The sequence below is a fragment of the Mycobacterium sp. EPa45 genome, assembly GCF_001021385.1.
In the GTDB taxonomy this organism is placed as follows: domain Bacteria; phylum Actinomycetota; class Actinomycetes; order Mycobacteriales; family Mycobacteriaceae; genus Mycobacterium.
Map to the genome: position 1 here is coordinate 3212217 of NZ_CP011773.1, position 55725 is coordinate 3267941.

Genomic DNA, 55725 nt, shown 5'->3' on the forward strand with positions numbered 1-55725 from the left:
CAGCGAGTACGACGCGCCCTGCAACACCCGCGCGGTGATCAGCAGTGGAAGCGACGACGTCAGCGCGGCCAGCAAGGAGCCGATGAGCACGACCGCGAGGACGGCGAGCAGCACCCGCTTCTTGCTGTACAGATCGGCCAGCCGCCCGATGAGGGGAGTGGTGGCGGCGGCCGCCAGCAGATTCGCCGTCACCGCCCAACTGACATCGACCGGCGAGGCATGCAACTGCCGTGCCATCACGCCGAGGACCGGCACCACACCGGTCTGCAGCACCGCCACGGTCAGGGCGACGACGCTCAGGGTGGCGACGAGCAATCCCGGCCTGCGATAGCCGATGCCGCGCATCTCGAGGGCTGACACCCGTTGATTATGTCGTCTAAACACCGGCCGCCCGACACCGGAGGGGCTGTGCGAGGATGCCCGGATGGCCACCCGACCGGCGCATTTCATATCCGATCCCGACGGCATGTTCCATCCGACGGAGAACGCCCGAAGTCGCTGGGGCGACGACATGCTCAACGGGCCCGCGGTAGTCAGCCTGGCGGCGTTCAATCTGGAGCAGCGGTTCGGGCTGCCCGAGTTCCTGCCGGCGCGCCTCACCGTCGACCTGTTCAAGGCGGCGCGGCGAGTGCCGACGACGGTCCGCTCGCGGCTGATTCGCGACGGTCGCCGGATCCGCAATTCGGAGTGCGACGTCATCCAGGGTGACGTGATTGTCGCGCGGGCGACCCTGGTGCAGTATCGGTTCTCCGAACCACCGCCCGGCGAGGAATGGTTCGCTGACGCCGTTTTCACCCCGCCCTCGAACGGCGAGCAGCATGCCTTTTTCATCGGCAGCGACGACGTCGGTTGGATCGCCGACGGAGCAGCCCACCAGAACGCGTCGCGCAAACGCGTCTACCACAGCCCGATCGACGTGGTCGCCGGTCACGACATCACGCCGTTCGTCCGCACTGTCGTCGTCGCCGAGGCGACCAGCCTGGTGAGCAACCTCGGTACCAAGGGCATCGGCTACATCAACGGTGATCTCACGGTCGCGCTGTCCCGGCTGCCACGGTCGGAACACATTGGCGTGCAGGGTGATTCGCATTGGGTATCGGACGGTATCTCGGTCGGTACCGGGACGCTGTTCGACGATGCGGGCCCGTTCGGGACCGGTCTGGTCACTGCGATCGCCAATCCGGCGGCTCAGATCGACTTCAGCGCGCCGGGTTCGATACCGAAATTGAGCGTCTGAGTCACAGCAGCGCGCGCAGTTGATCGTGCGGTAGTGCCGGGGAGCGGTGTCCCGCACGGCCCACCATGTCGGCGTTGACCACCAACGCATTGAGCACGGCCTCCTCGACGCTGTGTACGACAGCCGCGTAGAGGTCGTCCATGCGGCCCCACGGCAGGAACCTCACGTGACCGAACTCGTCATCGGCAACCGGGCCGATGGGGAACCGGCTGGCAAGATCCGGTGCGTCAGCCGTGGAGAAAGCCAGGAAGATATCGCCGGAGAAGTGGCTGCCGGTGGTGCCGGTGCGGGCCAGCCCCAGCGGTACCCGCCGGGCGAGTGCCTTGCACTGCCCGGGTAGCAGCGGCGCGTCTGTCGCGATCACCGCGATCACCGAACCCGCGCCGGGCGGCGGCCGGTTGAGATCACGCTCGAACCAGTCGCCGTCCAAGGGGTTCTCGACGTCCAGGTGGGGCCCGATGTGACGCCCGGCCACGGTGAGCTCCCGGCGCGCACCAAAATTCGCCTGGACGAACGCGCTCACCGTGAAGGTATGGCTCGCGTAGCGGACCAGCCGGGACGCGGTTCCATTGCCGCCCTTGAACTCATAACAGTTCATCCCGGTACCGCCGCCGACTGAGCCCTCCGGCACCGGGCCCCCGGTGGCTGTGTCCAGGGCCGCTTCGGCATGCTCGGGTCGCACGTGCCCACCGTTGATGTCATTGAGGTAGCCGTCCCAGGTTTCAGCGCACACCGGCAAAAGCCACTGCCGCGCCAGGACCGGGTCGACCCGGTTGACCCAGGAGATCACGCCCGTATGGCAGGCCCCGACCGCATGCGTATTCGACAGCAGCACAGGAAGATTGAACGCACCGGACTCCTCGATCCAGGTCGTGCCGGTCATCTCGCCGTTGCCGTTGAGCGAAAACCATCCGGCCGCGCAGGGCTGGCCGAGTCCGGACCGGCCGCGTGGCAGGATCGCCGTCACACCGGTCCGGACCGCGTCGCCGGCCACCAGAGTCGCGACTCCGACCTCGACGCCGGGCACGTCGGTGATCGCGTTGAGTGGGCCGGGGTCGCCGGGAAGGGAAACGCCGAGGCCGCGGACGCGCGGCCGGCCGTCGGCGGTCAATGCCGCAGGAGACGTCATCCGGCCGACCCTACCGTCGGCCGCGGCGCGGCGAAGTCCCGAAAAGACCACGGGCGCCGGGGAAGGCTTTGACACCTTCCCCAGCGCCGCCCGGTACTCGCACCACACCCCCCAAAGCGGTGGTGCGAGCCATCAGGCGATTCCGGCGCCCCCGGCGGAATCCGTGTTTCGACTGATGCTGTAGCAAAGTTAGCGGGCCGATATCGACGCGCGCACGCGTAGTGCACTACTCGATTTCAGGTTCTTCTCAGGTTGATCACCTGGTGCCGGCTTGGACGGATGCGCCGGGCATGATCATCGGTGCCGGCTGACGACGAACGGAGACTCGATGACGGGGCGCGCTGACGTGCTGATCACCGCTGCAGCGTTGGTCGACCGCTTGGCGGCCGGTGAACCGGTGACCGTGTTGGATGTGCGCTGGACCTTGAGTGAACCAGATGGGCGGGAGCGCTACCTGCAGGGGCACGTGCCCGGTGCGGTGTACGTCTCGTTGGACGACGAGCTGACCGACCACAGGGTGACGGGCCGCGGGCGGCATCCGCTGCCGTCGGGGTCGGCGGTGCAGGCCGCCGCGCGCCGCTGGGGTGTCCGCGACGGGTGCCCGGTCGTCGTCTACGACGATTGGAACCGGGCGGGCTCGGCGCGGGCCTGGTGGGTGCTGACGGCGGCGGGCGTAGCGGACGTGCGCATCCTCGACGGTGGCTGGTCGGCATGGAAGGCAGCGGGTGGACCGGTGGAAACCGATTCGGTGGATCCCGCACCGGGCGACGTCACGGTGGCATACGAGGACCTTTACGCCGGCGCCTTACCCACGCTGACCGCCGATGAGGTCAGCAACGGGCCGCTGCTCGACGCCCGCGCGCCGGAGCGGTTCCGTGGCGAGGTGGAACCCGTCGACCCGGTGGCCGGGCACATCCCCGGGGCGCGCAACCTGCCGAGCACGATGCTGCTCAGCGAGCAGGAGACTTTTCTCGATGGCACCGCCCTGGCTGGGCTGCTGACCGAGCGCGGCATCGAGCCCGGAGAGCCGATCGGTGTGTACTGCGGGTCGGGGATCACCGCCGCGGTGGCCGTCGCGGCGTTGACTGCGGCGGGGCGGGACACGGCGCTGTTCCCGGGGTCCTGGTCGCAATGGAGCTCCGATCCGGACCGGCCCGTCGCCCGCGGTGAGCAGTGACGATGGAAACGTTCCTGGTGTACCTCAAGATTCAGGCGATGTGCTTCGTGTTCGGCATCGTGGGGCCGATCTTTCTGATCGTGTACTTCGCTGTGCAACCCGACCCGACGGTCCGGTGGATGTACTACTGGGGGCTGGTGATCACCGCGATCGACATCCTGATCGCGCTGGGAGTCACCGACCAGACCATGCGGGCCCGGCAGGTTCCGCGCAAGCAGGAGGAGGCCTCCGGATCGTGACGATCGTTGATCGTGAGATAGCCGACGAGACAACGGATTACGCCTCGCGGCAGCAGCGGTGGGAGGGGCTGGCAGAGTGGCCGCTGGCGGCATGCGCCGGGGTCTTTCTCGCGCTGTTCTCGGTCAAGGTGCTGGCTCAACCACACGGCTTGAGCGCGCACATCATCCACGGGCTGCTGTTCGTGCTCTACCTGCCCTTCCTCCTCGACTATGTCGCGCGTCTGGTCCTGGCCGAACATCGGACGCGGTGGTTCGTCCGCCACCTGCTCGATCTTGTGATCGTGGTGTTGCCGCTGATGGGTCCGCTACTCCTGCTGCGACTCGTCGCGCTCGTCGGTGCCCTGCAGCGTGCGGTCGGCGACGCGATCCGGGGCCGCGTGGTGGCGTATACCGCATTCAGTGCGGTCCTCCTGGTTTACGCGGCATCGCTGGCAGTGCTGCAAGTTGAACGACCTGTGGCCGGAGCCAACATCAAGAGCTTCGGTGATGCCGTGTGGTGGTCAGTCACCACGATCACCACCGTCGGTTACGGCGACCTGTATCCGGTGACCGTCCTGGGGCGGGTCGTCGCCGCACTGCTCATGATCGGTGGGATCAGCATGGTCGGTGCGATCACTGCCACCATCGCAAGCTGGATCGTGCAGCGGGTCGCGGCGGAGGACAGCGCGCAGCAAGCCGCCACCGTCGCCCACATCGAGAGCCTGCAAGCCGAGGTGTCGCGGCTCGCGGACCTCGTTGCCGCGCAGACCGAGGGCAGTCGCCGGTGACACGCGGGCCGTTCGACGGCAAGGCCGTCATCACCGGAGCCGGCAAGTCGCAGGTCGGGCGCCGCCTGGGCCGCACCGGACTGGAACTGACCGTCGAAGCGGTGTTGCGGGCGATCGCCGACGCCGGGCTGGATGTCGACGAGGTCGACGGCATTGCCAGCTATCCGGGCGCGGTAGCCGGTAACCCGGGCTTCTCCGGTGCCAACGTCACCGAAGTGCGTACCGCCCTGGGGCTGCGCAGCAGGTGGTACATGTCCGGGCTGGAGACCGCGGGGCAGATCGGACCGGTGATCGAAGCCTGCATGGCCGTCACCCTCGGGCTGGCCAACCATGTGGTGGTGTTCCGGTCGGTATGGGAGTCGACGGCGGCGCAGCAAGCCGGTGGGGGGCACGCCTCGGTGTTGCTCGGCGGTGGCGGAAAGTTGCCGCCGCAGATGGAGTGGACCGCGCCGTTCGGCGCGCTGTCGGCGGCCAACTGGCTGGCGATGCCTGCCCAGCGGTACATGCACGACTTCGGGCTCACCCGTGAGCAACTCGGCGCGATCGCGCTGAACGCCCGTCGTAACGCGGGTCGCAACCCTGACGCCGTCTACCGCGACCCACTGACGATGGAGGACTATTTGTCCGCGCGGATGATCTCGGAACCGTTGTGCCTGTACGACTGCGATGTTCCCTGCGACGGCGCCACCGCGGTCATCGTCTCCCGCAGGGACGCCAGCGGCGGATTGCCCCGCCGGCCGCTGACCGTCGAATCCGTCGGCCCGGGCATGTTCGAAAGACCAACGTGGGAACAGCGTTTCGACCTGACTACGATGGCCGCCCACGACTCGGCCGCCACGTTGTGGGAGCACACCGAGCTGCGACCGGGTGACGTCGACATGGCCCAGTTGTACGACGGCTTCAGCTTCCTGACCGTCATGTGGTTGGAGGCACTCGGATTCTGCGAGCACGGGCGGGTCGGTGAATTCATCGAGGGCGGTGGGCGGATCGCCCTTGACGGCGAGTTACCGCTGAACACCAGCGGCGGCCAGCTGTCGGGCGGACGCCTGCACGGTATGGGTTTCCTGCACGAGGCCTGCGTGCAGCTGTGGGAGGAGGGCGGCGAACGTCAGGCGCCACGCACCCCGGAGGTCGTCGCGGTCGGTGTCGGCGGCGGACCCGTCGCGGGTTCGATGTTGGTGAGCAGCCGATGAGCTATCAACGGCCGGATCTGCGGCTCGCGCCCAGTCCCACCCCCGAATCCGAGGCGTTCTGGACCGGGGGACGCGACGGAAACCTACTGATCAGCCGCTGCCGCGCCTGCGGACACTTCTTTCACCCGCCCGGACCCGCGTGCTGGCGCTGCCGCAGCACCGATGTCGCACCGGAGAAGGTGTCCGGGCGGGGGACCGTGGCGGCGTTCAGCGTCGACCGGCAGCCATGGATTCCCGGATTCGAGCCGCCCTACATCGTGGCTATGGTGGAAATTGCCGAGGAGCCCGGCGTTCGGCTGATCACCAATGTCGTGGACATCGAGCCGGCGGACATGCGCATCGGGCTCGAGGTGGAAGTGTTCTTCGAAGACTGGACCGGGCTGTCAGGCGGGGAAGACACCCGGGTGTGGATACCGTTGTTCCGGCCCGCTGCTCATTGACCGGCTCAGCTCCCGTTGCCAGGCAACGGGATTAAGATCAGTCGCGAGTCCAGACGGAGATGTAGCCGATCGGGATCCCGGTGCGGGTGGCGATGCACTCGCGGGCGGCCAATTCGACCTTGTCCCGTGTCGTCGCCTCGGTCGCATCGTTGATCTCCGGAATGCGGATCAGCCACCGATTGCTTTCGAACCGAATGTCGATTTCGAAGCACTGGCCGGCCATCGGCCGAAGGACGTGATGGGTGCGAAGACTACGTTGCGGACGGGTGGAGAAGCCGCGCGTTCTGTAATGAGTAGGCATCTTCATGCTTTCCGAAACGATTCTGGGCCGCGGGAAAAGATACTCTCTGTGACCCGGAATACAAAATCGCGGTGCCGATGACCATGATGGAGATATGGCTGACGACAACCTCACCGCTTCGCAGCGGATCGATGCCCGAATCGCCGAGTTCGATGATTGGCGCGGCGAGACGCTGGCGCAGATCCGTGCCGTGATCAAACGTGCCGATCCGGACGTGGTGGAGGAGTGGAAGTGGCGCGGTGTGCCGGTGTGGTCACATGCCGGAATGATCTGCACGGGTGAGACATACAAGACGGCGGTCAAGATGACGTTCGCCAAAGGCGCGTCGCTGCCGGATCCGTCGAACCTGTTCAATTCCAGTCTGGAGGGGAACACCCGCCGCGCCATCGATTTTCACGAGGGCGACGCCATCGAGGAAGAAGCCCTTGCGGCCCTCATTGCGTCTGCGGTTGAACTGAACCTGTCGTCGAAGTCGCGGTCGGGTAAACGCGGGTAGCCGAGCGCCGAAGTCGACCTCGTTCGAGTTGTGGCGGACCGACGCCGCTAGACACCGGCGAAGTACACGCCGAGCATCGCCGCGAAGACCACGACCACCCATCCGCTGGTGATGGCCTTCAGCCACGCCGGCGCGCGACGGACTTCCATGAAGTGCCAGATCACCAACTGCGCCTTCACCGCCGCGATCAGAAGGACCACGGTGGTGACCGTCGAATTGAGCTGGTGGGCGGCTCCGCCATCGCGGGAGACCAACCATGACACGACCGTGACCGCGGTGAGCAGCGCCCAGACGAAGGTCAGCGGATTACGGATCACCGATGTCATCGTTACCTCATCAAGTAGAACGCGGCGAACAGGACCAACCACAAGACGTCGACCATGTGCCAGTACGTGGCACCGGTCTCGACGAATGAGATCTTCGGCCTAGCAGCTGTTTTCAGATTGCGGATCACGAAGCACAGGATGATGAGGCCCAGCAGAACGTGACACAGGTGCAGACCGGTCATCACGAAGTAGAACATGAAGAACAGGTTGGTCCCGGGCGTGATACCTGCGGTGATCTCGGGGACCCATTCGAACACCTTCAACACCGGAAAGGCGGCGCCGAGCGTCAGCGCAACGACGAAGCGGCGCAGTGCATCCGGTGCATTGCCTGCGCGCGCCGCGGTGGTACCCAGGACTACAAAAAGTGAACTGGTCAGCAGCACAACGGTGTTGACCGCGCCGATGTCCACGTTGAGCCGAGCCTGGCTCTGCAGGAAGAGATCGGGACTCTGGCCGCGGAAATAAATGTAGCCGACGAAGTAGATGCCGAAGATCAGCAGATCACCGATGACGAAGAACCACATGCTCGGGTCACCGGGCACATGCCCACGCGCGGCGTCGACGTCTCGCTGGGAGCCGCTCAGGTCGTCGGCACGGTTCTGCGCAACATTGGTCACGCGGTCGCCCCGGTGCGGGTATCGACCGGGCTGGTGTGCAACTCGGCCGTGTCCAGCTCTGCGTCCGGTTGCCTCTTGATCGACCGGTAGATACAGGTGTAGACGACGAGTTGCCAGGAGACGTACAGCACCATCGTGAACCAGAAGGTCATCAGGCCGTTCCACGCGAAGGGCCCCGACTTGTTGATCCAGACCGGGGCGGCCATCAGCTCTGTCATGTATTGCCAGACGGTGTAGTAGCCCAGCCACTTCGGCAGGACGTTGTTCTTGTCGAGGAGGATGGCAAGACCGAACGCCATCCACATCACGCAGAAACAGCCGAGGGATCCGATGAAAGCCAGGTATCCGAAGTCGTAGAGCATCGACATCACGGCCGGGCTGTAGCCGGGGCGGAATGCGCCAAGGCCGAAGCAGAACATCGGGAACAGCATGCCGACGATCGCACCGGTGATGGCGCCCATCATCAACGTGTAGCGGAACGCGGGACTGACCGACATCCGCTTGATCTGCATCAGATAGACCGCATTCGACACCGGCGCGAGCCCATAGGACAGCGTCAGAAGGACACAGGCGACGAGCAGGTTGTGCGACTGCATGAACGCGACGATGTCCGGCGTGGTCGCGCTCGGCGACCTCGGCGGCATCATCCAGCTCAGCGGGACGAACACCAATCCGAAGACGTTGAAGAAGAACGGCACGCTCCAGAAGGTGATCCATTGGTCGAGCTTGCGGTTCCTGCGTCGCGACGGGGCGCGCCCGGCCGGGGGAGCCGTGGACAGGCCGGTCATGCCAACACTTCCCGCTCACTGCCCTGGTTGTTCACCGCACGCAGGAGAACCAAGAACATCACCACGATGTAGACCGCGAATGTCACCAGGCGCAAGGTGAAGGACAGAGCGCCGTTCCACGCCAGTGGACCGGTCTTGACCAGGATCGAGAACGCGCTCGGAGCAAGCAGCAGGACGGTCGCGACGTTGAAATGCGCCGCCCAGCGCGGAAAGATCGGGTCCGGTCGCTCGTCGAGATACACGCTCAGGGCGAAACACAGGTTCTGCACGATGATGGTGCCGACCGGCGCGATGAAGAAGAACCACGCCATGTCGTTGAGCAGGCTGACAAGCTCGGGATCGCGGTCGGGCCGGAAAGCGGCCATGCCCCAGCAGTAGTCGGCCAAGATGAAGGCGGTCGTTCCGACGCCGACGCAGATGATGTAGGCGTAGGTCAACACCACGCTCGAAGTTGCGACACGGGAGATCTGGACCGCGGTCACCGCGAAGAGTGGGATCAGCGAACCGGCGATGAGGTTGCACAGGATCGCGACGCCGAGGACACCGGTGGCATTGTCGCGGAAGAACGCCGCCACTTCGTCGGGCGACAGCGTCGGGGAGAGCGGCGGGGAGAAGACCGGAAACAACAGATAGGCCAGCGCCAGCAGGGCCGCCGCCGGCGGAGCGGTCCACAACAGAATGCGCTGGCCCTTGGTGTTCATCGAGCTTTTTGTAGCACGCTCGCTGACAAATGACAACGAATTCTTACCGCCCGTAGGCCTCTATCTGGGAGATTGATCAATTTCGAGTGACATCTGTCGATGAGTACGGACGGTGCTGCACAATGGGACGGTGCGAGAGACCGCGACGAGCCGCGAAGCCCAGCGTCGTCGGACGCGCGCGCGGGTTCTGGACGCCGCCATCGTCGAGTTTCAGCGGGCCGGTGCGAGTTCGGCGGATATCAACGCCATCGTCGAAGCCGCCGGCGTTGCCCGAAGCACCTTCTATTTTCACTTCCCGACCAAAGAGCATGTCCTGCTTGAGCTGATCCGCCGTGACGAAGAATTCCTCGGTGAGGAACTCAGCCGATTCCTGGAGGCCCGGCATGACCTGGGTGCGGTTTTCGAGGAAGTCATCAGGCTGGTCGTCGAGCTCGAAACTCGCTGGGGTGCAGCGCTTTTCCGGGATGTGATCAGCCTTTACTTTTCACCGGAGCTTGCCCGAGACGAACGGTGGAGCAGACACCCGACCTTCGTCTTGCTGGCCGCCGAGATCGAACGGGCCCGAATCCGCGGCGAACTCTACGACGACGTCGAGGCTTACGACGGTGCCGCCTTCTTCCTCATCGGACTGCATGCGGTACTCATCAGCGCCAGGGATACGGGTGCCGCGCGCGACGTGATGCTCAAGAAATTCGTGAAGAGCACGTTGCGCAGCCTTCGCCCTTAGGCGCCGGTGTCCTCGATGAGGACGCGGTAGCGGCGCACACTGAATCGCCACACCCCGTCGACGCGACGCAGTTCATCGTCATAGGCCCCGACGAGCTGGCGTGTTGTTCCGTCGTGAAAGCGCAGCTGCTCCAAGCAGTAGGACCGCGCGGTCGCGGTCGTTCCGTCGACGACGATCGCCCCGATCTGAGTCATGAATGCCATGTGCGACAGGGCTTTCCAAATGCCACGCCAGTGCGTGCGCAGCTCGTCGAGGCCGCGACACTCGCCACCGCTGCCATACCGTTCACCGTCGTTGGTCCAGCAGTCCAGGTAGTCGTCGAGATCCTGCCGGGTGACCGCATCACTGTAGCTGTCGAAGCGTTCCCGGATGGCGAGGCGATCGTCGATCGGGCCACTGAACACGAAGCAACTCCTTCCGCAGGCGAGGCTGCCCCCGTAAGGCTATTGTGCTAAAGCACTGTGCGACTGAACTATTCGCGTATTGCGGGTCCAGTCAGGCATGGGTCATTATGTCACTGTGACGTAATGACCCATGCGGTCCCGGATGGAGCAGGGGCAGAGGTATCCGCGAGTGGGGTCGAACCGTGCGGGCAAAGCCGTGCGAGAGCTTTCGAACCCCGCCGGCCCGCCAGGCCACTGGTCCGGGAAGCCGGGCTTGCACACGGCCGACGCACGTGTGCGCGGCTGCATAAACGTCACGGTGACGAATTGGTGATTTGACCTTGGACTTCGGCAAGCCTGGAACCGAGGACGCCGCGTGTTTCGGAGCGATTCCGTTCACCCAGCGGCGGCGGCATCGCGAGCGGCGCGGTCCCGAAGCGATTGCGTTCGTCCAGCAGCAGTGTGCACGCCAAAACTTGGTGAGAGATGCGGCGCTCCGGGTTGATCGAGGTCCAGGTTTTGCCGATAAGCCACATTATGTCAGGTTGTCCTGACATAACGACATATACCTAGATATTACCACACCACCACCACCACGGTCGTCGTCTCAGTGCAGTTGTCATTTTCGCAGTGAAGTTGTCCTTTTACGGTTTGGGGGGCCAGCCAGCACCTACCGGGCACTATGTCGACACCAACGGCTATGGATTTCCGGCCTGGGCCCGTCATATTTCACCAAGCTGATGTACTTCGCCGGTTACGATGCGAAACCTCACATGTCGCCGCCACTTATCATGCACGACAACGTAATTGAAGGTCTCGCCCGAGTCACTCAGCAGCCGTGGCGAGCAACGGTTGAGGACTATCTGCGCTACATCGACCTAAGCGAAGACATGGCCGACAAGCACAACACCACACCCGACGTGATCGAACGCCGCCTTTTCGATCTCGGATCCTAGGCAGCCGACAACCGATCGCCGCCGGACTACGTGCCGGGCTGACGCCAGCGGGTGAACACTTCACGATCGACCCGCGTGAGCTTGATCGGCACCTTGATCGGTCTGTCGGTCCGGCCAGGATGCGGCTCCGGTGGGCGACGCACCAGGGATGTCACCTTGGCCTTGGCCTTGCTCACCAGATAGGTGGGGTGTGCGCCGTGGATGCTGGCGCGCATCTGCCCCCAGGGGTCGATCGCGACCCAAAACGGGGGCTGAGCCTTGGCCTGCTGGACCCACTCGCTGTCGCGGTCACCGTCGAGGTAGAACTCGGGCGGCCCCTTCACCGTTCGGCGCCCGACGATGAACACCTGGATGTAGGTGAAGAAAGCGCTCTCTTGCATGGAGTCGATTTCCCCCACGAGCTGCCAGTGACTGCCGGGGGTGGCGCCGTCGAAGTCGATGTCCGGCGACGTCGCCGACACCCATACCTGCGGTCTGGTCATGAAAACAATCCTGCCTGCTGATGCAGGCGCTGGAACGAGAAGCGCCAGCTTCATCGCGGCCTCTCCGGGCGCGGCGCGTCACGGCGAACCCGGTTCCTGCCACCTGCCGCTGTTGTCGAGGAGCCGCAAGGCCGTGGCCCTGTCGACCCAGCGGGGCGGCAGCGGCTTCTTCAGCGCCGCGGCGACCACGTCGATGGCCTTGCGTGAGAAATCGACCTCGTCGAGCTTGGGTGTGATGCGCGGTGCGCGCAGCACGTCGGCCTGGCGCTGAGTCGCCGACAGCTTTCCGTCCGTCCGATCCATCGGGTCGACCATGTCGATCAACCCAAACTCTTCCAGTTCGTGGCGTGCGGCGAACGCCTCGGGAGCCAGACCGTAGAACTGCCACCGCACCAGCTGAGGCAACGCCACACCATCAGCATCCTTGCGGGACCGCGGCCGCCCCCACTGGGCAATCACCGCCAACAGTGTCGCCATCTCTTCCCCGGTCAGCACCAGATGCCACCCCGCCCGAAAGAAGCCCGCCGGCAGAATCACTGACTCCTCGGCGGCCGGGACGAGATAGGGCTTCCGAGAGAGGTCCTCGCGATAGAGGCTGAACCCGTCGAACCTGCTCCTGCTCTTCCACGCCCCGACGCCCACCAGGTCATGATCTGCCAGCTTGGCCAACGCCCGAGTCATGCGCAGATTGAGCTCACGGTTCGGGACAGAAGGCGCCAGCAGCCCGCACAGCTCACCCCAGCCACCCACGCCGGTGTTATCGCGCTCATTCGCCCACCGCGCACCGGGCTCAAATTCCAGATGGGCGATGTAGATCAGGCTCAGATACACCTGCAGCGCATTACTGGGCCGGTACAGCAGCCTGCTCAGCGGTGGCCGGGAATCAACGTCGGCCTTCACCAACTCTCTCGCGGTCTTGGGCTGCGGATCGTCTTCCCGGGGCGGCCGTGCGCTGGCCAAACGCACGAAGCGTTTCCGTATCCGGACCTCCGGGTGGTCGTTCTCGTCGTCCAGCTGTTCGTACTTAGCGGTGGCGCGGGTGATCGCCGCCGCCTGGGTATCGAGCTTCTCGCGGCGCCGCATCCTAACGCTACGGGCCTGCTGAATGGCCGCTTTCGTCTCGCGGTCCCACTGCTCCCGCTTCGCGCCGGCCGCCTCCACGACATCCATGCCGATCTTCATGTGGAAGCGCCGAGAATTCATGGGTAGCTCCTAACGGGGTATGCGCTGGCGGCATATACCTGATGAGGTTATATGAGTATGTCTACGAGCCGCCACCGGCCACCCTGACAGCCGCCAGCGCTTACCCACATGGCCCAAGAATTCAGAGGCCGCTACGGCGCAGCATGCGTGCATGGCGAAGCATGACGATGAGCCCAGCGAGCTCGAGCGAGTGGCCCGAGCGGGTTGGATGGTGACCCTGCGGTACCGCCTGCTCCTGCCAACCACCCAGCCTCCCTCGCGGTCGGCAAAGTGGCGATGGGCGGCCGGCGGGGCGTCGGCGGCGCTGGCGGTCACCGACGTCATCACCAAGCTGGGCTGGTTCGGGTGACCCCGAGGGTGGCGAGGCCCACTGGATGTCAGCTATCCCTTCCGCTACCCCACCGCGATCTCATCAACCGCCTGGCCCCCGCCGCCAAACGGGCCGCCTCCTCGTCCAGCAGCCAACCGCGGAACCCCTGTGGCACTGCATATTCCGCCAGGTGGGAAGATGGGCGCATGGAGGAGGGCGTCGAGCAGCCGCTCACGGGCTTCAATTTCAGCTACTGGTTCAGCTGTGTTGAATGCGGGCGGCGCGTCGAGATCGCCGCCGACCTCTACGAACGCCAGACGAGCGGCACCCAGCCGGCGGACTTTTCCCGGTGTCAGTGCGGTACCGAAGTTGAGGTCACCGCCCTGGACCCGGTCCTGGGCAACCCCAACGACGTTGCGCTACCTGATGACGACGTCGACGGGTTGTACTGGTATCACACCAGCCCTTACCAGAAGTGGCCAGACACTGAGGCATACACCGCCCACGTCAGAGCGCTGATTCTCCGATCGCCCGCTCTCGGCGGGCTCAGTGCGCAACAGCTCCTCGAACAGCACACCTCGCGGGCTCTGCATATCGGCACCTACGAGGCCACGATCGAGAACATGCTGCGGCGACGCCAGGACGAGGACCGCCACGACGGCCCGCCGGTCCGATATTGGCTGCACCGTGTTCGGATCCAGCTAAGGCCAGGCGATCTCACCCCTGGCGTCGGCGAGGAGCTGGGCGACTGGGTGGGCGTCGTCCCCCTGTCGATGCTTCACGAACGCGACGGCGCGCGCGCTGCCCGCTACGTCAACACCGACGAGGCCAACGGGTCGATCTCGGTGGCAATCGACCCAGCAGTGATCGCCACGGTGTCCAGCATTGAAATTCCCATCGCGTCGCTGGGCACCGAAACACCTGACGCCGCGGCCGCAGCCGCGCACGCACGCACCGCCCTGGCGCGAATCGCGCCCCTTCGCCCCGACACCGCCGGGGTCGATCGCATGGCTTTACGGTTCCCCGAGACTCTTCCAAGCTCGTTTCCCGATCCCGCACACCCAGAACGCCTCCGCATCGAAGCCATGGTGGAGCAACTCGACAGCTACAACGGCCAGCACGAACAGATTTGGCGGGAACTCAAGGCCACGCTGGAAGCAGAATATCTCCCCGACATCAACGACCAAGTACGTCGCCGATTCCGCGGTGCCCTCCCCCACACCGATGACCCCATCGCCTACCACCACACCTTTCGGCAGATGTGCACACTCCTGTCCCGGCCCCACGAGGTAATCGGAAAGCTTGCCTTAGCCCCGATACGCACCATCAACACTATCGACGGGACGAACTAGCCCTTGCATGTCCTTGACTGGTGCGGGATCGCCAGGGCTAGCCAAACCTGTTGGAGGAAACAGGCTTTCGAACACGGATGAGAGATTGCTGGCGAAGGCAATAATGACCTCTGCCGTCCGTCTTGACCAGACCTGTCGTCCGCACGCCGCGACGCATTGCGCCCCGAGGCTGGCTACCGAGTGGTCAACGGCCCCAAGCGCGGCCTCGCCCGCGGGGGCTAGGACGGATCATCGTCGGCGGCATCGCCGACTCGTCGGGCCCATGTCGCCACGAACTGGAAGCTGTCTTGACGGGCCTCCCGGTAGTCGAATTCAACGTGGTCTCCGGCGGCGAACTCTCGGAAGCCCGTTTGTCCTGTGATGTCAGCGAATGAAATGAACGCGTCCAGGACGGGCGGTAACTCAGGCGATGATATTGCGCCCCAACCCTTGTCGGACTTGTAGAACTTGATGGTTCCAAGCGCCATCCTCGCGTCTGCTCGATCATCTTCGGTCAACTGAGTGCCCAGCGTCGCTCGAACCTGGGACAACCGGCCAGCCCATGACAGTCGCCGCGCAACCGCCACTGACGATGGCATTTCTGCATGCGGGGGATGGTAACGCGATTGAGACCGGGCAACTGCCAAGTCAACGATGCGCAGAAACGATGTGCAGAAAGGTCGGGCAACCAAGCCGTGAGCCGCCAAGATTCCGGCATACTTTCCCTATGCCGAGAGCGCGAGCCGTGTCGATTCGAGTTATCAGCTGGCTGCTGTTTGCCGCTGTATTCGGCTTAACACCATTGGCGATCGATGCATTCAGACACAGCCTTGAAGGCAAAGGCTTCGGCCTGGACACAACGCTGGGAGCCGGCGAGCTGTTCATCACAAGCGCAGTTCTCGGCGCTGGACTTTTCGCCGAGGTACTCACCGCAGCACTCGAGGATGGAAAGCGCCCAGTGAGCTCCGTTCGGGCCATCCTTCTCGTCGTTAGCGCCGGGCTCGCCGCAATCACGCTCGCACTCAACACCGCTGGCTACGTAAGTGTTTCAGCACAAACTCCCGCTAGCCAAGTAAGCAGCTCCTCAGTCTGGCTGTTCTGCACGACGGTCGTCACAGGCCTCGCCACCGTCACCATCGCAACACGCCCATGAATCCGTTCGAACCGCTCGTCGTCGGTGGTGTGGTCGTCGCAGCTCTCTCTGTCGTGAGCGTTGTTGTCTACTACGTATGGAGCCGCCCCCCTTCAGCCACCAGCGGACCTACCGGCCACGCCCCCGCGACCGCAGAGCCCTCATCATCGGATATCGCGACAGATGACCAATCGCGAGACTTTCCACCGGCCGGCAGCACCGCTTCACCTGCTCCTGGCCGCAACGCGCCCAGCCGAGCCGACTCGACCTGGTCACGGCCAACGGTCACCCGCCCAAACCGCGCCGCGACTGCAGTCGCCACATTTTTCAAACTGCTCCGCACTCGGTGGATCGCGATTTGTGTACCAATTCTCCTCTGCGGCATGGGAGCCTTCGCCATCACTTGGCTGACGACCCCCCTGTACCTGGCCTCAGCCACCCTTTTAATGCCCGCTTCACCGGAAGGCGCGTCGGGCACCGCCGGCCAGGACAACCGATTCGAAGCAGAGCGCACCGCCTCCTATGCGCAGCTTCTGAGAGGGACGACCGTCGCGCAGAGAACCATCGACAGACTGCATCTCTCCATGAGCCCGGACGACCTCTTAACAAACGTCAAGGTGAACGTTCGACCCGACACCCTGCTCGTTGACGTAGAAGTCTTAGACCCGACGCCAACTCAAGCGCGCGACATCGCCAACACATTATCGGACGAGTTCGTGGCGGCGATACACCTACTCGAACCAGGGAATAGCGCCGGAAGCAATGTCACCATCATCCAAAGTGCATCAGCGCCCACTCATCCGGTGATACCGAGAATCGCAGAGAATATCGCAACCGGGCTTGGCGTGGGGCTGGCTCTAGGACTTGCACTCGCACTTCTCCGCAACGCACTCGACACCGCCGTCAAAGATCGGCAGACTCTCGAAAGCATCACCGGTGTCGGGGTATTCGCCAGCATTCCGATCGACAAGCGCCGCCGTCAGGCTGCCGCGATCTCCTTTGAGACTGAGCGGTCGGAATCTGCCGAGGCATATCGCAAGCTTCGAACAAACCTGCAATTCCTCGCCATCGAAAACCCGCCCCGCGTAATCACCATCACGAGTGCGACGCCATGCGAAGGAAAGACAACTACCGCCATAAATCTCGCCTTAGTACTGGCGGCAGCCCACTACAAGGTGGCGCTCATCGAGGCCGACATGCGGCGTCCATTCGTGCGGCGATACCTGGGCCTGACCGGAGAAGCCGGATTGAGCACGGTGCTGAGCGGGGCGACGACGTTGAAAGAGTCGCTCCAAACGACCCGCTATCCCGGGTTGACCGTCCTCACTGCAGGAGCTGTCCCACCGAACCCAAGCGAATTGCTCGGCTCTTCACGGATGAACGACCTACTCAGCGAACTGCGTGTGCAGTTCGACTACGTCGTCTTGGACACGCCTCCCCTCCTTGCCGTGACGGACCCAGCGATCGTGGCCGCGAATACCGATGGGGTGCTGATCCTTACAAGGTTCGGCCACACGAAACGTGACCAGCTAACCCATGCAATCTCGTCGCTACATGAGGTTGGTGCGCCGATCCTCGGCGCCATATTTACGATGACCCCGCCGAGTAGTGCCACCACCTACAACTACCCACGCAACAGGACAAGGTCGACGGGTTCGTCTCAAGCCACCCCACAAAGTTCGACTTAGCGCTCGACGCGCAAACCCGTCCGTGAAACCAACGCGGTGGAGCACCACACCCTGTCCCGCAGCAACTTTCGGCTAGCGGGAAGGAGGCACTCGATGACATCCCGCTCCCGCAGTCACGATCCGCAGATCACCGCCATCCTCGAACACTTCGCGCTGGTGAAGCGGGAGGGGAACTTCTCGGGGACAGCCGCACACCAGCTGCGCAACCTGATTCTCCAGGAGTATCGGGACAGACAGGCCCCTCCGCGGCGACCGGACGCAATCCGGCTGATGACCAACCTTCGCGCCTTCCGTGCGTCGAGCGCGACATCGATCGCCAAGACGCATGCCGCCGAGGCGATCTTCCGCATCGTGGACCGCAGCGCCCAGATGTGCGGTGGCCTGGGGGTTTCGGAGGATCTCCCCCTTGCCCGACTCGCACGCGAAGTGCGGCCCTTCCGGATTTACGATGGTCCCTCCGAGGTGCACCGCTGGGCCATCGCCAAGCGCGTCATCGGAGCGGCCAAACGCGCTGCAAGCGAGCAGAAGTGACACTGCTGGGAATGGATAGTGCAGCGCTGCGCGACTATCTCATCGGTGCCAGCATCCTGGTGACGGGTGATCTGCGTGTCGAGTTGATCAGCGGCGGACGGTCGAATCTGACGTTCATGGCCTACGACGACAGTTCTACGTGGGTCGTTCGTCGGCCCCCGACGAGCGGGCTCACCCCGTCAGCGCATGGCAATCCGGCGCCATTACGGAAATGCCAAGTTGATTGAGACGAACGAGACCACGGTCGTCTCAATCAACTTGGCATTTCTGCAGGTGCCAGATGACAACATCATTGAGACCGGACACCTCCTCCTGGCCTTGTGTCGTCCGGTCTCAGTGGAGTTGTCATTTTTCGCAATGAAGTTGTCCTTTTACGGATTGTGGTCGGTTGTCTCAGTGTTGTTGTCATCTCGGTTTGGGGTTTCACAGGCTTAACGTCGTGTCATGGTGATGGTGTGACTATTGATGGGTTTCTCAGGTAGGTAGACGGCGTTGGCCGGCCAGCTGCCCGCGAACGCGACCGAGACCCTCGGCTACCCGCAGGCTCGCACGTCATTTCCGGTCTGACCAGACAAACTCTGCTCCGATCGAGCGACCACTGAAACCCCGGTTGAGTTGACCTCATCCGTCGGTCGACGTGTGCAGGGTTCCGTCGTTGGGTTGAGGGTTTTTACACAGAGTCCTAAATGTCCATTCGTGAATATTCTAGTAGTGTACGATACCCATAGCTTTAGTGTCGTGCGGCTGAGAGGAAGCCCGAGATTGCCCCAACATGATTCAATCTGGGTGAGTTTGCTTGGAGCGCAGACACGCTTCGTGGACGTAGCCGGCATCCGAACCAGGACGATTCAGGCCGGAACGGGTCCGCACCTCATTCTCCTGCACGGGGGAGGTGGTCACGCCGAGGCCTTCGCTCGTAACGTGACGGCGCTGTCGCGTCATTTCCGAGTGCATGCACTCGACCTTTTGGGTCACGGTCTCACCGGTGCGTGTGCGGCAACCCCGGAACGGAAGGACTATGTCGACCACCTTGTCGGGTACATGGATTCCGAAGGCATCGACCAAGCGCACCTGGCGGGTGAGTCGTTAGGAGGGTGGATCGCGGCCTGGACTGCATTGGAACACGCCGAACGTGTCAACCGGTTGATCTACGTATGCGGCGCGCGGTTGATGTTGAAGGTCGGCGACTCTGCCGAGGCCCGTACCGCCGCTGGACGGGCAGAGCTTGCTCGGGTCACCCAGCAATTCCTGGCCGACCCGAGCCCGGCGACGGTGCGTGAGAGAATGGCATGGCTGTTCCACCGGCCCGCGCGCGACCTGACCGATGAATTGGTGGCGCTGCGATGGGCGCTTTACCAGACCGCAGAATCGCGGTCGGCGTTGACAAACGCGACAGCTCCACCCTCAGCGGCCACTGCCGATGACAATCTCACCGCTGAGCGACTGGGCAGCTTGACCACGCCCACTCTGGTGCTGTGGACGAGTCACAACCCCTCGGCTACTGTGGAATTCGGCCAGCAAGCAGCTGCGCTGATTCCCGACGCTGATTTCGCATTGATGGAGGATTGTGGCCACTGGCCGCAATGGGAGCGGCCGGACGAGTTCAACCAGATCCTCACCGATTATCTCAATGGTGACCGCGAATCCAGGAAGCAGCGTTGATGGAGACGATTGGTTCCACGACAGCGTCCGCAGCGACAATAGACTCGTCCGCGTTCTACGACGAGGCGGTGTACCAGCGCGAACTCGAGGTCGTCTTCAAGCGTTCATGGCTTTTCGTCGGCCATGAGTCGATGATTCCCAACCCCGGCGATTTCCGCACAACCTATATGGCCGACGACGCCGTAATCGTTTGCCGGGACAAGGCATCTAATGTTCGTGTGCTGCTGAACAAGTGCCGGCATCGGGGCAATAAAGTCTGTCAGTTCGACAAGGGCAACGCGAACATCTTTCGCTGTAGCTACCACGGCTGGAGTTACGACACCGCTGGACGACTGCGCAGTGTTCCGCTCAGCGACAGCGTCTACGGGCCGCAGTTCGACAAGTCCAGCATGGGTCTGGTGTCTCCGCGGGTGGCTACGCACAAAGGCCTCATCTTTGCGTGCTGGGATGACTCGGCGCCGCCGCTGAGAGAATATCTCGGTGAGGATCTGCTGTGGTACCTCGACAACTTCTTACTCGGTACCGACCCCAAGGGCCTGCAGGTCGTTCCGGGTTTGCATCGCTATCTCATGCCTGTCAACTGGAAGTTGTTGGCCGAGAACTTCGGCGGCGACCAATACCATTTCGCAGCCACTCACGGATCGGTGGCCGCACTATCGAACGCCGGGCAGACGGCCCGCATTGACTTTTCGATCGACAAGGGGCAGCACTACAGTGTGGTCCTCAATGGCTGCGCGCCCCATGGATTGCTGCAGCTCGCAATCGGTGACAATTTCTACCAGGATGATCTCGCCCATGCGGAGACGCTCGGTTCGGAAGTGGTCGACTGGCTAACCGAACGACAGCGCCGACAGAATGAGCGCTTGGGCACATACCCTGTGCAGCCCTACAGTTTTCATGTCGCCAATATCTTCCCGAACTTCAGCATGATCGGCATGGGCACAGCCTTTTATGGGCGGGGATTCATTATGTGGCAGCCTCGCGGGCCTCGGTTGACTGAGGTTTGGGAGTGGTGCCTGGTGGAAAATTCCGCGCCCCGCGCGGCCAAGGAGCGCATGGTCTTCGTCTTGAGTCAGCGGCAATCAGCGGCCGGTCTCGTGACCCCCGACGATCACGAGAATTTCGAACGACTTTCCGACGCCCTCGCTACGGGAGTCGCCCGGGATGTGCCGTTCAACTACTCGCTCGGCGAGGACGTCGAACCGTTGGACTCGCTAATTACCGAATTACCCGGCAACGTCAGACCGCAGATCAGCGAAAGCTACCAGCGTGAGTTCTATCGGCACTGGCGCCGAGCTATGACTGAACCGGTCTAATCATGAAGAACAGCCCTTTGGACGTCGAACTGCGGCTGCGGATACATGAATTCTACGCGCGCGAGACCATGCTTCTCGATGATGTGCGGCTGAACGAATGGCTGGAGCTGCTGGCAGAGGACGTCAAATACACGATGCCGTTCCCAGAGTCCAGCACGCATCCGGAGGACGATGACGACGGCCTACCGCCGTTTCTGCTATTCAACGACGACTACGAGTCGTTGAAGCTCAGAATCAGCCGACTCGACACCGGGCTCGCCCCGGGAGAGACACCACGCACGATCACCCAGCGTGTAGTCAGCGACATCCTGGTCACCGATGTGTCCGACGACGAGGTGGGCGTGCGGTCCAGCGTCATAGTCTTTCTCGTGCGCCATGGACGCCACGAGTGCTTTTTCATCGGCAAACGACAGGATGTTCTCCGGATCGATGAACACGCGGGTCTGCTGCTGGCCGCCCGCGTCATCACGCTGGCCCACAGCGTTCTCCCACGAGCGATTTCGATCTTCTTCTAATACGCGAGTTGACAATCAACCATCAGATAGGGCGCTCATGACAGATGTCGCTTCACGCGAGCTGGGCCTAGGATTTCTCGGAATCGGTCAGGCCGTCGCCAGGATTTTTCAGCAGTACCCCGACATGTCGTCGCTGCCGTATCGGATTGTGGCGGCGGCTGATACCCGATCCCACTCTCTCGCCCGCTTCGCCACCGAGTTCGCAGGCCGCACCTACACTGACGCAGAGCAATTGTGCGCCGACCCGAGCGTGGACGTCGTCTACATCGCTACTCCTCCGGAACTGCATCGGGACCATGCCTTGATGGCCGCGCACTACGGCAAACACATGATCGTCGAAAAGCCGTTGGCCATGTCGGTCGACGAGTGCACGCAGATGGTCGATGCGGCAGACGCTGCAGGCGTGAAACTGATGGCTGGCCATACACACAGTTTTGACGCGCCGGTGCGGGCCATGGCCGAACTGGTACGCAGCGGCGAGCTTGGCGAGTTGCTGATGGTAAACACCTGGAACTTCAACGACTTCAACCGCCGACCGTGGCCGACCTCGGAGTTGCGTTCGACTGACGGGCCCGTTCTCAACCAAGGACCCCACCAGGTCGATGTTGTACGGCAGATAGCCGGCGGTTTGGTCAGCACTGTGCGTGCGTCGACAATTTGGGACGACGTCCGGGAATGCGTCGGCGGGTACACCTGCCACCTCGAATTCCAATCGGGGGTGTCGGCCACCCTCGCCTATGATGCGAGGGCGTTTTTCGATGTCGCGGAGTTGCATTCCTGGGTGGCAGAGGACGGCGGCCGACGCAGCCCACTTGCAAACCAGCGGGTCGCCCGCAACTTCGCTGAGCTCAGCCGGAATTCTGACCAACTCGAATCGGCGCTGGAGGCGCAGAAGGAGCAGGGCCGCTACGGCGCTGCGACGGCAACCGAAGAGTCGCAGGAGCTTTGGGGTTACTCCGCCCCGGGCGAGATCGTGCACCACCCCTACTTCGGCCTCACTGTGGTCAGCTGCCAACACGGCGCAATCAGACAGTCGCCGGACGGTCTATTCGTCTACGGGCAGAACGGATTGCACGAGATACCGGTCGCCCACACGATGCGTGGGAGGGCCGCCGAGTTGGCTGAACTACATCAAGCGATCACCCAAGACCGTCCTGTGCAGCACGACGGCCGATGGGGCCGCGCCACCCTGGAAGTGTGTTTCGCCATCCTGCAGTCAGCCCGCGAAGCGCGCGAAGTCGTTGTCTCCCAGCAGGTTGCGGTTTGAGCCAGAGGAGCTGTCGTGGGTGAAATCGTAGCGGGATACGCGTCCTCCCATGCCTTCACTTTCATCCCGCCCGGCCGCTGGGAAGGCTTCCGGACCAAGAACCGGCAGAATTACGCACTGCGTCACGGCAAGACACCACCTGACCCTGCGGGGAGATACGAAGAACCATTCGAAGCCGCCGCGGCGCGTTACGCGCACATTGAGAACGGGCTACAACGATTACGGGACAACATCAGACGTGACCGACTGGATTGTCTGATCATCATCGGTGATGACCAAAACGAAAACTTCGACGGATCGGCACTGCCCCAGATAGCCATCCACACCGGAGAAGGGTTCATCGTGTCTGACCGATTCCTGCCGGCCTCCCGGCCCTGGAAGAGTTCGCCCGAACTCAGTAAGGATCTGAGTGCGCATACCGTCGAGGCCGGGTTCGACGTCACCGCAGTCACCGATTTTCGTGACAGCACCTTGCACTCACACGCACACGGCGAAATCGTGGCAAACATCCTCCGAGACAACCCAATCCCGGTCGTCTTGGTGTTCCTCAATGCTGTGCATACACCGTCGTTATCCCCGAAACGGTGCTTCGCTCTCGGCCGCGCAATCGCCGACGCCGTGCGGTCACGCCGCCCAGCAGGCGAGCGGATAGGTCTCTACGCCTCCGGTGGGCTGTCACACTTCACTGCCGGCTATCCGTGGGCGGCCTACCATGGGCCGCACGTCCACGGCTCCATTGACGTCGAGTTCGATCACCGTACTCTTGAGTTCCTTTCTTCCGGAAATGGTTTCGAGCTGAGTAACCTGACCAGCGAGGACCTGCTCAACAGTGGCAACATCGAGCTGAGATCCTGGATATGCGCCGTCGGCGGCGTCGGCGACAACACCCCGTGGGCGAGCGTCTACGAGCCGATCCCCCGCGCCCTGATGGGAATGGCCGTCGCGTGGACTGATGGGCACCCGGATCATGTCTCCCCTCAGGCGTGAACACGCACTCCCAATGGCGAATTGAAGCCGGGGCAGATCTGCTGACACGGCGGGTGTGTCCTCATCGGTCGCCCGATCGCCCGGTGGACGCTTGTTCAGGAGCCCAACACGATGTTCGTCGGCGGCTTGTCGACCAGTCGACGACGGCCTTACTCCGTTGACTCAACGGCACGGAAACCCATAATCTCTGTACAACAGAGTTGATTTCACCAAGAAGATGTCTGGGCGCTTGAGTTCAGGCACCGAACCGCGGCGTAGCCGGTGATCACTTCGCAGTGGGGGCGTCGGCTGATCGGCGCCGATGATTCCTGCACTGGTGTCGCCCAACAGGTTCATCGTGGCGCCCCTTGCGCTTCGGTGCCCACAGCAACCGCCGACCAACGCAGACGGACGAGAAGGAAGTGAGACCGATGACCTCCACCGCTTCGGGAACGGGATTCGACCCTGAACGAAAGGCGATCGCGCTTGCTTGCCGCGTCCTTGCGGCGCGCGACTTGGCGCCAGGCGTCCTCGGCCACATCAGTCTGCGCGTCGACGACGATCGGCTGCTGATCCGATGCCGCGGTCCCCGGGAGCAAGGGCTGGCATTCACCACCGCAGAGGACATCCGTTTGGTCACGGTGGACGGTACCGAGGGTGCCACAGGAGAACTCGATGGCGGTTACCAGCCTCCGAACGAGTTGCCGCTGCACACCGAGGTACTTCGCGCCCGAAGCGATATCAATGCTGTGGTGCATGCGCACCCCGCGGCGGTAGTTGCCGCCGATCTCGCCGGTCTAGCTGTCCGACCGATTGTCGGAGCGTTCGACATCCCTGGTTTTCGGCTTGCCGCGGGTGGCGTGCCCGTGTATCCGCGGGGAGTGTTGTTGCGAAATCGGCAACTCGCCCAGGAAATGGTTGCTGCCATGGGCCGCCGACCTGTGGTCATTCTCCGGGCGCACGGTCTGACTAGCGTTGCCGAAACTGTGGAGCGGGCGGTGATGCAGGCGATCAGCGTCGACACCATCTCGCGTTTGTCGCTTCAGATCGCTTCTGCGGGTGGCACTCTGGCTGACCTGACAGACGATGACGCAGCAGAGCTTCCTGATCTCGGTAGCGCACTGAACGACACCATCGCATGGCGTCATGAGCTCGGGCGCCTGGAAAACCATCGGTCCTAGAGAGTTCTGCCGACCCAACTGGCGCCGCCACGCTGCCCCGAGCTGGTGGTGCGAGGCACTCCGGCGCTGATATCGCGTTGCGGCGGTTAAGAATAGGGCATTCTCGGCTATGGCGTGGTTTGGCCCGCGACGGCCGACGATAACGAGCTGCGGATCGACTTTTGCGTGTCGGACGGATACGCCTCCAGGCAATCGATGAGCTCATTCAGTCGTGCTAGCAACTGCTGTCTGTTTCGCGGTTTGATACTGGCAAAGACTGTCTGAAGGAAGTCATAATGACCGGGCAGAAACTCGGTCAAGAACTGATTGCCCTTCTTCGATATGGCGACCACCACAGAGCGTCGATCGCGGGGATTTACCTTGCGCGTGACAAAGCCTGCCTTGGTCAGGCTGTCGACGACACCCGTCAGACTGGCTTGGCGTACGGAAATGGCGTCTGCTAGTGCGCCCATCGTGATCGGCCCCTCGGCCCGCTTGAGGACGGTGAGGACGTTGAACTGGCTCATCGAAAGGTCGACCGGAGCCAACTCCTCGGCGGCGACTCGACCGAACGCCGTGACGGCACGGTAGAGCGCGAGCGGTAACGCCAGCGACGACGGGTCGTAGTCCGGTCCTGCTTCGCGGGTCTTGGCAGCGACCTGTGCGGCCATCGTCAAATTCTCGGTACTCATGAAGTCCCTTAGCTTTTTGAGTCGTCGGCTGAGCAAGCAGCTTTACCGATGGTGATCGTACCGGCAGATGAACGGTTGTCTTACTTTCCGTGCGTGAACATTCTGCCGCCTATATGTCACTATCAATACATCATGGACGCGACATCATGGACGCGCCGTCCCGTCACGACGTGGGTCCGGCCATGGGAGGCATCGAACGGATTTGTTGAAGGAGTGCCACGCTCTCGGGGTAGGGGCGTTTTCGAAACGGCGTCGCGCCGACGGTTCGGAAGTAGTCCACCACGACGGCGAGCGTTCTGCTGCGGATACCGGCGGTCGTCGCCATTTTCTCAGCCAGCGCGGAATCTTTTTCGATGGTGCTCGCCGGCGCGTGGCTACGCACATCGTCGCGGTCGTGCCGGAAGTACGCAGCCGCCGTCCTGAGACCCGAGTCGTCCCCCCCGCTGCACTCCGCGATGGCATCGGCTACATCGCCTGCCTTCAGCCCAATGGCTTCCGCGATCAACAGTGCTTCCGCTGAGGCGAGGTACGAGCTGTACTTGACATGTTGGTTGAGCAGTTTGGTGGCGTAGCCGGCGCCTCGGCGCCCGCAGTACACCAGGGTGCGCGACACGGCGGCGAGGACATCAGCATCAGGGCCAAGCACCCCGGGCGGCCCACCGACCAGAACCGTCATGTTCGGCGCCTTGCGGCTGACGGGGCAGTCCACGAAGCGCCGACCGGTTGCGTCGTACGCCTGGCCGATGATCGCTGCGACTTGCGGGTCACACGTCGACATATCCAACACGGCAGCCCCTTCGGCAAGGCCGGCGAGGACACCTTGCTCCGATCCGAGCGCTACCTCAAGCACCTGAGCTGGTCCCGGTAGGACCGTCAAGACGAGGTCACATGCGCCGGCCAACTCTCTTGCGTCCGACGCGGACTCGGCGCCCAGCTCGACAACGGGGCGTAACGCGTCGGGCCGAATGTCGTAGCAAATCACCGAATGGTCGGTCGCGAGAAGTGATTCCGCGAGAGCAGAGCCCATACCGCCTAGACCGATCACGCCGACCCGCCTCATGACGCCGCCGGCCCGACACCAGTTTCTGCGCAGGCTGTCAACACTTTTAACATGCGGGACCGTCTGCGTACTGCGAACTCAGGATGACGGCTATCGCAACGCCGGATCGGCGAACTCGACCCTGTTTCGATTGGCCGCCTCGATGAGGGCTCTCACGTCGCCGGGGCCGTTGGACGTGGCATCCACGTCGGAGAAGAAATCGAGTGCACCGCCCGGGGTAGACGAGGTCGTGAGCCATCGGGCGCCGTCCGAGCGAACGCGATAGGAGTGCACAACGTCGGCCGGCACCCGAATCGCGTCACCCGCCTGCAGGGTGGTTTCTTCTCCGGCGCGGCTCACCCACAGCACGCCCTCGAGCACCACGTAGCTTTCATCCCAGGGGTGCTGGTGCGGAGGCGGTCCAGATGATTCAGGTGCGCGCACCTCAAACATCTGGTACCCGTCGCCGATCAGAAGCGGGCGCATTTCCTCTGTCATCACTCTGAGGGCGGTCACATCGTCGGCACGTCGCTGTGGTTCGAGGGAAGTAGACATTCGACGGGCCCCTGTTGGTAGGTCGGCAGGAAAATATATTTAGGAAACGCTATATTTTTTGACACTGATGGTCAAGGGCCAAAGATTGGGAGGTGTTTTCACAGGATGATCGAGAGGTTCTTGGCGAGCAGCACCGCCTGGTCCAGGAGTAGCCGGCGGCGGCACAGCTGCCAATCGCCAACCACGCTGCGACGCAACCGGTCCCTGCGGCGGCCCACCAGAAAATCGGTTTCATCGGTGACCCGATTCCGGTACACCAGGAAGCGGCAGCTCACCTCGACTTCTGCGTCTTCTACCGCCTCGATACGCACATTGGTGACGAGGTGTGACACTCGCGATACTGGTTCTTCGGCCCAGTGCAGTCCCGTCATCAATTGCTCCACCCGCAAAGTGACCGTCTCCTTCCCCTCGTCGAACCAGCAGATGTCGCTACCTTGCTGAGTCTGTTCCAGCTTCGCGACGTCGTCGTAGGCCACGTTCGTCCGCAGGGGAACGGAATACTCGTAGTCTTCGGTGAGCAGACCGAGCCAATCGCGATAGCGCCGGTCGTCGAGCAGGTCGGCTTCCCGGTAAAGAAAGTCGGCAATATCGGCCTGCAGCAGCAACTTTTCTACCCGGTCCTGCATCGCGGACACTTCGTCGCCCTTGGCTTCGCTCACAACCTTGCGGCTCTCTCGTCGTATTTGGCGAGTTCGGTGAGTTGGGGCCACGACAGGTTGTCCACGAACTCGGCCCATCGCCGGTAAAAGGCCCGGGCATTCACCTCGCCGGCGATGGGTTGGTGGGAATGCACCGCCTGGTCGAGCTCACTGGGAGTTTCTTTACCAAGTCCTTGCTGATAGTTGTACGGATAGCGCCGGGCTATCACGCCCTGGCTAGCCTGCGTGGCGTAATTCCAGTTCTCCATATCGTCTTGCTCGGTCATGCCTCCGGGCCCCGAGTAGCGCATGTAATAGCGGCGCAGCCAGTCACGCACATGATCGGGTGCACCCTTGTCGACGAGATACCAGCGCCACACCTCGGTTTCGGTCGGGCTGATCGGATGTGAGACCAGAATCGTCCGCGGAAAACCGGCCGAAAACGACATATTGGGGAACATCGTCGCCGGGCCACGTCCGCCGAGCAGTCTGCCCTGCGCCTGCAGTCGCTCCTTGCGGACCGCCCACGCCTGGGAGAAGTACGCATTCAGGTCTGATTCAGGAAACTCAGGATAGGGAATCTCATACGCAAGATTGTCCGACGCGCCGTGGCCCATCCGAAACGACGTCTTCACGCGGCCCTGTGAAAATCCGCCCTGATCCTGTCGTTCTCCGTGGCGTCTTGAATTTCTGCCGCCCGGGCCGATGCCCACCTGTTCAACCGAGGCATGGGTCGTCGCCCCGTGATAGGTATCGCCCAAGAAATTCTCTGAGACGAATTTCCAATTTGATTTGATGCGCCACTTCTGCACCCCACGGAACACCTCGGTTCCACCTTCAGTGCCATCAAAAGCATCAGCCAGGTTGTCCAGCCAATGATGAAAGCCGCCGATGTATTCATCGAAATCCGGGGCCGCTGGATCCCAGCACGCGAATACCAGGCCCTTGTAGTTGTGCACCTTGGCAGTCCGGACAAGTCCCCAGCTCGATTTATCAAGGCCATCGCCGTATGCCATGCCCTGCTGCGGCACACCGTGCAAATCCCCTGGCGTGGACACCAGCGAGCCGTCCATGGAGTACGACCAGCCGTGATACGGGCAGGTGAACTGCAAGGCGCGGCCCTCGTCATAGCGACACACCGCCATACCCCGATGTCGACACGAATTGAGCAGAACATTGACGTCGCCCTGGGCGTCACGCGTCAAGAGCACCGGATCCGAACCCATCCTCGATGAGAAGAACTGACCCGGCTCAGCCACCTGAGACGCATGGCCGACAAACAACCAAGACCGCGTAAACAAGTACTCCAACTCACGCGTGAAAATCGAAGCATCGATGAAGATCTCCCGGCTGATCTCCCCGCGATCGACATCGACGAGATCACTAGCGTTCGGACCTTCACCGCTGGATTTACTGCTGGTCAACTTCATCGCCACCCTTCTGTTGCAGTACCGCCCGAACCAAGGCGAGATGACCGCCGCTCAACTCGCTACCGACGCCGTGGTCGCATCTGCCAAGCCGATTCACAGGTTTCTTGTGCTGCGACACAACAGAACTCATCTGTGGCAGTCCTGACGCACGTTTTCTGCAACCGGCATCAGCACAACCACGCATCGATCCGCTTTGACTCTGTGACGCATCCGGTGTTCACGACCGACTCGCTCACGGCATTTCGAGGTGCAGCGCCGAAACCGGGCAACTGCGAATCGCGGTGACAACCCGCTTCTCATCTCGCTCGATCACCGAGTCATCAAGAATGACAACGGTACCGTCATCGCCGATATCGAAGATGTCGGCCGCTGCGACGACACAGTTCGCGTAGCCCCTGCAGGCCTCCACGTCAGCTTTAATGACCCGCATCGGGCGCACCTCCTTGTTTTGGTACAACGCTCATCGTTCACCAGGGCGTGTTTCCGGCATCGGCACACTCACGGCCGCAATACCTTTCACCGCTTTTCGGTCCCCGGCAAAAATGCTGAACTCGAGATCGACGTCGCCGCCGGTGGCCCCGGCACGCTTGCCGGTCACAGTCCATCGGGCCTGCACCACAGCGCCCGGATGCACGGGCACAGTCATCTTGAACGGACCCAGACGCACCAGCCTGCCGCGAAGGCCCATCCAGCGTCGAAGACCGGTCTCGAGAAGGGTCTCCAGGCCACGAGTGTTGAAGATGATTTCGCCAAGTCCCGCGGCACGGGCAGCCGCGGTGCTGTGGTGAATGCCCGAAAACATGCGGTCCGCAGCAACGTTCATCACCATGCGCTGGTAGGTCAGGACCAAAATCGGTCCACAAATTTCCGCACCGACCGTAACGTCGCCGAAGTCGAGCGGCGCGTTCCAATCGATACCGGAATCGGCATCGTCCAACGGCTGTCGGGGCGGGCGGACTCGGTCGTCACGCGCGGCCCGCGCGCGGATCCCGGGTTCGGGCCGTGGCGTGGCGACGTTCTCTGGGTTGTAGTTGAAGACAGTATTTCGGTTGAGCGCGACCAGGTCTCCCGAATCCTTCAGGTACTCCGACTCGTATTCCAGAAATACTCCGGTGCCCATCCGGGTGCGCTTCTGCTCTACCGAGATCACCGTTGTCGTCCCGTGTAATCTATCGCCGACGTACAGCGGTGTGTGGTAATGCCACTCGCTGCCTGCGTTGACCGCTCGCGTGAACGGCAGCGCCAGCGTGTCGGTGACGTTGCCCGTCATCTCCTTCCCCTCGAACTCCTCGACCAGATAAGGACTCGGCTGGCCGGGCGCCCAATACGGCGGCAGCCCCCACAGCGGGGTCATGGTCACCGGTGCTACAACGCCGAGGTACCCGTTCGCCTTCGCCGTCGTCTCGTCGTCATGCAGCGGGCAGGACGAGCAGAACACCTCCAGTTTGCGGCGGATATCGTTCTGCGTCACCGAGTCCGCGCCTCGGAACGGCACCTTCTGGCCGACGCGAGCGCGCAATTCGTCAAGAGCGGTCATGGCTCCGCCCTTCGACAGTCGAGAGCCGGAATGCCGGCAACACAACATCATCGGCGACCTGCATGTAGACGACCTCGACGGCCGCACCCGCCACCGGCGCCGTCCCGTCGGTAACGACGTCCACTACCCGTGCCACCATCCGCACACCTTCATCCATTTCCACGACGGCGCACACGAACGGGGTGGCCTCTTCGAGACCGGGGTGCAGTGCGCGGTGAATCACCGTGGAGCTGAACACCACTCCCCTGCCCGACGACCTCTGCCAAGACCACGCGCTACTGCCGCAGTCTGCACACTTCAGACGAGGAATGTGACGCCAATGACCGCACCCCGAACAACGCTGAAACGACAGCTCATGACGTCGGCAATGGGCGTAGAACTCCGCCGTGAGGCCCTCTGCAGACGGCACCGGCGGTGCCGCGACATCCTTTTGGGTCACTTCGGACCCCCTGCGAAAAGTCACCATAACCCTGTCATCGACGCAATATGGCGAGCGCACCCGTGCCCCATCCACCGCCCATTCCGGTCACTGCGGCCAACTCCGCATCTTCGACCTGCCGCTGCGCCAAGCCGCCGCGGAGTTGCCGCACCGCCTCGACCACATTGTTCATCCCCTGCACGTGGGCTTCGGATAACAGACCGCCGTTGAGATTCGTCGGTAATGAGCCGTCAGCGGCGATATGCCCGTCGAGTACGAAATCCGCCGCTTCGCCCGGCTTGCAGAAGCCGGCCGCTTCGATCTGACGCAAGACGTTGAAAGTGAAGCTGTCGTAAACCTGCAGCAGATCGATATCAGCCGGGGTGACACCTGCGCTGGCAAACGCGCGCGGCGCCGCGTCGGCCAGCCCGATCTCCAACGGGTCGGCCCTGTTGGCGAATTCGTCGACGGGGAATGGGCGCCCTTCCGCCACACTCATCACGAACACCGGTCGGTGGGGCCCGTCCACCGCCCGCTCGGGCGCTGACACCACCACGGCGGCCGCACCGTCGGTCTCCAAACTGCAATCGAACAGGCGCAGCGGCGTGCTGATCGGAGGACCGTCGAGATACTCTTGCATGGTCAACGCGCGGTCGCGCATGACTGCGTTCGGGTTGAGTTGCGCGTTGGCGCGAAACGAAACTGCTACGGCCCCCATCGCTTCGGGCGGTATTTGGTACGTCCGCATGTATCGGTCCGCGATGAGCGCGTACTGGTGCACAGCCGATACCGCACCTTGTGGGGCGTAGTAATCGCGAACAACTTTGCCTATCGCCATGTCGGGCCCCGATGCCATCCCCCTGGCGCGCGGCCCAGAGTATCCACACCAGCCCGCCGGGATGAGGACATGGCGGGCGGCGCCCGACCATACCGCCATCACCGCGGTTGCCAGCCCTGCCACACTTGCCGCCCCTCCGGTATGGGAGGTCACCGCGTAGCGAACATGTTTCAGGCCCAGGTTCGCGATGAGATCCTCGGCTGTTCCGCCATTGATCGGACAGATGAGGCCGTCGATCTCGCAAGCCGACAACCCGGCATCCACGATCGCGGCTTGGGCCGCCTCGACTTGCAGGTCGAGCTCAGTTTGGGACGCGGGGCCCCCACGACGGTAGGCCGTGTGACCCACGCCGCTGATGCAGGCTTTGTCACGTGGCCAGGTCAAGGCCCAGCAACCTTGTCTTCGACGTCAACGGACCCGACTACGCCGCCGGCTACCAGCGCCTCATACCGCGAGTCGGCCAAACCGAGCCACTCAGTGAGCACGCGTCTGCCGTCGATGCCCAGGCGGGGTCCGGTGCTGCGCACCGAGCCGGGAAAGTTCGTCAGCCGCGGCACCACCCCGGTGACACGGACCGGACCCAAATCCTCGTCAGCGACCTCGACAACGCTCTGGCGGGCCGCGAACGTCGCACTGGTGAACATCTCTGCGGGCGTGAAGATACGGGCGGCCACGACACCCGCACTCGCGCATGCTTTCTCGACAAAATCGGAGTCGTTGTCAGCGAACCACTGGCGAACCATCTCGCCGAGCTCGTTGCGGTGCAACATCTGCAGTTCCTGGGTCGCGTACTTCGGATCAGTGCGCAGGGCTATGCCGCCGACCAGGTCGAGCAGGCACTGCACCGACCGGACCGTGCCGGAAGCGACCGTGTACCACACCCCATCACGACTGAGATAGGTGTCTGACACCGGCGACGGGCTGACCTGGAACTCGTTGCCGTGGCGCTCAGCAACGAATTTCAACTGGTCATACAGGATGACCTGCCAGTCGATGCCACGGAACAGTGATTCGTAGAGAGCCAAATCGATGCATTCACCGTTGAAGCGATTCCCGATCGATTCACGTTTGAACAGTGCTCCGGCAACAGCGAATGCACCCATGATTCCTGTCGTGACGTCGCCGAGGGAGAAACCGAAATGTGTCGGCGGCCGGTCGGGGTGTCCGGTGATCTGCACCGCTCCGCTCATGGCCTCGCCGACCCGGCCGTATCCCGGCTTTGCGCTCTCGGGGCCGATCTGGCCATACCCAGAAATTCGCAACATGATCAGCCGTGGGTTCGACACATGCAGGTCCGCCCAGCCCAGGCCCCAACGCTCGAGCGTGCCCGGGCGGAAGTTCTCGATCACTACGTCCGCTTGTTCGACCATTTGTCGCACCAACGCTTGACCCTCGGCGACGCGCAGATCGATAGCGACGCTCGACTTGTTCCGCGCCGCGGACTTCCACCACAGGTGCACTTCGTCTTTCGTGGGACCGGACCGCCGCAACATGTCGCCAGAGCCGGGGTCTTCGATCTTGATGACCTGAGCCCCGAAGTCACCCATCAGCGAGGCGGCGAAGGGCGCCGCGATCACGTGACCCAACTCGAGGATCGTCAGACCGTCAAACAAACTCTCCATATTCGCGGACACATGTCTCCTTTGGTGCGGCGGCCTAGCAATCCACTTCGCCCCGCCGGTAGCGGGCTACGCCGATGGGTCGATCAGAATCTTGATGTGTGCATCGCGGTTGGCGCGCAGCTCTTCGAAACCTCGACTCACCACCGCGTCCAAGGGCAGTTCGTCGGTGATGAGGTCACTTGGGTTGATTGCCCCTGTGGCGATGAGGTCAAGAATCTCTGGAACCTGCCATTGTGCTTCGTAACAGAAGGAGAAGCCGATTTGCGCTTCGCGCATGACGTTTCGGTTGATATCGATGCCGGCCGGCCCCTCCCAGATCGCGACGACGATCAATCGGCCCCGGGGACGCAGAACGGCCAACGCCACGTCAAGTGCCGGTTGCACACCGGCAGCGTCGAAAGACACGTCGATCCCGTGGCCCGTCGTCGAGGTCGCCACCACCTCGAGGGGATCCTCGGCCAGCGGGTCGATGACGCACGTGGCCCCGATTTGCTGGGCAGCCGCGCGGCGCGACGCGGACACCTCGCTGACGATGACCTGGCTCGCACCTACGGCAAGGGCGAACTGCACCAGGGCCAGACCGATGGGACCGGCGCCGGCGATGAACACCGTCTCACCCGCTGCCAGCCGACTTCTGCGCACGGCATGGTAGGCCGACGCGATCGGTTCAACGACGGCAGCTTGGGCAAAACTGATCTCCTCGGGGATCGGGAACAACGCCTTGGCGGGCAGCGCCGCGTAGCGGGCCAGAGCCCCGTTGACCGCGAAACCGATGAAACCGACGTCGACGCACAGCGCTTCTGCGCCCTGCTCGCACGGGCCGCATCGGCCGCAACCGAAGACCCCGACCCCGCACACGCGGTCGCCTTCGGCCAGCCTGTCTACCTGCGACCCGGTAGCGACGACGGTGCCGGAATATTCGTGCCCCATGATGACCCCTGGGGAGGCATGCATTGGACCGGCGAGGTACTCATGCAGGTCAGTTCCACAGATCCCCGCGCGGGCTATCTCGATGACCACTTCACCGGGAGCCGGGCTCGGATCGCGAACCTCCTCGATCCGCACCTCTTCACGGCCGTGATAAACAGCTGCGCGCACCTACCAACCCTTCACTGATGTCACTTCGTGAACTCGTCGAAACGTCGGCCTCGATATGAACGGACGGCATCAACCGCTCCGGGCGCACCGCGCCTGCCCAACTGGACCACCGGCTGTTGACGACGAGGGACGAGCCGACCGGCGCCTCAGATCCAGAACGAGAGGTTGTGCGTGGGCAACGTGGTGTGGTCCAAGAGAATTTCTCGCCGCGCCAGTTTCCAGCCCGTTTCCTCACGACGAATAATGTCTTGGCGCTCTGCAGAGATCGTCTCCGACTTGGCCTCGTCCGCGCGCGTGCGCACCAGCAGCGCATTCGACGTCACCTGATAACCACCACTGTCCTCACCCTGTCTGACCCTCACATTAGTGATGAAGTGCCGGATCCGGGAGGGCGGATCCTCAGCCCAATCCGACAACGTCTGGTGCCGCAGGACACGCATCTGCAGACTCGTGTAGTTATCGCTCAAGTGCATCGAGTGATCGGAAAACCCGGATCCACCCGCCCTGCGCAGCGTCTGACGGACGCGCGCCAGATAAAGCACGTCCGATGTCAACACGCCAAGCCACGCCTCGTGCTCATCACGATCAAGCAGCTCGGCCTCGTGAAAAAGGAAATCTTCGATTTCGTCCCGCACGTCGCGCGAAACGCTGGCAGCACGAGACGACTCCTGTGGCAGCGTTGACGTCATACGTTCTCATCCCTTCTCGGAGTGGCCATATAGTCGAAGTACTGTTTCCAGTACTCGCGCTGATTTTGCTCGGCGTAGCCACTCGCCAACGGTCGTCCCGGACCCAGCCACGTGGGATCAGGCGCCAAATTGTCCAATCCCATCTCGAGGTTCAGCTCGATTCCGCCGGCCAACTCGCCCCGCGTTCCCTTGGTGATGGCCTGAAATATTTCAGCATCATCCTGCTCGAAAACACCTGCCACCCCGAACGTGCGAACATAAGTCTCAAACGACTGCTGCTTGAAATCCTCTGGCGCACTGCGCTCCACGAAAAACCAGGACCACACCTCCATCCGACCCGCGTCAAGTGGGCGCCACTGCCGCAACGTCAAGATGGGGACCGGCATGGACTGTCCGTCCTTGGCGATGAAGGCGTTCAAGAAGGACAAATTCGGGAAGACGTTGCCATGAATGAACATGGTCCGTTTCAACATCTCGCCATGCACCTCGTCCTCATAACCCTGACTCAGGCGGGCCACGATCTCCTCGGGATACCCCATATACGGCGGTGCCGGTATGCCCGGCGGCGCGCCCAAAACTCCTGCGCCGTGCCCGCCCGACAGACTCACATGGGCCGGTGAAACAGCCACATTGTCGGGCGGCAACAACCCCAATTCGCACATCGAGCGGTGAGTCATCACCGTGTGATAACCATCGCCGACAAAGTTATCGGCGCCTGTCTTCCAGTTCGCATCGATAACCCACCGCTGAGGCGCCCCCCATGCCTGAACACCTTCCGGGCTCTTCTTCATCATCAGATCGATGTACCAGCGCATATCTCCGAGATACTCATCTAGCCCCGGTGCCTCGTCCGAGACGCACCCGAACACAAGGCCCGCATACGAATCCAGCATTGGCACGGCGCGCAGCCCCAGCCGACTCTTGTCGAACGCCGCGCCGTAGACGGCTTGCTGTGCAGGAATCGCGATCAGATCGCCGTTGTTCCGATATGTCCACCCGTGGTACGGACACTGAAATGCCGATTCATTCCCAGCTTCGGTTCGGCACACCAGCGTGCCACGGTGCCGGCATGAGTTAGACATCGCCCGGACCGTCATATCCTGCTGGCGCGCAACGATAATCGAGTTGTCGGCGATATAACGCACCACATAATCGCCCGCGTTGGGAATCTCATCCTCATGGCACAGAAATTGCCACGTTCTTCCAAAGACCCGGGCTATCTCGAGCTTATACAGGGCTTCATTAGCGATCAGAGACGCGGGAAGGCGACCCTTGAGGACTGAGCCCCGCGCATTCTCCAACAGTCTCATGGTCTTCGCATCAAGGGCCATCGATGTCACTTCGGCGCACCTTACCTATCGATATGCGCCCGAAAAGGGCGTAGTTAGTGGCGACTTCATAGTGATGTAGGTAACAGTTGGAGCTTACACAGGATGACAACTGTCTGCAAGCTATAATTTAGGGCGTCGCGGTACCTGTACGTGCTGACGTCCAGGATCCAATCCCACGGACCGGCCCGGCAATCCGACATGCGGGTACACGAGATAGACACTCTCGACAAGCGAGCACGTCGATCTATTGGCAACCAGGCCCCGCCATCGACCGCGCTACACCCCCAGTCGTATCCCCGTCAGATCGCAGTTCCCGACACCGACGCCGAGGTGGTGATTGTCACCGTCCACGCGAGCATCGAGGTGGCGGAAAAGAAATGCGAATCAGCAGCCAGACTCACTGTCAGCAACGCGATCTCGGAGCTGTCCACGCGAGTGAGCGCCGATTTTGCCTGTCAGCTCTCGCAGCACCGTCAGTTCGTTATTGTCCAGCGCCGCAACCGCTTCGGGCGCCGGGTCGTCGATCGCATTGATCGTAGCCACCATCGCCCAGCCGCCGTCAGTCAGCCATACCATCTTGCGTCGCCGGTTGTCGGCAACCATCTGGCGCATCACCAGGCCGCGGTCCTCCAGATCGTTGACGGCCACCGTGGCGGCGGGTGCGTCTATGGCCACGGCGCGCGCGACCTCTGTGAGGGTCATCGACCCACGAGCCAGTCGGAGCAGGATCCGGATACGGCTGAACGGTAGACCCGTCCGGTCGACAGCCGCTCGCCTCCAGCTGCCACTGTTGTCGGCGACCAGCGCGGCCATCCCCCGCCATACCTCATCCGCCAGCGAATTACGCGACACCGGTAGCCTCCCGTCGCGGGTCGCCTCCCGCGATCAGCGGCGCTAGCTTTTCAGCCGAGCGCAGCGCGCGTCCCGACGTCGAGTAGACGCCGATCGCAAAGATCAGCACACCGACTCCAGCGAACACTAGCCACAGCGGCCGAGCGGCGGCCGCGAAGTCGACCTTGGCGTCGCCGAGTGCCGGGCTCACGACTGAACCGCAAAGGGCCACACCGATGCTCACGCCCACCTGTCGACTGGTCGATGCGACTGCCGAGGCCGCACCGGCACGGTCGGTCGGCATACCGCTGACGGCCGTGTTCGTGATCGGTGCGTTCACCATCGAAGTACCAACGCCGATGATCCCGAAGGCGACCAGAAGCTGCCATAGCGCAGTAGCGTCGCTCGACTTTGCCAGCATTAGCGTGCCGGCAGTGATGAACACCCCGGCGATCATCAGCGACGGTCTGGCACCGAATCGCCCCACCAGCCGACCAGAGACAGGCGAGAAGATGAGTGCGGTACCGGCGACGGGCAGAAACATCAGCCCGGTGTGGACTGCCGAGAGCCCGCGCTCCCCTTGCAAATACAGCGACATCATGAACAGAAACGCGCCCCACAACGCGAACGCGCATACAGCGATAGCCGTCGCCGAAGAGAAGGGGATGCTGCGGAAGAATCGCAGGTCGACGAACGGGTCGAGGCGGCCTGACTCGTAGCGCAGGAACAGCGTGAACGCCAGCGCTGCAAGACAACCGATAACGGAAACGCGGGTGTCGGTCCAGCCCATCTCTGGCCCTTCGATGAGCACGAACACTAGTCCGAAGAGGAAGGCCATGCCCAGGGCCAGCCCAATCACGTCGACATGTCGCATGGTGGCCGAGTTGGATTCCGGAACGAAGATCGCGGTCAACATTATCGCCAGCAAGCAGATCGGCACGTTGATCCAGAACACTGCGCGCCAATCGACATACTCGATGAGCAATCCGCCCACGATCGGACCGAATGCCATCGAGATGCCAACGACGCCGCCCCATATGCCGATTACTCGCGCGCGCTCCACCTTGCCCGTAAACACTTGCGTGACGATCGACAACGCAGCGGGGGTGAGCATCGAACCGCCAATGGCCTGCAGGAAGCGCGCGCCGATCAACGTCTCGACATTAGGGGCCGCGCTGCACACCAGCGAGGCCAATGCGAAGACCGTCAACCCGATCTGGAATATGCGCCGCCGGCCGAATCGGTCGGCCATGGCACCCGCGAGCAGCAAGAGCGAGGCGATCATCAAGGTGTAAATGTCAAAGACCCATTGCATTTGCGCAGGCGACGCCGATAGGCCGGCGCGGATGCTTGGGATTGCGACGTTGACGATGGTCGCGTCCAGCGAGACGATGAGAACACTCATGCAGCAGGACGCCAAGACGATGGCCTTGCGCCGCGCGCTCGGCGCTCCGACTTCATTCACGCGGCTGTTCGACCACGTCGGCGTGGCCGACGACAAACTCGTCGCCAACCGCGTTGATGTGCAACGTATTTAGCCACCCGTTCACCGGGTCCGAACGCTACGACGACCGACTGTGGCCGGCAATCACAGGAAGCTAGTCCAAGGTGACGGTTACGGCTTTGACTTGCGTATAGGATAGCAATTCCTCCGTGGACTCTTCGGATCCAACGCCTGATGATTTCCGGCCGCCGAATGGCAACCCCCAGTAGTGGCGTGCACTGCCGTTTATCCATACGTAGCCGGCATCAAGCTCGCCAGCCATGCGATGGGCTTGGCGCAGGTCGTTGGTCCACACCGCCGCTGTCAATCCGAAGTCGACGCCATTGGCGACTTCGACCGCCTCGGCCTCGTCACGGACTGTTAGCACCGAAAGAACAGGCCCGAATATTTCGTCGCGGGCGACGGCGGCCTGCGGCGTCACGTCGCCCAACACGGTCGGAGCGACATACCAGCCTTTATCGCCAACGCCCTCCGCACGCCCTCCCCCCGTGAGTACGCTGGCGCCGGCCGCCCGTCCTGATTCGATGGCCCGCAACGACTTCGCGTATTGCGCTTGGTCGATGACAGGTCCCATGTCTGTGCCCTCAGCGAGCGGGTGGCCCACCTTGATGGCAGCGACCTGATCTACGACCGAATTGATGACCTCGTCAGCGATCGACTCGTGCAGCAGCAGTCTGCTTGTCGATCCACAGGATTGGCCCGCGGTGGTGGTGAAGTTCATCCCGGCGACGGCGCTTTTCGCCGCCGCTTCAAGATCGGCGTCCGGCATGACGATCATGGGGTTCTTGCCGCCGAGTTCGAGCGTGACGTATTTGACGCCGTGCTCTGCAGCCAACCGCTGGATATGCCTACCCGTGCCAGGGGATCCGATGAAGCCGATTCGCCGGACCAATGGATGAGTGACCAGCGCGGCGCCGGCAGTTGCGCCACGCCCGGTTACGACCCCAAACAGGCCCTCTGGCAACACTTCCCTCGCCAACTCGGCGAGGCGGATGGCCGAGAGCGGGGTTTGATCGGGAGCTTTCAACACCACGGCGTTTCCCGCCATGAGTGGAGCAGCGATCTTAGATCCTGCGAACAGAACAGGATGATTGAAGGGCACGATGCGAGCGACCACGCCATAGGGCTGCTGCAGCGTGTAGTGGAGGTTCGCGGAGAGTGGAATAGTACGTCCGCCGATATCAAGTGCGGCGTCTGCCATCAGCTCGAGCACTTCGCCCGCCCAGTTCACATCGTCGCGCATCGCGGGCAGGGGAAAGCCACCGTCAATCGCGTCGAGCAGCGCGAGTTCTTCGGCGTGTTCTCGCATGAGTGTCGCCAAAGCTCGCAGCATGGTGCCGCGCTGCCGCGGCGTCCGCAGTGCCCAGTCACGTTGGGCAGCATGCGCAATCGCCACCACCTGGTCGACATCTTCGGCGTTGCAGTCCGGCACCTGTGTCAATACGCCCCCGGTACACGGGTCGTCCACGTCGTAGACGCCATCGGTCGCCAACGTCGCACCACCTAGCGGAAGCGTCCACGTCCTCTCGACTGCCCTCAGCGCGTCGTCGATCACGGCATCTCCTTTAACCACACAGCACGCGGCTGCGACTCGCGGCCCACTGTTTTCTTTCCAATGGACACCTCCTCCGCAAAGCAGAGAGTCTAACTTACTGCGCCCGAGCTATCCAGGGGTCGTGCATGCCGGTCCGCTCTATCACCGCACGGTTCTAAAGAACGCGCGGACATCTTCGACGAAGAGGTCCGGTTGCTCGAACGCGGCGAAGTGCCCGCCGCGCGGCATGGTCGTCCAATGGGTGATGTTGTAACTCGGCTCGCACCAGCTTCGTGTTACGCGCAGAACCTCCTTCGGGAAGGCCGCAATGCCGGTCGGTATTTCGACACGACCTATCGCGCCCAAGTGCTTGAAGCTCTCCCAATACAACCGCGCCGAGGAAGCGCCGGTGTTGGTCGCCCAGTACATCATGACGTTGTCGAGGAGCTCATCGCGGTGGAGCACGTTCTCGGGGTTGCCGTCGCAGTCCATCCACGCCCAGAATTTCTCGACGATCCAGGCCAATTGTCCGACTGGCGAATCGGCCAGCCCGTACCCGACGGTCTGTGGCCGGGTGGACTGCTGCTCGGAATAGCCCGTGCCCCAACGCTGGTGGTGCGTCAATGCGGCCAGCGCCTCCCGCTCTTCCTCCGACGAATCGGCGATGTCCCCCGCCGGAGGATAAGCGATCGGCATGTTCAGATGGATGGCGGCGCAGTGGCCGCGGTGGCGGCCCATCTGGGTGGTGACGGCTGCGCCCCAATCGCCGCCTTGGGCGCCGTAGCGCGCGTAGCCGAGGCGCAGCATGAGCGTCTCCCATGCCTGCGCGATCTTGTCCACACCCCACCCGTGGCGGATGGGCCTGCCGGAGAAGCCGTATCCGGGAAGCGACGGACAGACGACGTGGAAGGCGTCCTCCACCTGTCCCCCGTGGGCAGTCGGATTGGTCAGCGGCTCAATCACTTTGTGAAACTCGACGATTGAGCCGGGCCAGCCGTGGGTGATGAGCAGCGGGAAAGCGTCTTGGTGCGGGGATCGCTGGTGGATGAAATGGATGTCCAAGCCATCGATTTCGGTGATGAACTGAGCGAATCGGTTGAGCGCGGCTTCACGCGACCGCCAGTCGTATCCGCTCGCCCAGTATTCGGCCAGTTCCCGGGTGTAACCCAACGGGATGCCCTGGCTCCAGTCCGCTACGCATTCAGCTTCCGGCCAACGGGTCTGTGACAAACGCGTTCGCAGATCATCGAGAACTTCATCGGCAACGTCGATGCGAAACGGTCTCACCGCGGGTCGGGCACTCAAGGCTGCTCCTCACACGCTGCCTGCGGCTCGCGGGCAGCCGCGGCCGTGTCTGGAATACTGCTCATATCGGCTCGAAACCCGATATCAGCCAACGGTTTCCGACTCTGTCGAGGGTCACCCGAACGACGGAGTCAGTATCTGTCGGCGCGTCATTGCCCACTACGGTGGTTTGGTCGACGAACACCAGCACTACGGCATGGTTTTCACTGGCGGAGACGGAGGCGGCACCAGTCACCTTGGCGGTGGCCGAGATTCGTTTCTGCTGTGCTCCAGGAATCACGACATCATCAGTCAACGAGGTGTATGAATCGCGAAACGGCCCTGTCAGTCCCTCGCGCGCAGCCTTCAGCTTCGCGGTTGCCGTGTCAGGTGCGTAGGAGAGCATCGCGACCGTCGCTTCGGTTGCGATCTGAGCGGTTTGCGCCCGAGCGCGGTCGGCATCATCGGCGGTCGCTTCCTGGTATTTGAAGTAGCCCGCGCCGAGCGCCAACAGCAGGGCGACAGCCGGCAACACCCAGAATCCGAGCACGCGCACGATGTTGCCGCGACGTCTGCCTGGTGTGGCGCCATCGTGGGTGTCCTCGCATTCTGGGGCGACGCCGGCAGCCTGATCGTCGCACTCGACTTTCCCTGGTGAGTTCGTCATGCCACGAACTCCACGTCAGAGACCTTCGCGTCGTTGCCGACTTTCTGCACCGTGACGCGCATTCGCCATGTTCGGGGTTCGCGATCTGGCCCCTCGCCGACAGTGGTCTTCACGTTGACAGCGACCAGCACCTGGGCCGTGTCACGGGACTGCGACTCCAAGCCGGCCTCGGTGATGGTGCCCTCCGATTTCGACTTCACCTTGTTGACCACATCGATGAATGGTTGTGACCGCTGGGCGAACTCGTCGTAGAACTTGCCTGTGGCTGAGTCGAGAATGCGCTTCACATCGGCGTCTGCGTGCTGCCAGTCGATCGTGGTCAGATTCAGTGCGCCTTGACGTCCGACCTGCACGAACAGCTGGCGCTGTTCGAAGGCCTGATGCGCTTGGTAGGCCCGGTAGCCCAGCCAACCGGTCAGTGCGGCCAACGTCACGACCGCTACCAACCCCATCACGAGCCCCAGTCGCTGCGGCGGCATTGGGCTTCGCCAGGCGCGCGTGGCGACCCGCGACAGTTCGTCGTTGACACCTTCGGGCGGGTCGCCGCCGCTGGCATCCGTCCTGTCAGCGCCCATTTCGGGGGCGACATCGACGGTGTCATCAGGGGCAGGCGAGGGCGGTGTGTGGTCGTCGCGGACGGGTTCGTCGGTATCCCCGGTGGTTTGCGTTGTCACGGTTCACCGTCCTTTGGCGGAAGCAGCATGTCCTGCCAGGTGTGCTGCCCGGCAGCGTTCCGAGCCAGATCCGCTTGCCGGTACTGTTTGCCATCCGGTCCGATGTAAATGCCGGTGCTCGGGTCGTACTCGGCGACCGCAATCGGGGCGGTCACCGGTACCGAGGTGGGCGGCGGCGTTCCTGGCGGCGGCTGCGGAACTGGCTGACCGGACAGCGTCGCGTTCGGGTCGCCTTTCCAGTTGGCGCCGTCGTTGAGAGGTACGTAGTTTTCGTCGCTTTCGCACATCTTCACCGTCGGCGCCCGCTTTCCCGGTCGTGTTTCACAGGGCAGGTTGCGGGCGCCGCGAACGTTCGTGAGGCCGGAATCCTGTGGTATCCGGCAGTACAAGTCACCGGCCGGTTTCGGTGGGTAATCGACCTCAGACATTGCGCGTTGCTGTTGGGCGGGGAGGTATCCCGTTCTGCATGGCGGGGGCACATTGAGGTTCAGGTTGAAGGACAGGAACACGCCCTTGTAGTCCTGTTTGGTGTTTCGGTTGGCCAGCGCGGCACCCTGGAGGCCGGCGATCTCGATCGGATACAGGGCGAGGATCTGCTCGAGGTTGGGTTGATAGGTGAGCGCCACTTGGCCGAGGCTGACCAGATTGGTCAGCAGGATGGGCAGGGTGGGCTGTACGCGGTCGACCAGCTGACGTACCTGGTCTGCGGCGGGGGGCCCGTTGACCAGTAAGCCCTTTACCGAATCATCCTGGAGCTGTAGTTGATTGGTGATTTGAGCGAGGTTGGCCGCCCAGGTGTGGATGGAGTCGGAGGTTTCGGTCTGGGTGTCCAAGACCGGTTTGGACTGATCGATGAGGGTGGTCAGCGCAGGCAGGTTGTTGCGCGCATCGATGGCCAGCGTTGTGGCCCCCCGCGTCAGCCGTGAGAGCTCGGGGCCCAAGCCACCGAACGCCGTATAGGACTCGTCGATCACCGTTTTGAGGTTGTCGCGCGGGATCGCCTCGATACCGGTGTTGACAGCCCGCAGCAGTGCGTTGATGTCGGGGGGGACCGAGGTGCGGCCGGCTGGTATCACGTCGCCGTTCTTCAGCGGTGCGCCGTCGCCGCTTCGCGGTAGGAGTTCGACGAACAACTCGCCGACCGCAGTCTGGCTGTGCACCTGGGCGTCGAGGTCCGCCGGGATCTTGATGTCCGACTGCAGCGACAGCACCGCGTCGACTCCGGTGTCAGTCAGGCGGACGTCGGTGACCCGACCCACCGTAGTGCCCCGATACGTGACGTTGGCGTTGTCGTACAGACTCGCTGCGTCCGGCAGCTTCATTGTGACTTGGTAGCGGCCGATACCGAAGAGCAGGCTCGGCAGCCGGAGGTAGTAGAAGGCCATGGTTCCACCGGCCAACAGTGTCACCACCCCAAAGGCGGCCAGCTGCAACCGGACTCGTTTACTCAGATACATTACGGTCCTTGGTCCAACCGGTAGGGGGCGATCAGCGGATTTCGCGCGGTGTAGGGGCTAGGCAGTTGCCCGATCGTGCGGCCCCATTGCAGTTCCAGTTCGGTGAGTTTGCCCTCGAACCGGGTGCCGGTGAACAGCGCCGCGTCGATACGACTCAATGTCAAGTCCACGATGGTGGTGATGTTGGCGTAGTCACCGCGCCACCAATTGGTCAGGTTGTCCTTCACGAAGGGAACCGTGGTGAACAGGTTCAGTGAACGGGTCAGCGCAGGACCGGCGTTCGCGAGTGATTCCAATACCGGTCCCAGGTCGTTAAGGATCTGGATCAACGACTCTTTGGACTGGTTAACCGAGTCGGCGGCCAGCGCGCTGAATTTGCCGAGTTGGTCAACCGCCTCAACGAGCTTGTCGCGTTCGGCGTTGATTACCGCCAGCGCGTCGGGAATCGTTTCCAGGGCCTTGTCGATGACTGGTTTTTGTGCCGCGAACTGCGCGACCAGATGGTTGAGGCTTTCGGTGGCCGCGATGATGTCCCCGATTTGGCCGTTGATGTTGGCGGTGAAGATGTCCAGCTGTGAGAGCAGGCTGCGGAAGTCCTGCTCGCGGCCTCCCAACGCGGAGGTGAGTGCTGTGGTGATGTCCTGTACCTGCCCCACTCCGCCGCCGTTGAGCAGAAGTGATACCGACGCCAGGGTCTGTTCGGTGGACGGGTAGGCCCCAGCAGATGTCAGCGGGATCAGCGAACCGGCCCGAAGCTTTCCCGCCGGGCGAACATCGGTGGGGGGTGCCAACTCGACGTGCAGTGAGCCCAGCAGGCTGGTTTGACCCAACGACACGGTCGAGTTGGCGGGAAGCTCGACGTCGCCGTTGAGTGTGAGCGTGAGCAGCGCATGCCATCCTCGACGCTCGATCTTCGTGACCGTGCCCACGTTGACGTCGCCCACGCGGACACGCGAGTTCGGTTGAAGGTTTTCGACGTCGGGCATTTCGGCCTGGATCGTGTAGGAGCCCTGCCCGTGGCCCTGCGTTCCCGGCAGCCGAAAGGAGTTCAGGCCGCGAAAACCGCATCCCGACAGCGCGGCGATCGTCAGCGCGATCACCATCACCGCGACGCCGCGGGCGCAGCGCGTCCTCGTCACGAGCCGGCCCCGGGTGGAATGAGCATGCCGGGCAGCCCGGCGGCGGGATCGGTCTGCTGAGCCGACGGGCCGGGAACCGGCAGCGTGCCTTCGGCTGGTTGCGCCGGCTCGTCGAGGGGTGGCGGCGTGCTGTGGCCCGGCGGCGATGTGTCCGGCGCCGGTGAAGTCTGCGGCGGAACGTAGTCCGGGCGCATCCAGTCCTCACTGTAGGTGACTTCATTCGGCCGGGCGCTGGCCTGGACGAAGGGGTTGACACCGATCGGGGGGAAGTTGTACTGGCGGTTCTTGATGATCGGGGCCAAGTACTGGACACATAATTTCGCCGATTGTTCGTTGTTCAGTCGCGACGCGGCCTGTACTGCGCTGCACAGAAAGGTGATCGGATCCGCGAAGTTGGCGACGTTGAGTGCTCCGGTCAGCGTGCCCTGGGCGGGCTTGTAGAGGTTGGCGGCGTTGGACAACGTCGTCGGCGCGATGTGCAGCAGCTGTTTGATGTCGTCGATGCTGCCCGTCAGTGCCTGTGAGACTGACGTCAATTTGTCCGCTGTGGTACCGAGCGCGTCGCGGTTTGCGGAGACGAAGGCCGTCAGGTCACCGATTACGCCATTGAGGTCCTTGACGGCGTCACCGACTTCGGTGGGGTTGTTGGTCAGCAGCCCGGTGACCGAGGCGAGGTTCTGATTCAGCTGGCGTATCAGTACGGTGCTGTCCTGAAGTGCTGAGACGAGTGTCGCAAGATTCTTGACGCTGCTGAAGATGTCCGGGCTGTGGTCGGCGAGCGCAGACACCGACTGGGACAACCTGATGATCGCCTCGCGGATTGCTGGGCCTTGGCCGCGCAAGTTGTCGGCCGCGGTGTTGACCAGGGCGCCCAGCGTGCTGACCCCGCCGGGCTCGGTGGGCTGCAGCAATGTCGTCAGCCGTTCGAGCTGTTGGCGGAATTCGTCGAACTCCACTGGAACCGCGGTGCGGTCCCGGGGGATGACGGCGTTGTCCTGCAGCGCCGGGCCACCGGTGTAGCGGGGAGTCAATTGAATGGCGCGGGAGGTCACCAGCGTCGGCGACAGGATGACCGCTTTGGCATCGGCGGGCACCTTGTACTTGGCGTCGAACCAGAAGGCGATCTTGACTCGTGTGGGCTGCGGTTCGATGGAGTCGATCCCGCCTACCCGAACGCCCTTGATGCGGACATCGTCGCCGACGAACACCCCGTTGCTGTTTTCGAAGTAGGCGACGACGTGAACACGATCGACCTCGCGTGCCACACGCACCGCCGCAATCGACCCGCCCACGATGAGGCTCACCAAAACGATCGCCAGTCCGAGCTTGGTCCGAGAGTTCGTCATCGTCTGCCTTGGGGGATCGAGGAATCAGCCGGTCCGGGCGCGACTTCATCGGGCGCCGGCACGAAGAAGGGGCTTGGCGTCGGCGGCTGTGGGGCTTGCCGATCGAGTGCTGGCGGTGCCGGCGGACCCGGTGGGGGCCCACCTGGCGGAGGGGCCGGTGCCGGCTCGCGGTAGGGGTACCGGGGATCGCCCGGGTTTCCGGTGATCGCATCGGGCAGAGTCAATTTCGGTTCGCCACCCTGGCCGGTCCGCGGATAGGGAATCGGCAGTGCCGGGGTGCCGGGCTGGCCCACCTGGGGGTCGGTGCGCTGGGAAGGTAGGAGCACGTTGGGATCCAGACCGAGATCCGAGAACGCGGCATCGACGAACGGTTGAATGAACTGTCCGGGGACCAGGTTGGCGAGGTAGGCGTTGAAGAAGGGGCCGGCTGCGACGGTCTCGCCGAACTGCATCGCGTACGCCGCCAGTCCTTTGATGGACTCTTGGATCTCCACTTTCCGGTTGTCGAGGATCGTGAGAACCCCGTTGAGTTTGTCGAGTGCGGGTTTGAGCGTCGTCTTGTTTTCCGCGATGAACCCGGCGATCTGCCGACTGAGCAGCGAGATGTTCGTCGAGATCTCGTCCAGCGCCGCGCTTTGGGTGCGCAGCTGCGCCAACAACGCGTTGGTGTCGGAGATCAGGCGCACGATGTCATTGGTGCGTTCACCCAGGACGGTGGTCGCCTTGGCGGCGTTCGCGAGGAGTTCGCGCAACCGGGCATCGCGCTGGTTGAGCGTTTCCGCGAATCGGGCGACACCCGCGACGGCGAGCCGCAGGTCATCGGGGGTGTCTTGGAGGGTCTGGGACAGCACCGTCAGCGATGTGGACAGCTGGTCGGTGTCGAGACCGCTGATGGTGGTCGTGAGGTCCCCGATGGCGTCCGGCAATTGATACGGCGAGGTGGTCCGCTCGACGGGGATGGTGCCGGAGAGCGTCCCGGCGCCGCGGGTGGTGAGGTCGAGGACCTTGTTGCCGAGAACACTGGTCGTCCTGATCGCAGCCTCGCTACGGTCGCCCAACCGGATGCCTTCGGCCACCGTGAACGTGACCAGTACCCACTGCCCGTCGAGGGTGATGCTCTGCACTTGGCCGGCGGGAGCCCCCGATACCCGCACCGGGGCGCCGGTGGTCAGTCCGCCAGCCTCGTCGAAATACGCCGAATAGGTCTTCCCGGAGGAGACGAACGGCAGCTTGTGGTAGTTGAGCGCGCCGAGAACCAGGGCGGCGGTGGCCACAACCCCGATGGCCCCCATGACGATGAAGTTGCGCTCGCCGAAGGTCTTCATTTGGGTGTGCACCTGCCGCTGTCTTGTCCCGCCAACTTGATGTACACGGGTTGTCCGCCCTTTCCATTCACCTTCAGCAGCAGATCGCACAGGTAGAAGGCGAAGTAGTTGCCGTAGAGCCCCTGGCGCAGCAGCACACGGTAGGAGTCGGGCAATGTCTTGAGGAGGTTGTCGAAATAATCGCGCTCTGCGAGCACCGCGGTCGCGGTGCGATCGGTCTCGTGGACCGCTTTCTGCAGCGGTGGTCGTGCTTGTGCGAGGAGGTCGGCCACCGAGCGGGCAGCCTCGTTGGCGTAGGCCACTCCGTTGCTGATGTCCTGCTTGCGGGCTTGCAGTCCGTGCACGAGCTGCGACAGCGAGTCGATGGCCTTGCCGAATTGCTCGCTGTGCTCGCCCAGCGATCCGAGCACGGAGTTCAAGTTGACGATGGTTTGACCGATCAGCTGGTCCCGGTCGGCAAGCGTGTTCGTCAGCGCTGCGGTCTGAGACAATATGGAACCGATCGTGGCGCCTTGACCCTGAAAAGCTGCGATGAGTTGGCCGGTGAGCGCGTTCACCTGGGCGGGGTCCAGCGCGCGGAACAGTGGCCGGAACCCGCCGATCACGGCGTCAAGATCCAGTGCCGGCGCGGTGCGACTCAACGGGATCGTGTCGCCGGGCCGCAGTTTCTTGGTTCCGCCCGCGCCTTCCTCGATCGCCAGGTAGCGGTCCCCGATCAGGTTGTCGTACTTGATGACAGCCCTGCTGCCGTCGGTGAGTACCACGGAGTCGTCGGCCCCGAACTCGACCTGCACGGTGGAATCGTCTCGGACGGTGAGGTTCTTGACCTTGCCGACTTCCACACCGGCGATGCGGACGAAGTCTTGGCTTTTCAGTCCACTGACGTTGGTGAACACAGCGGTGTAGGTCTGCTCGCGATCGAAGCGCAGCTGCGCGAACACGGTGATGAGTGCGAATGCGCCGAGCGCGCACACGACCACGAAGATCCCGAGGCGCCACACGACGGCTGACACCTTATTTATCACGGCGGTGCTCCCCTCCGACGATTGCGGGCATGCGCCGACGATTTGCGTGTTCGGCGGTCACGGTGGTGTGGGTCCTGTGGGTCCTGGTGACGGCGCTGGCGGCACCCCTGGATAGAGGGGCGTTCCATCGGGGCCGTACTGAGGTGCGCCGTAGGGCGGCGCACCGGGGTAGGGCACGGGACCGGGCGCCGGGCCGCCTGGGTAGCGGATACTCGGCGGTTCAGGGACCGCCCGAGTATCCGGGAAGTAGTTGGCGTACCCGGGGAATCCGATGCCGGGATTGGGCCGCCAATCCAGTCCGGTGCCGAAGCCGGTGTTGGCGATCAGCTGTCTCACCGGGAAGTTCTTGGCGACGTCCGGCAGCGAGCCGCACCCGGGCTTGCCGCCTTCCCCGCCCTTGGCGGCGTCGATCGGCAGGTTGTCCGGATATCGGTACGGGTCGTATCCCGGCAACAGCTCAGCGTCCATGATGAGCGATTTGCCGTTTCCGCCGAGCATGTCGGCATAACCGTTGTCGAGGGTCGTCTTGGCGCCGACGAACAAGCAGGTGATCTCGGGGTTGTACTTCATCAGCAAGTTCGCCGTGGGTTCCAGCAGGTTGACCGCTTTCACCAGATTGTCTTTGCTGGGGCCCAGCAGGCCCACTCCGCTGCGCGACAGCCCCACGACGTTGAGGAGCAGCGCGTCGAGTTGCTGGGCATGCGTGGTGACCGTCACGCTCGTCGTGGTCCCGGCGGCCAGGGTGTCGATGATGTTCTTTGCCGCGGCGCTGTAGGTGTCGCTGACACCTTTGATCGCGCGGAAGTCCTCGCGCATCGTGTCGGTTCGTGGATTCAACTCCAGCAGAACCTCATTGCTCGCGGTGATCGCCTCACCGATCCTGTCACCTTGCCCCCTCACCCCTTCGGCGAGCGCACTGAGCACGGCGTTGAGCTTGAACGGGTCGATCTGTTTGATCAGCTCCACCACGTTCTGAAACACGGTGTTGACCTCGGTGGCGACGTTCTGCGATCGCAGCACTGCTCCCGCGGACAGCCGCTGCGGGCTGGGATCGGGCGGGTAGACAAGATCGACGAACTTCGCACCGAACAGGGAGATGGACTGGATGCGCGCCTCAACGTTGGCTGGGATGTACTGGATCTGCGCCGGGTCGATGTCCAGCTGGATGCGCGTGAAATCTCCGCCACTAATCGAGCTGACGTGCCCGACCTGCACACCGCGCATCTTGACCCGCGAGTTGGGCTCCAGCACCAGGCCCGATCGGTCCGCCGTCAATGTCACCGGCACCGTCGGGGTGAATGTGCCGCTGAACATGCCCAGACTCAGCACCACCGCCACGACGATGCCCACGACCAGGAACACCGCCCACCACTCGGAGGAGATCCGACGAGCGCCTGTTCCCTGTGTCACCGCGTCACCCCGCGAAGTTGAAGTTGCCGGTCTGGCCGTAGAGGGCCAGGGTGACCAGGAGAATCACCATTTGCGACGCGATCAGCGATGTCCGGGTGGCACGTCCGACCGCCTCGCCGACGCCCGCGGGTCCGCCGGTGGCGTTGAGGCCGTAATACGTGTGGATCAGCATGATCACCAGAACTTCGGCGACCGTGACGCCGAACGAGAAGAGCACGGCCTGCGGATCGAGAAAGGTGTCGAAGTAGTGGTCGAATACTCCGGAGCCCTGCCCGTAAAACACGGTGGTGATGACACGCACCGAGAAGAACGACATCAACAAAGCCACGCAATACAGCGGAACTACCACGATCATGCCGGCGACCACACGGGTTGACGCTAGGTAGGCGATCGGACGGATGCCCATCACCGCGAGCGCGTCGACCTCCTCGTTGATCTTCATCGCGCCCAGCTGCGCGGTGGTACCGGCACCAATCGTCGCAGCGAACGCGAAAGCCGAGCTGGCCGGAGTGACCAACCGAACGTTGACGAAGGCAGAGGTAAAACCCGCCAACGCTTCCACACCGACCTGAGACATCTGGTTGTAGGCCTGACTTGCCAAGGCGCCGCTCGTCGACAAGTTGAGGAAGGCAACCACCGCCACGGTGCCACCCACCACCGCCAGGGAGCCCGCGCCGAGACCGATCGCGGCGATCTGGCGCAGCAATTCAGCCCGGTAGATGCTCACCGCCTGCCCGATTGAGCCGATCGACTGAGCGTAGAAACGGGCCTGATCGCCGAGGTCCTTCCACCTGGCCCTCGCCCCGCTCAGCGCGCGAGCGGTACGAGGACGTCTCTGTCGTAACACGACGCTCGCGCTCACTTCGTAACCTCGAACCCGACCGCCGTGACGATGGCGTTGACGACGAACAGCAACAAGAACGCGATCACAACCGTCTCGTTGACCGCATTACCGACGCCGGCCGCGCCTTTTTGCACACGCAAGCCCTGGTAGCAGGCAATCAGACCTGCCACGAAACCGAATAACGTGGCCTTGACGAGAGAGACCAGGACATCGCTGAGGCCGGTGATCAGCGTCATGCTCGCGACGAACGACCCGGGTGTCACGTGCTGGAAGTAGACCGAAAAATAGAAAGCGCCTAGGAGGCCGGTCACGGTCACCACAGATGACAGCAGGACCGCGACCGTGGTCGTCGCCAGCACCCTGGGGACAACCAGGGAATGGATGGGGTCAAGGCCGAGGACCCGCATCGCATCGACTTCCTCACGGATGGTGCGCGACCCGAGATCGGCGCATATCGCCGAAGCGCCGGCACCCGCGACGACGAGGACGGTCACGAAGGGGCCGATCTGGTTGACCGCGCCCAATGCTGCGCCGGTCCCCGAGAAGTCGGCGGCACCGAATTCGCCGAGCAACGTGTTGAAGGTGAATGACGTCAGCACAACGAGGGGAATCGACAATGTCAGCGCGGGGACCATGGACACCCGCGCCACGAACCATGTTTGGAACAGAAACTCGCGCCACGGGAACGGTGGTTTGACCATCGCCACGAACATGTCCAGCGTCATCGCGTAGAGCCCGCCGATCACGCTGAGTGGTTTCAGCGCCTTGGTGTCTCCCCGCAGCACCGCCGGCAGTTCGCTGCTCTTGAAACGGAGCAATGGGTGTTTCATGCGAACATCAATTCCTTCTGATGTGCAGGAGACGCAGGTTGCGGCTCAGGCCGTTTAGCCGACAACAGTGGACTGCCACCCGGGACCTCCCGGGGTTCTCGGTGGCGATGTCGACGAGCGCCGCAAACGGCGAAGTGGCATCGCTCGTCGCCCTTCCGGCGCGCTGACTTCCGGTCATCTCGCGGCCTCGGATAGCGGCAGGAATACGGTTTCGGACGTCTCGTTGTCGCTCCGCAGCCCGATATCGAACCGAAGGCCGATCTCGTCGCGGGTAGCGATCATGGCTTGCCGCCGCTCGGCAGGCAGGCTGCCCAACAAAGGGTCTTTGGCGAGATGACAGCCCGGAAAGTAGGCACGGGTGATGAGCCAGTTGAGACGCACTTGGGCCAAAGTCGTCACGACGATAAACGGCGCGGCACCGGGTGTAGATGGCCGCGGCGCCACCATGCTGATGCTGAAACGACCCTGTTCGTCCGTGACTGCACGACCGCCGCCGGTGCCGGGCCGGCCGACGTACCCCAGCAGCGATCCACTCTTCGCCGGCGCAATGCCGTTGGCGTGAGCGTGCCAGATCTCCACGAGCGCATCGGGAACTCCTCGGCCGTCCCCACCGGTGACCACTCCGTGAAACTGAATGGCCGGGGACGAACCGGGCTGTACGGGGTCGGCCGCCCGTTCGAACGACGGAGCGCGGCCATCATCCGCTCCGAGGGGTTGGCAGGGGGTGGCTGCCAGCTTGGTAATCATCTGTGCCCCCGGCCATCTGGGGTCTGCCGTGTTTCGCCGGGAGTCCACATCGCGACCGCAGAAGCCACAGCTCAGTCCCCCCAGACGAGTCCGTCGACCTGTCCCACGAGACGAAGTCCGGCGCTCAGCACGGCCATGTGTGCCATGGCAACCTTGATCGGGCCGACGAACTTGATCTTCCGCGTCGCGATCGCGCCGGCTACGCCAACCTCGCCGTCCGCGACCCGGTGCCACACGACCGCTGTCGCGGTCAAGACGAAGTCGGGCTTGCGCCCCTCTATCGGGCGACCCCCATAGACGGCCTCACCGGCTTTGATCTCCAACTGCGACACCTGGTCGGTTTCGTCCTGGACGCGCCATTCGATAACCATGGTCAGGTCCTTGGCCCCGTCCCGGATCTCGGGCGAGCCGTTCCATAGATCGCGATAGGCCTTGGCCCACTCGGGCGACATCAACGCGACGGCACTCATCGACAGTTCATCTCCTTCATTTAATCCAGGTCAGACCGGGTACACCAGGTAACGCGGCGGGATGTTGTCGACCACCACGAACCTCGACTCGAATAGCGCGGTAGCTCCGTGGAGGACAACAATGTCGTCGCAGTGGCCGCTGACCAGGATTCCGGCCTCGCCGGAGGCGGCGGTATAGGCGACGAGGAGATTGGACCGCACCTTCCAGCGACCCTCGCCGAGCTCCCGCAATGCCGTGCGCTGCTGGATGTGCCGGGTGTCATAGGGCTCGACGGTGTCCGCCCAGACTTCCTCGATCATCTTTACGCGGTCGACCATCCGTTCCCGGCAGTCGTCCATCATGTACGCCAGCGGCAGCCCCTCGCGGACGTTCTCCATGGCGTGCACCTCGTAGGCGCACTCCCGCGCGAACAGGGCGAGCCACGCCGCGAAGTCCCGTTGGTCGACCGCGGCGGCATAGGCTCCGAATAGCTCGCCCACCAGGTAGGCGACGTGGAGCTGCCGATCTTCGACGCTCGAGGTCAGCAAAATTCCATCACCTCGCGATAGTGGGCCCACCAGCTTGTGTTGGCGACCTCGTCGTTCTGCGACGACTGCGACACCGGCCGGCCGACGCCGGCGACGAACCGCTGGTAGCCGCCGTCATGCGCCGTCGCCTGGACACGGTTGTAGACAGCGGCGTCCTCGATGCTGATGAAGCCGCTCGGCCCCAACAGGTTGGACGACTGCCGGACGCGGTGGCGCGTGTAGTCCTCGTCGTCACTGGCGTGGCCGAAAAACGCGTAGCGCACTTCGGTGCGATCTACCCCGAGCGGTCTTGCGTACCGAATGTTGATGGTGTCTACGTGGCGCACGATGCCGGTGACCGGCCGGAGCGCGACGACGCGAGCCCGGCTGTCCTCCCCTACACGGGTGACCACACTCGGGTCGGCTAGGAAGCCGTTGTCCACGTAAGGCTGCGAGTCATAAAGGATAGACATGTGACCGTAGGGCTCGGTAACCACGATATTGCCGTTCCCGCCCTGCCAATTGAGCAACTTGAACGCGCGGTGCAGCAGCGGCGCGTGGTAAGGATCGTTGTCGATATAGGTTTTCCAGTTGGTCTGGAACACCACCGTCTGGTAGCCGAGCAGCGTCAGATCGCCGTCATCGACCATGCAGTCGCTTAGTGTCGCGGCGGTGTCCCCCAGAAAGTCGTCGAACGCCGGCGGCTGCTCAGCCATGCTGACGAAGACCAGCCCCCACGATTCGACCGCGTGCACCTCCCGCAAGCCATAGTCCTGCTCGCGAAAGTCCGGGCGGAACTGCATGCGGCGGGGCGCGCCCGCGAACGCCCCGTTGTTGTCGAAGAGCCAGCGGTGATATGGGCACTCGAACCGCTCCGCCACACCGCACCGGCGTTGTTCCAGCAGCGTCCCGCGGTGCGCGCACGAGTTGACGAACACCCGGATGCGGTCGTCGGCACCGCGCACGACGAGAAGCGGCACATCGGCCAGCCATCTCGTTCGGAAGGAGTTGCGCTCGGGCAACTCGGCCCGGTGCGCGATCGGATGCCAGTACGGCCCGTAGAAGATCCTGTTGAGCTCTTCCTGGTAGACGTCCGGGTCGCTGAACACCTCTTTGGGGATGTCCGTGTCCGACGTGAAGCGCTTCCGGATGGCGGCCTGCGTACCGTCGAAGGCCAGTGTCGGTACACCATTCACAGCGCCGC

64 protein-coding genes and 2 pseudogenes (2 of these 66 running past the window's edge) are annotated in these 55725 nt (G+C 63.1%); 22 read left to right on the forward strand and 44 right to left on the reverse strand.

The genetic code is table 11. From position 1 onward, the window contains the following. A protein-coding gene (locus tag AB431_RS15290; RefSeq protein ID WP_047330644.1) for an MFS transporter crosses the window boundary here: on the reverse strand, positions 1-345 show its 5' end (the start). Its footprint begins 1092 nt before the window's first position; 345 of the gene's 1437 nt are visible here — the first part of the coding sequence; the start codon lies at positions 343-345; its stop codon lies beyond the left edge, outside the window. Between the two features lie 79 nt (positions 346-424). Here AB431_RS15290 and AB431_RS15295 point away from each other — a divergent pair, with 79 nt between their 5' ends. Beyond that, entirely contained in the window at positions 425-1237 is an 813-nt protein-coding gene (locus AB431_RS15295; RefSeq protein ID WP_047330645.1) for an acyl-CoA thioesterase domain-containing protein, read from the forward strand. A gap of 1 nt (position 1238) precedes the next feature. Here AB431_RS15295 and AB431_RS15300 read toward each other — a convergent pair whose 3' ends face one another. Then, positions 1239-2366, reverse strand: coding sequence for a P1 family peptidase (locus AB431_RS15300; RefSeq protein ID WP_047330646.1), 1128 nt, complete (start codon positions 2364-2366; stop codon positions 1239-1241). A gap of 328 nt (positions 2367-2694) precedes the next feature. On the opposite strand from AB431_RS15300, the gene AB431_RS15305 reads away from it, so the two are divergent. The 5 genes from AB431_RS15305 to AB431_RS15325 are packed head-to-tail and all read left to right on the forward strand — an operon-like array spanning position 2695 to position 6182. After that, a complete protein-coding gene (locus tag AB431_RS15305; protein ID WP_047330647.1) occupies positions 2695-3543 on the forward strand; it encodes a sulfurtransferase in 849 nt (282 codons plus the stop codon). A 2-nt stretch (positions 3544-3545) separates the two neighbouring features. Continuing rightward, complete coding sequence (locus AB431_RS15310; RefSeq protein ID WP_047330648.1) at positions 3546-3782, forward strand: hypothetical protein; 237 nt, start codon at positions 3546-3548, stop codon at positions 3780-3782. Between the two features lie 2 nt (positions 3783-3784). Continuing rightward, complete coding sequence (locus tag AB431_RS15315; protein ID WP_369803068.1) at positions 3785-4549, forward strand: potassium channel family protein; 765 nt, start codon at positions 3785-3787, stop codon at positions 4547-4549. Beyond that, the gene (locus AB431_RS15320; protein WP_047330649.1) at positions 4546-5742 is read left to right on the forward strand and encodes a thiolase family protein; all 1197 of its coding nucleotides are present in this window, start codon (positions 4546-4548) and stop codon (positions 5740-5742) included. The genes AB431_RS15315 and AB431_RS15320 overlap by 4 nt, the downstream gene beginning before the upstream one ends. Further along, positions 5739-6182, forward strand: a complete 444-nt coding sequence (locus tag AB431_RS15325; protein ID WP_047330650.1) for a Zn-ribbon domain-containing OB-fold protein — start codon at positions 5739-5741, stop codon at positions 6180-6182. The genes AB431_RS15320 and AB431_RS15325 overlap by 4 nt, the downstream gene beginning before the upstream one ends. Before the next feature lie 37 nt (positions 6183-6219). Here AB431_RS15325 and AB431_RS15330 read toward each other — a convergent pair whose 3' ends face one another. Then, positions 6220-6405, reverse strand: coding sequence for a hypothetical protein (locus AB431_RS15330; RefSeq protein WP_047330651.1), 186 nt, complete (start codon positions 6403-6405; stop codon positions 6220-6222). Positions 6406-6577: 172 nt separating this feature from the next. Between AB431_RS15330 and AB431_RS15335 the strand changes: the two genes are divergently transcribed. Next, complete coding sequence (locus tag AB431_RS15335) at positions 6578-6979, forward strand: DUF1801 domain-containing protein (RefSeq protein WP_047330652.1); 402 nt, start codon at positions 6578-6580, stop codon at positions 6977-6979. Between the two features lie 47 nt (positions 6980-7026). Here AB431_RS15335 and AB431_RS15340 read toward each other — a convergent pair whose 3' ends face one another. Genes AB431_RS15340 through AB431_RS15355 form a run of 4 tightly spaced genes read right to left on the reverse strand, consistent with a single transcriptional unit; the run spans position 7027 to position 9411 of the window. Continuing rightward, a complete protein-coding gene (locus AB431_RS15340) occupies positions 7027-7305 on the reverse strand; it encodes a cytochrome C oxidase subunit IV family protein (protein WP_047330653.1) in 279 nt (92 codons plus the stop codon). A 2-nt stretch (positions 7306-7307) separates the two neighbouring features. Then, positions 7308-7889, reverse strand: a complete 582-nt coding sequence (locus AB431_RS15345; RefSeq protein WP_047333454.1) for a cytochrome c oxidase subunit 3 family protein — start codon at positions 7887-7889, stop codon at positions 7308-7310. A 29-nt stretch (positions 7890-7918) separates the two neighbouring features. Continuing rightward, positions 7919-8710, reverse strand: a complete 792-nt coding sequence (locus tag AB431_RS15350; protein ID WP_047330654.1) for a hypothetical protein — start codon at positions 8708-8710, stop codon at positions 7919-7921. Further along, complete coding sequence (locus AB431_RS15355; RefSeq protein WP_047330655.1) at positions 8707-9411, reverse strand: hypothetical protein; 705 nt, start codon at positions 9409-9411, stop codon at positions 8707-8709. Before AB431_RS15355 ends, AB431_RS15350 begins: the two co-directional genes overlap by 4 nt. Positions 9412-9541: 130 nt before the next feature. Between AB431_RS15355 and AB431_RS15360 the strand changes: the two genes are divergently transcribed. Continuing rightward, positions 9542-10138 (forward strand): TetR/AcrR family transcriptional regulator, encoded by a 597-nt coding sequence (locus tag AB431_RS15360; RefSeq protein WP_235435676.1) that lies wholly within the window; start codon positions 9542-9544, stop codon positions 10136-10138. Here AB431_RS15360 and AB431_RS15365 read toward each other — a convergent pair. Both AB431_RS15365 and AB431_RS15370 read right to left on the reverse strand, forming a co-directional pair. Then, positions 10135-10542, reverse strand: coding sequence for a nuclear transport factor 2 family protein (locus tag AB431_RS15365; RefSeq protein ID WP_047330657.1), 408 nt, complete (start codon positions 10540-10542; stop codon positions 10135-10137). The genes AB431_RS15360 and AB431_RS15365 overlap by 4 nt on opposite strands. A 293-nt stretch (positions 10543-10835) precedes the next feature. Next, a complete protein-coding gene (locus AB431_RS15370; RefSeq protein WP_047330658.1) occupies positions 10836-11057 on the reverse strand; it encodes a hypothetical protein in 222 nt (73 codons plus the stop codon). Positions 11058-11096: 39 nt separating this feature from the next. On the opposite strand from AB431_RS15370, the gene AB431_RS31585 reads away from it, so the two are divergent. Beyond that, a complete protein-coding gene (locus AB431_RS31585; protein ID WP_082135687.1) occupies positions 11097-11477 on the forward strand; it encodes a hypothetical protein in 381 nt (126 codons plus the stop codon). Between the two features lie 26 nt (positions 11478-11503). Here AB431_RS31585 and AB431_RS15380 read toward each other — a convergent pair whose 3' ends face one another. Continuing rightward, positions 11504-11959 (reverse strand): hypothetical protein, encoded by a 456-nt coding sequence (locus AB431_RS15380; RefSeq protein ID WP_047330659.1) that lies wholly within the window; start codon positions 11957-11959, stop codon positions 11504-11506. A gap of 78 nt (positions 11960-12037) precedes the next feature. Further along, the gene (locus AB431_RS15385; RefSeq protein WP_144418268.1) at positions 12038-13162 is read right to left on the reverse strand and encodes a hypothetical protein; all 1125 of its coding nucleotides are present in this window, start codon (positions 13160-13162) and stop codon (positions 12038-12040) included. A 151-nt stretch (positions 13163-13313) separates the two neighbouring features. Between AB431_RS15385 and AB431_RS15390 the strand changes: the two genes are divergently transcribed. Together AB431_RS15390 and AB431_RS15395 are read left to right on the forward strand one after the other, a co-directional pair. Beyond that, positions 13314-13511: a hypothetical protein gene (locus AB431_RS15390; RefSeq protein WP_047330661.1), complete on the forward strand. Its 198-nt coding sequence runs from the start codon at positions 13314-13316 to the stop codon at positions 13509-13511. Positions 13512-13678: 167 nt separating this feature from the next. Next, the gene (locus tag AB431_RS15395) at positions 13679-14824 is read left to right on the forward strand and encodes a hypothetical protein (RefSeq protein ID WP_047330662.1); all 1146 of its coding nucleotides are present in this window, start codon (positions 13679-13681) and stop codon (positions 14822-14824) included. Between the two features lie 218 nt (positions 14825-15042). Here AB431_RS15395 and AB431_RS15400 read toward each other — a convergent pair whose 3' ends face one another. Then, positions 15043-15291: a cold-shock protein gene (locus tag AB431_RS15400; protein WP_047330663.1), complete on the reverse strand. Its 249-nt coding sequence runs from the start codon at positions 15289-15291 to the stop codon at positions 15043-15045. Positions 15292-15530: 239 nt separating this feature from the next. Here AB431_RS15400 and AB431_RS30430 point away from each other — a divergent pair, with 239 nt between their 5' ends. The 10 genes and pseudogenes from AB431_RS30430 to AB431_RS15445 all read left to right on the forward strand — a co-directional run bounded on the left by AB431_RS30430 (position 15531) and on the right by AB431_RS15445 (position 25061). Continuing rightward, positions 15531-15956, forward strand: a complete 426-nt coding sequence (locus AB431_RS30430) for a hypothetical protein (RefSeq protein ID WP_144418269.1) — start codon at positions 15531-15533, stop codon at positions 15954-15956. A 362-nt stretch (positions 15957-16318) separates the two neighbouring features. After that, on the forward strand, positions 16319-17623 hold the full coding sequence (locus tag AB431_RS15405) for a polysaccharide biosynthesis tyrosine autokinase (RefSeq protein WP_158423541.1): 1305 nt from the start codon (positions 16319-16321) through the stop codon (positions 17621-17623). Between the two features lie 294 nt (positions 17624-17917). Next, a pseudogene (locus AB431_RS30820) lies at positions 17918-18154 on the forward strand (acyl-CoA dehydrogenase family protein); the annotation flags it as partial. A gap of 11 nt (positions 18155-18165) precedes the next feature. Continuing rightward, a pseudogene (locus tag AB431_RS29990) lies at positions 18166-18342 on the forward strand (phosphotransferase family protein); the annotation flags it as partial. A 574-nt stretch (positions 18343-18916) separates the two neighbouring features. Then, positions 18917-19816: an alpha/beta fold hydrolase gene (locus tag AB431_RS15420; RefSeq protein ID WP_047330666.1), complete on the forward strand. Its 900-nt coding sequence runs from the start codon at positions 18917-18919 to the stop codon at positions 19814-19816. Beyond that, entirely contained in the window at positions 19816-21132 is a 1317-nt protein-coding gene (locus tag AB431_RS15425; protein ID WP_047330667.1) for an aromatic ring-hydroxylating dioxygenase subunit alpha, read from the forward strand. Before AB431_RS15420 ends, AB431_RS15425 begins: the two co-directional genes overlap by 1 nt. A gap of 17 nt (positions 21133-21149) precedes the next feature. Beyond that, positions 21150-21647 (forward strand): aromatic-ring-hydroxylating dioxygenase subunit beta, encoded by a 498-nt coding sequence (locus tag AB431_RS15430; RefSeq protein WP_235435678.1) that lies wholly within the window; start codon positions 21150-21152, stop codon positions 21645-21647. Positions 21648-21684: 37 nt separating this feature from the next. Further along, complete coding sequence (locus AB431_RS15435) at positions 21685-22914, forward strand: Gfo/Idh/MocA family protein (protein WP_047330669.1); 1230 nt, start codon at positions 21685-21687, stop codon at positions 22912-22914. Positions 22915-22929: 15 nt separating this feature from the next. Next, complete coding sequence (locus AB431_RS15440) at positions 22930-23901, forward strand: extradiol ring-cleavage dioxygenase (RefSeq protein ID WP_047330670.1); 972 nt, start codon at positions 22930-22932, stop codon at positions 23899-23901. Positions 23902-24311: 410 nt separating this feature from the next. Continuing rightward, a complete protein-coding gene (locus tag AB431_RS15445; RefSeq protein ID WP_047330671.1) occupies positions 24312-25061 on the forward strand; it encodes a class II aldolase/adducin family protein in 750 nt (249 codons plus the stop codon). A 107-nt stretch (positions 25062-25168) separates the two neighbouring features. On the opposite strand, the gene AB431_RS15450 is transcribed toward AB431_RS15445, so the two are convergent. The 15 genes from AB431_RS15450 to AB431_RS15520 all read right to left on the reverse strand — a co-directional run bounded on the left by AB431_RS15450 (position 25169) and on the right by AB431_RS15520 (position 39163). After that, the gene (locus AB431_RS15450) at positions 25169-25732 is read right to left on the reverse strand and encodes a MarR family winged helix-turn-helix transcriptional regulator (protein ID WP_047330672.1); all 564 of its coding nucleotides are present in this window, start codon (positions 25730-25732) and stop codon (positions 25169-25171) included. Between the two features lie 163 nt (positions 25733-25895). Beyond that, positions 25896-26792 carry an NAD(P)-dependent oxidoreductase gene (locus tag AB431_RS15455; protein ID WP_047330673.1) on the reverse strand — a complete coding sequence of 299 codons (897 nt, stop codon included), beginning with the start codon at positions 26790-26792 and terminating at the stop codon, positions 25896-25898. Positions 26793-26882: 90 nt separating this feature from the next. Continuing rightward, positions 26883-27269 (reverse strand): cupin domain-containing protein, encoded by a 387-nt coding sequence (locus AB431_RS15460; protein ID WP_235435682.1) that lies wholly within the window; start codon positions 27267-27269, stop codon positions 26883-26885. A gap of 155 nt (positions 27270-27424) precedes the next feature. Beyond that, entirely contained in the window at positions 27425-27985 is a 561-nt protein-coding gene (locus AB431_RS15465; protein WP_082135690.1) for a 3-phenylpropionate/cinnamic acid dioxygenase subunit beta, read from the reverse strand. Beyond that, the gene (locus tag AB431_RS15470; protein ID WP_047330675.1) at positions 27982-29394 is read right to left on the reverse strand and encodes an aromatic ring-hydroxylating dioxygenase subunit alpha; all 1413 of its coding nucleotides are present in this window, start codon (positions 29392-29394) and stop codon (positions 27982-27984) included. Before AB431_RS15470 ends, AB431_RS15465 begins: the two co-directional genes overlap by 4 nt. A gap of 232 nt (positions 29395-29626) precedes the next feature. Then, complete coding sequence (locus AB431_RS15475) at positions 29627-29851, reverse strand: ferredoxin (protein WP_369802901.1); 225 nt, start codon at positions 29849-29851, stop codon at positions 29627-29629. Positions 29852-29854: 3 nt separating this feature from the next. After that, positions 29855-30931, reverse strand: a complete 1077-nt coding sequence (locus tag AB431_RS15480; protein WP_047330676.1) for a MaoC family dehydratase N-terminal domain-containing protein — start codon at positions 30929-30931, stop codon at positions 29855-29857. Beyond that, entirely contained in the window at positions 30918-31397 is a 480-nt protein-coding gene (locus AB431_RS31435; RefSeq protein ID WP_047330677.1) for a Zn-ribbon domain-containing OB-fold protein, read from the reverse strand. Before AB431_RS31435 ends, AB431_RS15480 begins: the two co-directional genes overlap by 14 nt. Positions 31398-31404: 7 nt before the next feature. Beyond that, complete coding sequence (locus AB431_RS15490) at positions 31405-32571, reverse strand: thiolase family protein (RefSeq protein ID WP_047330678.1); 1167 nt, start codon at positions 32569-32571, stop codon at positions 31405-31407. Further along, complete coding sequence (locus AB431_RS15495) at positions 32568-33821, reverse strand: CaiB/BaiF CoA-transferase family protein (protein ID WP_047330679.1); 1254 nt, start codon at positions 33819-33821, stop codon at positions 32568-32570. The genes AB431_RS15490 and AB431_RS15495 overlap by 4 nt, the downstream gene beginning before the upstream one ends. A 54-nt stretch (positions 33822-33875) precedes the next feature. After that, complete coding sequence (locus AB431_RS15500; RefSeq protein WP_047330680.1) at positions 33876-34907, reverse strand: 2,3-butanediol dehydrogenase; 1032 nt, start codon at positions 34905-34907, stop codon at positions 33876-33878. Between the two features lie 146 nt (positions 34908-35053). Beyond that, a complete protein-coding gene (locus tag AB431_RS15505; protein ID WP_047330681.1) occupies positions 35054-35596 on the reverse strand; it encodes an aromatic-ring-hydroxylating dioxygenase subunit beta in 543 nt (180 codons plus the stop codon). Beyond that, the gene (locus AB431_RS15510) at positions 35593-36927 is read right to left on the reverse strand and encodes a Rieske 2Fe-2S domain-containing protein (RefSeq protein WP_047330682.1); all 1335 of its coding nucleotides are present in this window, start codon (positions 36925-36927) and stop codon (positions 35593-35595) included. The genes AB431_RS15505 and AB431_RS15510 overlap by 4 nt, the downstream gene beginning before the upstream one ends. Before the next feature lie 384 nt (positions 36928-37311). Then, positions 37312-37779 (reverse strand): MarR family winged helix-turn-helix transcriptional regulator, encoded by a 468-nt coding sequence (locus AB431_RS15515; RefSeq protein ID WP_047330683.1) that lies wholly within the window; start codon positions 37777-37779, stop codon positions 37312-37314. Continuing rightward, positions 37769-39163, reverse strand: coding sequence for an MFS transporter (locus AB431_RS15520; RefSeq protein ID WP_235435684.1), 1395 nt, complete (start codon positions 39161-39163; stop codon positions 37769-37771). Before AB431_RS15520 ends, AB431_RS15515 begins: the two co-directional genes overlap by 11 nt. Here AB431_RS15520 and AB431_RS31440 point away from each other — a divergent pair. Next, positions 39162-39296, forward strand: a complete 135-nt coding sequence (locus AB431_RS31440) for a hypothetical protein (RefSeq protein ID WP_255353494.1) — start codon at positions 39162-39164, stop codon at positions 39294-39296. The two genes, AB431_RS15520 and AB431_RS31440, sit on opposite strands and share 2 nt — an antisense overlap. Positions 39297-39356: 60 nt before the next feature. On the opposite strand, the gene AB431_RS15525 is transcribed toward AB431_RS31440, so the two are convergent. The 17 genes from AB431_RS15525 to AB431_RS15605 all read right to left on the reverse strand — a co-directional run. Further along, on the reverse strand, positions 39357-40817 hold the full coding sequence (locus tag AB431_RS15525) for an aldehyde dehydrogenase family protein (protein WP_200902645.1): 1461 nt from the start codon (positions 40815-40817) through the stop codon (positions 39357-39359). Positions 40818-40958: 141 nt separating this feature from the next. Further along, the gene (locus AB431_RS15530; RefSeq protein WP_047330685.1) at positions 40959-42083 is read right to left on the reverse strand and encodes an epoxide hydrolase family protein; all 1125 of its coding nucleotides are present in this window, start codon (positions 42081-42083) and stop codon (positions 40959-40961) included. A gap of 79 nt (positions 42084-42162) precedes the next feature. Next, complete coding sequence (locus AB431_RS15535; protein WP_369802903.1) at positions 42163-42630, reverse strand: hypothetical protein; 468 nt, start codon at positions 42628-42630, stop codon at positions 42163-42165. A 113-nt stretch (positions 42631-42743) separates the two neighbouring features. Next, a complete protein-coding gene (locus AB431_RS15540; protein WP_047330687.1) occupies positions 42744-43421 on the reverse strand; it encodes a hypothetical protein in 678 nt (225 codons plus the stop codon). Next, positions 43418-44878: an MCE family protein gene (locus AB431_RS15545; protein WP_047330688.1), complete on the reverse strand. Its 1461-nt coding sequence runs from the start codon at positions 44876-44878 to the stop codon at positions 43418-43420. Before AB431_RS15545 ends, AB431_RS15540 begins: the two co-directional genes overlap by 4 nt. Further along, on the reverse strand, positions 44878-46017 hold the full coding sequence (locus tag AB431_RS15550; protein ID WP_047330689.1) for an MCE family protein: 1140 nt from the start codon (positions 46015-46017) through the stop codon (positions 44878-44880). The genes AB431_RS15545 and AB431_RS15550 overlap by 1 nt, the downstream gene beginning before the upstream one ends. After that, on the reverse strand, positions 46014-47363 hold the full coding sequence (locus tag AB431_RS15555; protein ID WP_047330690.1) for an MCE family protein: 1350 nt from the start codon (positions 47361-47363) through the stop codon (positions 46014-46016). Before AB431_RS15555 ends, AB431_RS15550 begins: the two co-directional genes overlap by 4 nt. Next, on the reverse strand, positions 47360-48688 hold the full coding sequence (locus AB431_RS15560) for an MCE family protein (RefSeq protein WP_036348765.1): 1329 nt from the start codon (positions 48686-48688) through the stop codon (positions 47360-47362). The genes AB431_RS15555 and AB431_RS15560 overlap by 4 nt, the downstream gene beginning before the upstream one ends. Continuing rightward, a complete protein-coding gene (locus AB431_RS15565) occupies positions 48685-49713 on the reverse strand; it encodes a virulence factor Mce family protein (RefSeq protein WP_047330691.1) in 1029 nt (342 codons plus the stop codon). The genes AB431_RS15560 and AB431_RS15565 overlap by 4 nt, the downstream gene beginning before the upstream one ends. Before the next feature lie 57 nt (positions 49714-49770). Continuing rightward, a complete protein-coding gene (locus AB431_RS15570; RefSeq protein WP_047330692.1) occupies positions 49771-51123 on the reverse strand; it encodes an MCE family protein in 1353 nt (450 codons plus the stop codon). Between the two features lie 4 nt (positions 51124-51127). Beyond that, on the reverse strand, positions 51128-51985 hold the full coding sequence (locus tag AB431_RS15575) for an ABC transporter permease (protein WP_047330693.1): 858 nt from the start codon (positions 51983-51985) through the stop codon (positions 51128-51130). Next, entirely contained in the window at positions 51982-52797 is an 816-nt protein-coding gene (locus tag AB431_RS15580) for an ABC transporter permease (RefSeq protein WP_047330694.1), read from the reverse strand. The genes AB431_RS15575 and AB431_RS15580 overlap by 4 nt, the downstream gene beginning before the upstream one ends. Before the next feature lie 174 nt (positions 52798-52971). Beyond that, positions 52972-53544 carry a hypothetical protein gene (locus tag AB431_RS15585; RefSeq protein WP_047330695.1) on the reverse strand — a complete coding sequence of 191 codons (573 nt, stop codon included), beginning with the start codon at positions 53542-53544 and terminating at the stop codon, positions 52972-52974. Positions 53545-53615: 71 nt separating this feature from the next. Then, positions 53616-54014, reverse strand: a complete 399-nt coding sequence (locus AB431_RS15590; protein ID WP_047330696.1) for an SCP2 sterol-binding domain-containing protein — start codon at positions 54012-54014, stop codon at positions 53616-53618. Positions 54015-54044: 30 nt separating this feature from the next. Then, a complete protein-coding gene (locus tag AB431_RS15595; RefSeq protein WP_047330697.1) occupies positions 54045-54542 on the reverse strand; it encodes an aromatic-ring-hydroxylating dioxygenase subunit beta in 498 nt (165 codons plus the stop codon). Further along, on the reverse strand, positions 54536-55717 hold the full coding sequence (locus tag AB431_RS15600) for an aromatic ring-hydroxylating dioxygenase subunit alpha (protein WP_047330698.1): 1182 nt from the start codon (positions 55715-55717) through the stop codon (positions 54536-54538). The genes AB431_RS15595 and AB431_RS15600 overlap by 7 nt, the downstream gene beginning before the upstream one ends. Beyond that, positions 55714-55725, reverse strand: the final stretch of a protein-coding gene (locus tag AB431_RS15605; RefSeq protein WP_235435685.1) for a hypothetical protein. It continues 987 nt past the right edge of the window; 12 of the gene's 999 nt are visible here — the last part of the coding sequence; its start codon lies beyond the right edge, outside the window; its stop codon occupies positions 55714-55716. The genes AB431_RS15600 and AB431_RS15605 overlap by 4 nt, the downstream gene beginning before the upstream one ends.

Bases quoted from the DNA above. Each gene is read 5' to 3' on its own strand.
- AB431_RS15295 (WP_047330645.1), top strand. From the start codon at position 425: ATGGCCACCCGACCGGCGCATTTCATATCCGATCCCGACGGCATGTTC.
- AB431_RS15300 (WP_047330646.1), bottom strand. From the start codon at position 2,366: ATGACGTCTCCTGCGGCATTGACCGCCGACGGCCGGCCGCGCGTCCGC.
- AB431_RS15305 (WP_047330647.1), top strand. From the start codon at position 2,695: ATGACGGGGCGCGCTGACGTGCTGATCACCGCTGCAGCGTTGGTCGAC.
- AB431_RS15310 (WP_047330648.1), top strand. From the start codon at position 3,546: ATGGAAACGTTCCTGGTGTACCTCAAGATTCAGGCGATGTGCTTCGTG.
- AB431_RS15325 (WP_047330650.1), top strand. From the start codon at position 5,739: ATGAGCTATCAACGGCCGGATCTGCGGCTCGCGCCCAGTCCCACCCCC.
- AB431_RS15330 (WP_047330651.1), bottom strand. From the start codon at position 6,405: ATGGCCGGCCAGTGCTTCGAAATCGACATTCGGTTCGAAAGCAATCGG.
- AB431_RS15335 (WP_047330652.1), top strand. From the start codon at position 6,578: ATGGCTGACGACAACCTCACCGCTTCGCAGCGGATCGATGCCCGAATC.
- AB431_RS15340 (WP_047330653.1), bottom strand. From the start codon at position 7,305: ATGACATCGGTGATCCGTAATCCGCTGACCTTCGTCTGGGCGCTGCTC.
- AB431_RS15350 (WP_047330654.1), bottom strand. From the start codon at position 8,710: ATGACCGGCCTGTCCACGGCTCCCCCGGCCGGGCGCGCCCCGTCGCGA.
- AB431_RS15355 (WP_047330655.1), bottom strand. From the start codon at position 9,411: ATGAACACCAAGGGCCAGCGCATTCTGTTGTGGACCGCTCCGCCGGCG.
- AB431_RS15370 (WP_047330658.1), bottom strand. From the start codon at position 11,057: ATGTGGCTTATCGGCAAAACCTGGACCTCGATCAACCCGGAGCGCCGC.
- AB431_RS15380 (WP_047330659.1), bottom strand. From the start codon at position 11,959: ATGACCAGACCGCAGGTATGGGTGTCGGCGACGTCGCCGGACATCGAC.
- AB431_RS15385 (WP_144418268.1), bottom strand. From the start codon at position 13,162: ATGAATTCTCGGCGCTTCCACATGAAGATCGGCATGGATGTCGTGGAG.
- AB431_RS15390 (WP_047330661.1), top strand. From the start codon at position 13,314: ATGGCGAAGCATGACGATGAGCCCAGCGAGCTCGAGCGAGTGGCCCGA.
- AB431_RS15395 (WP_047330662.1), top strand. From the start codon at position 13,679: ATGGAGGAGGGCGTCGAGCAGCCGCTCACGGGCTTCAATTTCAGCTAC.
- AB431_RS15400 (WP_047330663.1), bottom strand. From the start codon at position 15,291: ATGGCGCTTGGAACCATCAAGTTCTACAAGTCCGACAAGGGTTGGGGC.
- AB431_RS30430 (WP_144418269.1), top strand. From the start codon at position 15,531: ATGCCGAGAGCGCGAGCCGTGTCGATTCGAGTTATCAGCTGGCTGCTG.
- AB431_RS15405 (WP_158423541.1), top strand. From the start codon at position 16,319: ATGGGAGCCTTCGCCATCACTTGGCTGACGACCCCCCTGTACCTGGCC.
- AB431_RS15425 (WP_047330667.1), top strand. From the start codon at position 19,816: ATGGAGACGATTGGTTCCACGACAGCGTCCGCAGCGACAATAGACTCG.
- AB431_RS15435 (WP_047330669.1), top strand. From the start codon at position 21,685: ATGACAGATGTCGCTTCACGCGAGCTGGGCCTAGGATTTCTCGGAATC.
- AB431_RS15445 (WP_047330671.1), top strand. From the start codon at position 24,312: ATGACCTCCACCGCTTCGGGAACGGGATTCGACCCTGAACGAAAGGCG.
- AB431_RS15450 (WP_047330672.1), bottom strand. From the start codon at position 25,732: ATGAGTACCGAGAATTTGACGATGGCCGCACAGGTCGCTGCCAAGACC.
- AB431_RS15455 (WP_047330673.1), bottom strand. From the start codon at position 26,792: ATGAGGCGGGTCGGCGTGATCGGTCTAGGCGGTATGGGCTCTGCTCTC.
- AB431_RS15460 (WP_235435682.1), bottom strand. From the start codon at position 27,269: ATGACAGAGGAAATGCGCCCGCTTCTGATCGGCGACGGGTACCAGATG.
- AB431_RS15470 (WP_047330675.1), bottom strand. From the start codon at position 29,394: ATGAAGTTGACCAGCAGTAAATCCAGCGGTGAAGGTCCGAACGCTAGT.
- AB431_RS15480 (WP_047330676.1), bottom strand. From the start codon at position 30,931: ATGACCGCTCTTGACGAATTGCGCGCTCGCGTCGGCCAGAAGGTGCCG.
- AB431_RS31435 (WP_047330677.1), bottom strand. From the start codon at position 31,397: ATGGTGACTTTTCGCAGGGGGTCCGAAGTGACCCAAAAGGATGTCGCG.
- AB431_RS15505 (WP_047330681.1), bottom strand. From the start codon at position 35,596: ATGACGTCAACGCTGCCACAGGAGTCGTCTCGTGCTGCCAGCGTTTCG.
- AB431_RS15510 (WP_047330682.1), bottom strand. From the start codon at position 36,927: ATGGCCCTTGATGCGAAGACCATGAGACTGTTGGAGAATGCGCGGGGC.
- AB431_RS31440 (WP_255353494.1), top strand. From the start codon at position 39,162: ATGCAGCAGGACGCCAAGACGATGGCCTTGCGCCGCGCGCTCGGCGCT.
- AB431_RS15520 (WP_235435684.1), bottom strand. From the start codon at position 39,163: ATGAGTGTTCTCATCGTCTCGCTGGACGCGACCATCGTCAACGTCGCA.
- AB431_RS15545 (WP_047330688.1), bottom strand. From the start codon at position 44,878: ATGTATCTGAGTAAACGAGTCCGGTTGCAGCTGGCCGCCTTTGGGGTG.
- AB431_RS15555 (WP_047330690.1), bottom strand. From the start codon at position 47,363: ATGACGAACTCTCGGACCAAGCTCGGACTGGCGATCGTTTTGGTGAGC.
- AB431_RS15560 (WP_036348765.1), bottom strand. From the start codon at position 48,688: ATGAAGACCTTCGGCGAGCGCAACTTCATCGTCATGGGGGCCATCGGG.
- AB431_RS15580 (WP_047330694.1), bottom strand. From the start codon at position 52,797: ATGAAACACCCATTGCTCCGTTTCAAGAGCAGCGAACTGCCGGCGGTG.
- AB431_RS15585 (WP_047330695.1), bottom strand. From the start codon at position 53,544: ATGATTACCAAGCTGGCAGCCACCCCCTGCCAACCCCTCGGAGCGGAT.
- AB431_RS15590 (WP_047330696.1), bottom strand. From the start codon at position 54,014: ATGAGTGCCGTCGCGTTGATGTCGCCCGAGTGGGCCAAGGCCTATCGC.